Below are 57,671 nucleotides of genomic sequence, written 5' to 3'. Positions count from 1 at the left end.
CGACGGCAATATTCTAGCGCTTGATGCAAAATTCGATTTCGATGAAAACGCTCTTTACCGCCACAAAGACATTGTGGAACTTCGTGATTTCGACGAAGAGGATGCAAAAGAAATCGAAGCTTCCAAGTATGACTTGAGCTACATTTCTTTGGATGGGAACATCGGCTGTATGGTTAACGGCGCCGGACTTGCTATGGCAACGATGGATACGATCAACTACTACGGCGGAACACCCGCTAACTTCCTTGACGTTGGGGGCGGTGCTACCGCTGAGAAAGTAACGGAAGCTTTCAAGATCATTCTTTCTGATAAGAATGTAAAAGGAATCTTCGTTAACATTTTCGGCGGTATCATGAAGTGTGACATCATTGCGGAAGGCGTAATCCAGGCTGCGAAAGAAGTAAGCCTCGATGTACCGCTTGTAGTCCGTCTTGAAGGAACCAATGTAGAAATCGGTAAAAAACTGCTTAATGAATCAGGTCTTAATATTGTGGCTGCCGGTACGATGGCAGACGGCGCTAAACAGATCGTAGAACTTGTAGGCTAAAGAAGGGCAGGGACAAAAATGAGTGTATACATTAACAAAGACACAAAAGTGCTTGTACAGGGAATTACAGGGTCAACTGCCCTTTTCCATACAAAGCAAATGCTTGAATACGGAACGAAAATCGTTGCGGGTGTAACACCAGGTAAAGGCGGAACTGAAGCTGAAGGCGTACCTGTCTTCAATACTGTGGAAGATGCAGTAAAAGCTACAGGAGCAAACGTATCTGTAATTTACGTACCGGCACCTTTCGCGGCTGACGCAATTCTTGAAGCTGTTGAAGCTGAGCTTGATATGGCTATCTGCATCACTGAGCACATTCCTGTATTGGATATGGTCAAAGTGAAGCGTTACATGGAAGGCAAGAAAACACGTCTTGTTGGACCAAACTGCCCGGGCGTAATCACTCCGGATGAATGTAAAATCGGCATCATGCCTGGATACATTCATAAAAAAGGACATGTTGGCGTTGTTTCACGTTCAGGTACATTGACGTATGAAGCGACTCATCAATTGTCTGAAGAGGGAATTGGCCAGTCGACAGCTGTCGGCATCGGTGGAGACCCAGTAAACGGCACAAACTTTATCGACGTATTGAAGGAATTCAACGAAGATAAAGATACTTACGCAGTCGTAATGATCGGTGAAATCGGCGGAACAGCTGAAGAAGAAGCTGCTGAGTGGGTTAAAGCGAACATGACGAAACCTGTAGTAGGATTTATCGGTGGACAAACTGCACCTGAAGGAAAACGTATGGGCCATGCCGGTGCGATCATTTCCGGTGGTAAAGGAACAGCTGCTGATAAAATCAAAGCAATGAACGAAGCAGGCATCGAAGTTGCAGACACTCCATCTGTTATCGGAGAAACTTTGATCAAAGTTATCAGAGAAAAAGGGCTATACGACAAGTGTAAAACCCATTAATACATGAATAAGGCTCAAAACGTTGGAATTCCAACGTTTTGAGCTTTTTTTCGTGCTTCCAGAAGACTGCCAAAATAGATTTAAGATTTTTTCAGACCAACTTTTCATAAAGGCAACGAGTTAATTTATCGAAAACATTTCTACTATGAGCAAAAATAGATCCAAGAAAAGCCAAATACCAAATGCAATATAGAAAAAGAAGATGAATACTTTCAATTTGGTCAACCCTTTTTTACTTAGTAGAATTACAAGGTAAAAAAACAGAGTTATGTATAGCGGATGTTCCTAATAACCGGCATTCAAAGCATATTTATAGACAAGATATACGGCAGAAATAGACCAAAGTATTACTGCAATAAGATGAATAGTTTTTACAGCTCGCATCTAGGAACCGCCTTCCGATGAAATAGAATAACTTTAAGGAACGGAATGAGATAAGAAATAATCGAACAAGGCGTTTGCCAACATGAAAGTTAGCCTTAGTAAAATCTTCTGCTCCCATTCATAGTGTGAGCCTCTGCAGCTAGTTTAACATTATAATAAATTAAGCGATGCTGACAAATTGTAGTTGTAAGAAAAAATATCTCAATAAGAATCGTGCTGTATGTTAGGTGAGTAATTTTTAAGGCTTGGTCGAAGTCCGGTTGTTTGGCGGATTGGAAAATGTCCAAACCGTGGCAATTTATTGCATGTTTACGGCAGCAGTAAAACCCATTAAAATGGAGATAAGCTGCATCTTAATCGATAAAGCTTATTTTATAGTTAAAATAGAACAGGAGGAACAAAATGAACAAAGAATTCACGGAGCGTTTATTGGCGCTGCACTATGTCTACCCAAAAAGTCTGCAAAAATTATTGCCACTGCTGGCTGAAGATCCAGACCTGTCAAGACTCGAACAAAAATCCCCCTATGAGTTGATGCTGCTCTTGAATATAAGAATGGATCAGGCAGCGAAACTGAAAGCTTCTTACCGACAATCCCTGACATTCCCCTTAAGTGAAACCTACGCCAAACATAAGATACTCCCCATATCTTATCAGCATCCCCTATACCCTGGAAGCCTACTGGAACTGATCGATCCACCCGCTGTCCTATATGCAAAAGGCGATGTGGCTTTATTGGCAGAGCCAAAAAAGGTGGCCATCATCGGCTCACGAAAAGCCTCTTCTTATTCGCAAAAAGTTTTGCAGAAGATTGTTCCGCCACTGGTTGAAAGCGGCTTTGTCATAGTCAGCGGCCTGGCGAAAGGAGCGGACGCAATGGCACATCAAAAAGCGATTGATTTGGGCGGCCGGACAATCGCCGTCACTGGCAGTGGTTTTCTGCATCCCTACCCGAAAGAAAATGCAGCATTAAACCATATAATAGAAGAAAAACATTTGGTTTTGACTGAATATCCACCGTATATGGAGCCGCGAAAATGGAACTTTCCGATGAGAAACCGCGTTATCAGTGGTTTGTCCAGAGGCATCATTGTGACAGAAGCTCTTGTGAAAAGCGGAACATTAAGTACAATCGAACATGCGCTGGATCATGGAAAAGATATTTTCGCGGTTCCGGGTGACATCGGATCACCTTTATCCGAAGGCCCACATAAATTAATTTCAGAGGGGGCAAAACCTGTCTGGAACGGCTGGCAGGTGTTAGAAGAATACCAGCAAATGACAGCAGAGAAAGAATGAAAAAAATGAAAAGCCTTGCATTAAGCCAAAATCTGTTATACATTTTGCAACAGGTAATTCTTTTAAGCAGTTTTGAGAAACCTCTATGAGGAGGAAATAGTTATGGCGGATTTTTTAGTGATTGTTGAGTCGCCTGCAAAGGCAAAGACAATCGAACGGTATTTGGGTAAGAAATATAAAGTCCGTGCTTCACTTGGACATTTACGCGATCTGCCACGGAGTCAAATGGGTGTGGACGTGGAAAACAATTACGAACCTCGCTACATTACAATAAGAGGCAAAGGCCCGATATTACAGGATCTTAAAAAAGAAGCGAAAAAAGCAAAGAAAGTCTTTCTCGCGGCTGACCCTGACAGAGAAGGTGAAGCGATTGCATGGCATTTGGCCACCGCACTCGGCATTGACCAAACCTCGGATTGCCGTGTGGTCTTCAACGAAATCACCAAGGATGCCATTAAGGAATCATTCAAGCATCCGCGCAAAATTGATATGGACCTGGTTGATGCACAGCAGGCTCGCCGGATTTTGGATCGTCTTGTGGGATACAGCATCAGTCCTTTGCTTTGGAAAAAAGTTAAAAAGGGATTGTCTGCTGGACGTGTACAATCTGTAGCCCTTCGACTGGTCATTGATCGGGAAAATGAAATTAAAAGTTTTGAACCGGAAGAATACTGGTCGATCACCGGAGAATTCGAAAAAGCTACGAAGAAATTCGAAGCACAGTTCTACGGCAATACGAAAGAGAAAATGAAACTGCAGAATGAAGATGATGTCAAAGCTGTTATGGCGTCGATGAAAGGCAAAGACTTCACAGTAAACCGTGTGGTGAAAAAAGAGAGAAAAAGAAATCCATCTCCTTCCTTTACAACTTCTTCACTCCAGCAGGAAGCAGCCCGCAAATTAAACTTCCGAGCCAAAAAGACAATGATGCTTGCGCAGCAATTGTATGAAGGCATTTCAGTAGGAAAAGAAGGCATCACGGGTTTAATCACATATATGCGAACAGATTCCACGCGAATCTCCGATACGGCGAAAAAGGATACAGTCGATTTTATTCTCGAAAACTACGGTGAAGAATATGTGACGCAAAAAGTAGCTGCGAAGCAATCAGCAAAATCACAGGATGCCCACGAAGCGGTGCGGCCGACAAGTGTGATGCGGACACCGGAATCGATGAAGAGCATTCTTTCGAGGGATCTTTACCGCCTGTATAAACTGATTTGGGACCGATTTGTAGCCAGTCAGATGTCACCGGCAGTTTTGGATACCGTTATGGCGGAACTGCAGAACGGTGAAGCGGTGTTCCGTGCAAACGGTTCACAGGTCAAGTTTCCAGGCTTCATGAAACTTTACATCGAAGGCACGGATGATCAAAAAGAAGAAAAAGATAACATATTGCCGGAAATGGATGAAGGCGATATCGTGAAAGCGGTTGAAGTCACGCCAAATCAGCATTTTACACAGCCGCCTCCACGCTTTACAGAAGCCCGTTTAGTACGGACACTCGAAGAGCTTGGAATAGGGCGTCCGTCCACTTATGCGCCAACACTGGACACAATCCAGAAACGTGGATATGTCACTTTGGATGCCAAACGTTTTATTCCAACCGAATTAGGTGAGATTGTCCATCAGTTGGTGCTCGAATTTTTCCCGGATATTCTTAATATCGAATTTACCGCTAAAATGGAGCACGATCTGGATACCGTCGAAGAAGGCGAAATTGATTGGCGCTCTATCATCGATGCATTTTACTTGGACTTCGAGAAAAATGTCGAAGTGGCAGAAGAGGAAATGGAGAAAGTCCAGATCAAGGATGAGCCTGTAGGTGAAGACTGTGAATTATGCGGTTCGCCGATGGTCTACAAACTGGGGCGCTATGGCAAATTCATGGCCTGCAGCAATTTCCCGGAATGCCGCAATACAAAAGCCATCGTCAAGCATATCGGCGTCAAATGCCCGACTTGTAAAGAAGGCGAGATTGTTGAAAGAAAGAGCAAGAAGCGCCGTATATTCTACGGCTGCGAACGCTATCCGGAATGTGAATTCGTATCATGGGATAAACCGATTGAACGTCCTTGTCCGAAATGCAACGAATTGCTGGTAGAGAAAAAAGTGAAAAAAGGCGTTCAAATCAATTGCACAAGCTGTGACTACAAAGAAGAAGTTCAATAATAATATAGAGGTGTTTGGAATGACGAAATATGTAAATGTAATTGGAGCCGGATTAGCCGGCAGTGAAGCAGCATGGCAAATCGCAAAACGGGGAGTCAACGTCCGTTTATACGAAATGCGTCCAGTAAAGCAGACAGCTGCCCACCATACAGACAAATTTGCAGAGTTGGTCTGCAGCAACTCATTGCGTGCCAATTCCCTGACCAATGCGGTCGGTGTCATCAAAGAGGAAATGCGTAAACTGGATTCAGTGATCATCGATTCAGCAGATCGTGCATCTGTGCCTGCTGGCGGAGCACTTGCCGTGGATCGCCATGAGTTCGCAGGGGCTGTGACTGACAAAGTCAGAAACCATCCACTCGTGGAAGTGATCAATGAAGAAGTGACGGAAATTCCGGAAGGCATCACGATTATTGCAACCGGGCCGTTAACGTCACCGGCGCTTGCAGAGAAGGTGCGCCAACTAACAGGTGAGGAATACCTATACTTTTATGACGCAGCAGCACCCATTGTAGAAAAAGACAGCATCGATATGGATAAAGTCTATCTAAAATCCCGCTACGACAAAGGGGAAGCTGCTTATTTGAACTGTCCAATGACTGAGGATGAGTTCATGCGTTTCCATACCGCACTTGTCGAAGCAGAAGTTGTGCCGTTGAAGGAATTCGAAAAAGAAATCTATTTTGAAGGCTGCATGCCGGTTGAAATCATGGCCGCCAGAGGTGAGAAAACTTTAACTTTTGGGCCGATGAAGCCAGTAGGATTGGAAGATCCAAAAACAGGTAAAATTCCTTACGCCGTCGTTCAGCTTCGCCAGGATGATGCAGCCGGAACACTTTACAATATCGTCGGATTCCAGACGCATTTGAAATGGGGACCTCAAAAAGAAGTACTCAAATTGATTCCCGGGTTGGAGAACGTGGAAATCGTGCGTTACGGTGTGATGCACCGCAACACGTTCATCAACTCGCCGCGCGTGCTAAAGCCAACCTACCAGTTAAAAGCTGATGAGAACATTTTCTTCGCTGGCCAAATGACTGGTGTCGAAGGCTACGTTGAATCGGCAGGCAGCGGGTTGTTGGCGGGAATCAATGCAGCAAAATTGGCATTGGGTGAAGAATTATTGGTATTCCCAGCTGAAACAGCTTTAGGCAGCATGGCCCGTTATATTACAGAGGCGGACAGCAAGAATTTCCAGCCGATGAATGTCAACTTCGGTTTGTTCCCGGATCTTGGTGAGCGGATCCGCTCGAAACAGGAGCGTGCAGAAAAACACGCAGACCGAGCATTGGCGTCAATTCAAAATTATATGAATACAGTGACTGTTTAATTGATAAAAGCCTCTAAATGTTGGTATAATTTAGAGGCTTTTGTATTTGGTGAAAGGTGGAGCATACATGGAGAAAGAGAAGATGCTTGAATCTTTTATGACCTATATTCAACTGGAGAAAAACTATTCGGAACACACCGTCCACCATTATGCACATGACTTGGCGGATTTTTTTCTGTTTTTGAATGCTGAAGGCGTTCCTGATATCAGAGAAGTCGAATATATACATGCTAGAAACTATGTTACGAAATTATACGATGCCAAGTTATCCCGAACCACCGTTTCCAGAAAGATTTCTGCGATCCGTTCCTTTTTCCGCTATGGCAATCGCGAGTTTGATCTGGACGAGGCCGCATTCAGGTCGTTGTACCATCCGAAAAAAGAAGAACGGTTGCCACAATTCTTCTATGAAGAGGAGCTGGCACAACTTTTTAAGTCGGTTCTGGGTGAAGACAAACTGTCAATCCGTAATACAGCGCTTTTGGAACTGCTATATGCGACAGGTATGCGCGTCAGTGAATGCGTCTCTATTCACTTGGGCGACTTGGATCAGACGATGCAAATTGTCAAAGTGATGGGAAAAGGGCGGAAAGAGCGTTACATTCCATATGGCCAGTTTGCGCAGGACGCTCTGGAACATTATATAGAGGATGCGCGTCCTAAACTGATGAAGAACCAAAAACACGATTATCTGTTTGTGAATAGCCGGGGAGAGACTGTAACCGATCGGGGCGTTCGCCATATCTTGAGCGAGTGCATGAAGAAAGCTTCTGTCAATTCATCTATTTATCCGCATATGATCCGCCATACATTTGCAACTCACCTGATCAATAATGGAGCTGATATTCGGACTGTCCAGGAATTGCTTGGACATTCCCATTTAAGTTCCACTCAGATTTATACGCATGTCACCAAAGAGCATTTACGAAATACCTATTTAAATTCACACCCGAGAGCTTAGGAAGGAGAATTTTACATTGGAACAATTCCATGCAACCACTATATTCGCGGTTCAACATAACGGCAAATGTGCCATGTCGGGCGACGGCCAGGTTACATTCGGCAATGCAGTCGTCATGAAGCATACCGCAAGAAAAGTACGGAAATTATACAACGGACAGGTCTTGACCGGATTCGCAGGATCTGTTGCAGATGCTTTTACATTATTTGAGATGTTCGAAGGAAAGCTGACGGAGTACAACGGCAACCTTCAGCGGGCGGCAGTCGAACTGGCAAAACAATGGCGGGGAGATAAGATGCTTCGCCAGTTGGAAGCCATGCTCATCATTATGAACAAAGATGAGTTGTTGCTGGTATCGGGTACCGGAGAAGTCATTGAACCTGACGATGGGATTCTGGCCATCGGTTCAGGCGGAAACTACGCACTCGCTGCAGGGCGTGCCTTGAAAAAATATGCAGGAGACAATATGACGGCTGCACAAATTGCACAATCTGCTCTGGAGACGGCAGCAGACATTTGTGTCTACACCAATCATCAAATCGTAGTGGAGGAATTGTCCTAATGAGAAATCAATCTGATTTAACCCCAAGACAAATTACTGACCACCTGGACCGTTATATCGTCGGCCAAAAAGATGCCAAGCGTTCGATTGCCATCGCATTGCGCAACCGTTACCGCAGAAGCCGGCTGGATGAAGAGATGCGCGGTGAAGTCATTCCGAAAAACATTCTGATGATCGGGCCAACTGGTGTCGGGAAAACAGAAATCGCCCGTCGAATCGCTAAACTGACAGGAGCGCCTTTCATCAAAGTGGAAGCGACGAAGTTTACAGAAGTAGGATATGTGGGCCGTGATGTTGAATCCATGGTGCGCGATTTAGTCGAAGCAGCGGTGCGGATCGTCAAAGATGAAAAATATGAAGCGGTCCAATTCCAGGCAGAATCGGCAGCCAACGAACGAATCGTGAAATTGTTGGCTCCATCCATGCGAAAAAAACAACCCAATCAAAACCCACTGGAAATGTTATTTGGCCAGAAGATGGAACAAGAAGAGGAAGAGCCGACTGCGGAAGTGGAAGTTCGAGTCAAAAGAAGAGAAATTGCTGCAGACTTAAAAGCGGGCAAACTGGAAGAAGAGTATATAACAGTGGAAGTGGTGGAAAATACACTATCCATGTTTGACGCCATGCAAGGGTCGGGAATGGAACAAATGGGCGCAAATATGCAAGATGCCTTGTCATCCCTGATGCCGAAGAAAAAGAAAAAGCGGCGCTTGCAGGTAAAAGAAGCGCGCCGAATTTTAACTTCTGAAGAGGCTGCGAAATTAGTGGACGATGAAGAAGTGGCGTTGGAAGCGATTGACCGAGCTGAACAGCACGGCATCATCTTTATCGACGAAATGGATAAGATAGCCAGCAAGAGCAGTTCTTCATCCGCTGATGTATCGCGAGAAGGTGTGCAGCGGGATATTCTGCCGATTGTTGAAGGCTCAACGGTCTCCACCAAATACGGGGCAGTCCAAACGGATTATGTGTTGTTTGTTGCTGCAGGGGCTTTTCATATGTCGAAACCGTCTGATCTGATCCCGGAACTGCAGGGGCGTTTCCCGATTCGTGTAGAATTGCAGAAACTGGAAGTGGAAGACTTTGTCAAAATTTTAACAGAACCTAAACATTCTTTAATAAATCAGTATAAAGCCCTTCTCGAAACTGAGGGAGTTGTGGTACACTTCAATGATGCCTCAATAGTCAGACTTGCAGAAATTGCATATCAAGTAAATCAGGACACAGATAACATCGGCGCGCGCAGGCTACATACAATACTGGAGCGTCTGTTAGAAGATTTATCTTTCGAAGCTTCCGAAATTTCTCCGGCACAAATTGACGTAACCCCTCAGTATGTGAATGAGAAACTCGAGGACGTGGCGAAAAATAAAGACTTGTCACAATTTATTCTGTAAAACAAGGCGAATTAGTTCCATTAAAGAGTAAAAAGCTTTAGAATATTGAATAAACATGGTACGAATTATGTAGGAGGTTCATTTAAATGAATTTATTAGGAAAAACAAGACGAATTAACTCTATGCTGGAAGCAGCTGGCGGAAAAAAAGTAAACTTTAAAGACATGGCTGAAACTTTAAGCGAAGTGATTGAATGCAACGCATTCGTCGTTAGCCGTAAAGGTAAAGTATTGGGTTACGCAATCAATCAGCAAATTGAGAACGAGCGTATGAAAGGCATGCTGGAAGAGCGTCAGTTCCCGCTTGAGTATACACAAAAACTTTCAAACATCACCGAAACAACTGAAAACCTTGACGTTAACAGTGAACACACGATCTTCCCTGTGGAAGAACGCGAATTGTTCAAAAACGGCCTGACAACTATCGTGCCGATCAATGGCGGTGGAGAACGTCTTGGAACATTGCTTCTTGGACGTGTTGACGCAGAATTCCATGACGATGATTTGATTCTTGGGGAATATGGCGCTACTGTCGTAGGGATGGAAATCCTTCGTGAAAAAGGTGACCGTATTGAAGAGGAAGCGCGCAGCAAAGCTGTCGTGCAAATGGCGATTTCTTCACTTTCTTACAGCGAACTTGAAGCTATCGAACATATCTTTGAAGAACTTGACGGCAACGAAGGCTTGCTGGTCGCTTCTAAAATTGCTGACCGTGTTGGTATTACGCGTTCAGTTATCGTTAACGCACTTCGCAAACTTGAAAGTGCAGGCGTTATCGAATCACGCTCTTTGGGAATGAAAGGGACATACATCAAAGTATTGAACACAAAATTCCTTGCCGAGCTTGAGCAATTGAAAATGAACTAAGAAAGCTTTAAAAGGTGCCGGAAATTTTTCCGGCGCCTTTTTATATGCAAGAAATCAGAGTTTCGTAACGTAAATGACTATACGGCGAAGTCGGCATGATTGGTCTACAGCTATTCGTATTTTAAAGCTATATAAGTTGAACTAATAAACTTTCATTGCCAATAGTCCGCAAACCAACTGCGCCGAACTTCCTCAGTCGCTTCGCTGTTTTGCTTCATATCTGCTGGTAAGTTAACAGAAAACAGCAGCTTGTATTATGCTAAGTAACTATCTCAGCGCTGGCGCGTCCATGGACTGGGCGGAGCTTTGAGACAGGTGTTCTTGCAGGCTCACAGTGGGAGCCAGACCCTGAGCAGCCGAAGCAGTGTATAATATGATGATTCTTAAGTTCAACTTATAGAGCAAAAAATATAAAGCAGGAAAACTGGTTTTAGGGAGCTGGAGTGTGGAATATCCAATGTTGCATGTCCTCTGTAAAACTATTGATTTTTAATTTGTCAGGAGATTTATTGTGAAAGAAAGTTGTTGCGGTCTTAATGGATAGCATGGTATAATTTGAAATGGTGTTAAATACACACGCATTTCGATTTGAGTCGCAGGTGCCCAACAGGGTAACGGTTCAGAGAAGAAAAATGCGGAGGGAAAAAAATAACCTATCAGGAGGAAACAAATCATGGCAGTAATCTCAATGAAACAATTGTTAGAAGCTGGTGTCCACTTCGGTCACCAAACTCGCCGCTGGAACCCGAAAATGAAAAAATATATCTTCGTGGAACGTAACGGTATCTACATCATCGATCTTCAAAAAACAGTCCGCAAATTGGAGGAAGCTTATAGCTTCATGAAACAAGTGGGCGAAGAAGGCGGTAAAGTACTTTTCGTTGGTACGAAGAAACAAGCTCAGGACGCTATCAAAGAAGAAGCAGAACGTTCTGGCAACTATTACATCAACCAACGCTGGTTGGGTGGAACACTTACAAACTTCGGGACAATCCAAAAACGTGTGAACCGTTTGAAACAAATTGAACGCATGGAAGAAGATGGAACTTTTGAAGTTCTACCGAAAAAAGAAGTTGTTCAGTTGAAAAAACAACACGAACGCCTTGTTAAATTCCTTGGCGGTATCCGTGACATGAGTTCACTACCGGACGTAATGTTCGTAGTTGACCCACGTAAAGAACGCATTGCAGTTGCAGAAGCAATGAAATTGAACATCCCTATCGTTGGTATCGTTGATACAAACTGTGATCCGGATGAAATCGATTATGTTATTCCTGCAAACGACGATGCTATTCGCGCAGTTAAATTATTAACTGGTAAAATGGCGGATGCTTTGCTTGAGTCAAAACCGGAAGAAGAAGAAGAAGAAACTCAAGCTGAATCTGCTGAGTAATTCGCAATTTACACAGGTGATAAGCGGCCAACCCCCTCTTATCACCTTTTTTTGAGAAAATGATAGCAACTATAGAGGAGGAACTTAATCATGGCAGTTACAGCACAAATGGTAAAAGAATTGCGTGCAAAAACAGGCGCAGGTATGATGGATTGCAAAAAAGCTTTAGTAGAAACAGACGGAGATATGGAAGCGGCTTTAGACTTCTTGCGTGAAAAAGGCCTTTCAAGCGCTTCTAAAAAAGCGGACCGCATTGCAGCTGAAGGAACGACTTCAATTCTTGTAAAAGAAAACGAAGCGATCATCTTCGAAGTTAACGCAGAAACTGACTTTGTTGCGAAAAACGAAGGCTTCCAAACATTAGTAAAAGAATTGGGCGAGCACTTGATTGCGACAAAACCGGCTTCAGTTGAAGAAGCTAACGCTTCAACAATGTCTAACGGTTTGGCAGTTGCAGACCACATTTCAAACGCAATCGCTAAAATTGGTGAAAAAATTACATTGCGCCGCTTTGAAATTCGCACAAAAACAGATGCAGACGCTTTCGGTCCTTACCTTCACATGGGTGGACGAATTTCGGTTCTTGTTGTTCTTGAAAACTCTACGGATTCAGATGCTGCCCGCGACATCGCTATGCACATCGCTGCGTTGAACCCTAAATATGTATCACGCGACGAAGTTTCTGCTGACGAAGTGGAGCACGAGCGCAAGATTTTGACTGAGCAGGCATTGAACGAAGGCAAGCCAGAAAAAATCGTTGCTAAAATGGTTGAAGGCCGCCTTGGCAAATATTTCGAAGACATCTGCTTGCTTGATCAGGCATTTGTTAAGAACTCAGACCAAAAAGTTCGTGATTTTGCAGCTTCTACAGGTGGATCTGTTAAAGAATTCATCCGTTACGAAGTTGGAGAAGGCATCGAAAAACGTGAAGACAACTTTGCTGATGAAGTTATGAACCAGGTTAACAAAAAATAAAATTGTTTATCATATGATTTATCTTAGGGAACACGAGAATGTGTTCCCTATTTTTCAATAAAAGTGTAATGGAGGGTACCGATGAGTGTTCAGCAATATAAACGCATTGTATTAAAACTAAGTGGTGAAGCAATGGCAGGAGGACAAGGTTTCGGTCTGTCCCCTGAAATTATCAAATCAGTAGCAAGCCAGGTAAAAGAAGTGGTTGAACTTGGAGTCGAAGTTGCAGTCGTTGTAGGCGGCGGCAATATCTGGAGAGGCAAAGTAGGTTCTGAGATGGGCATGGACCGGGCGACTGCTGATTATATGGGCATGCTGGCAACAGTCATGAACTCATTGGCTTTACAGGATTCCTTGGAAAAGCAGGACGTTGAAACCCGCGTTCTTTCTTCCATTGAAATGCGCCAAGTCGCTGAGCCTTATATCCGCAGAAGAGCCATTCGCCATCTGGAGAAAAAGCGGGTTGTCATTTTTGCAGCAGGTACCGGAAATCCTTATTTCTCAACTGATACAACAGCGGCATTGCGCGCAGCCGAAATTGAAGCCGATGTCATTTTAATGGCAAAGAACAATGTTGATGGTGTTTATTCAGCTGATCCGAAGACGGATTCCACTGCGGTAAAATATGAAGAACTTTCTTATTTCGAAGTGATTCAACAAGGCTTGCAGGTGATGGACTCGACAGCTTCCACACTTTGTATGGACAATGATATTCCACTCGTAGTATTCTCAATTATGGAAAACGGAAATATAAAACGGGCTGTACTCGGAGAAAAAATCGGGACAGTAGTGAGGAGAACTATATAATGCCGAAATCAGTGATGAATGATACTAAATCTAAAATGACCAATGCAATCCAGGCTTTTTCTCGTGACCTATCTTCTATCCGTGCTGGGCGTGCAACTCCATCCATTTTGGATAAGTTGACGATCGATTATTACGGTTCTCCAACAGCGGTCAACCAAGTCGCAGGAATTTCCATCCCTGAAGCTCGTTTGATCATGATCCAGCCGTATGATAAATCGGTTCTTGGCGATATCGAAAAAGCTATCCTGAAATCTGATTTGGGCTTGAGCCCGTCAAATGATGGTTCGGTAATCCGGTTGGCAGTTCCTGCATTAACGGAAGAGCGCCGTAAAGATCTTGTGAAGCAAGTGAAAAAAGAAGCGGAAGAAGCGAAAGTTGTAATCCGCAATATCCGTCGGGATGCCAATGACGAGTTCAAAAAACTGGAGAAGAAAAGCGAAATCACAGTTGACGACTTGCGTGGCTATACAGATGACGTCCAGAAATTGACAGACGATAATATCGCAAAAATCGACGAAATGGCTAAAGGTAAAGAAAAAGAGATTATGGAAGTTTAAATCGAACTTCATTTCAAGTTGGGCGTCCTGTTAAGCAGGACGCTTTTTTATGCCAAAAATTAACGCTGTCTCCTGAAAGAAAGCGCACAATGCTGTTTTTTTTGATATGATAAGCAATAGACATGCCGATTTGTAATAGGTGGAGGATTAACTATGTTCAATAAACTATTAAAACGAAATACTGATTTGGTCTCTGAAAATGGAGATCGCTCAGTTTTGATTTCGAACGAAGCCGTCCCGGCCCATATTGCGATCATTATGGATGGCAATGGGCGCTGGGCAAAAAAACGTTCACTTCCAAGAGTTGCTGGACACCACGAAGGAATGAAAACTGTCCGAAAAGTGACCAAGCTTGCCAATGAGCTTGGGGTCAGTGTATTGACCCTGTATGCATTTTCCACCGAAAATTGGAAGCGGCCAAAAATCGAAGTGGATTTTTTGATGCGCTTGCCGGAAGAGTTTTTAACAACTTTTCTGCCGGAATTGATTGAAGAAAATGTTCGAGTGGAAATGATGGGGTACCACCAAAATTTGCCTTTGCATACGCTTAGAGCCATAAAAAAAGCAAAAGAGGCAACAAAAGACAATACGGGACTTGTCCTGAATTTCGCCTTGAATTACGGTAGCCGTGCCGAAATTGTGGATGCCGTGAAAGGTATTGCTGCGCAGGTGGCTGATGGAACTTTGAATATCTGTGATATCAATGAGAACCTTATTTCCGGAGGGTTGATGACAAAAGACCTGCCTGAACCGGACTTGTTGATCCGTACAAGCGGCGAAGTCCGTTTGAGCAATTTTATGCTTTGGCAATTGGCTTATACCGAGTTTTGGTTCACGGAAACCTTGTGGCCCGATTTTAACGAAGATTCCTTATTGGAAGCGATTGAGATTTATCAGAAACGCAATCGCCGGTATGGAGGGTTGAAAGGAGACGAAGTGAAATGAAACAACGGATCATAACGGGCGCCATTGCGGCAGCTCTTTTCATCCCGTTTGTTATTTATGGCGGCGTACCATTTATTCTGTTGGTTTATTTGCTTGGGACCATAGCATTGCAGGAACTTTTAAAAATGAAGGGCCGGAGCTTACGAAGTGTTCCCGGCCTTATTTCACTATTGGCGCTTTATGCATTTATGCTGCCAGATCAATGGGCCGTTCTGGTTTATGAATGGACGGGTTATGAGAAAGTCGAATTTGCATTTTTAGCTGTTATCCTTCTTTTGATACATACTGTAATCGTGAAAAACAGCTTTACTTTTGATGATGCTGCTTTTGCTATTTTAGGAACTCTATATGTTGGCATCGGTTTCTTTTATTTTATCGAAACCCGGGAAGCCAGCCTAAGTTTTTTAATTTTTGCATTGCTGGTGGTCTGGTTCACTGATTCAGGTGCTTATTTCACAGGCCGCAAGATCGGGAAACGGAAACTATGGCCGGAAATTTCACCGAACAAGACGATTGAAGGGTTTGTGGGTGGGATCATTTGGGCAATTGGAATTGCACTGGTCTTCAATTATTTCATTCCATTAAATCACTCGATTATCCTAGTCATCCTCGTAACGATCATCGCCTCGGTCTTTGGCCAGATGGGTGACCTGGTGGAATCGGCTTTGAAACGCCATTTCAACGTGAAAGATTCAGGGTCGATCCTGCCAGGACATGGTGGTATACTCGATCGCTTTGACAGTATTTTATTCGTTATGCCGTTGCTCCACTTTTTACATTTCATCTAAGAGAGGAAATTGCTGAATGGTAAAAAAAATCATCCTGCTGGGTGCTACCGGTTCTATCGGAGTGCAAACAGCTGATATTATCCGCGAACATCCGCATGAATTTTCATTGATCGGCTTTTCTGCCGGAAAAAATATGGACATTACCCGTCAATTGATTGCCGAATTTAAACCTGAAATTGTCTGCGTCCAGCAGTCCCAGGATGCTAAGGAATTGGCCGCTGAATATCCGGCTGTGTCATTTGCAGCTGGAGCTGAAGGACTGATAGAAATTGCGGTCTATGATGCAGATATTCTGGTAAATGCTGTTCTTGGCAGTGTGGGTCTTGAGCCGACGCTGGAAGCAATCAAGCTTGGCCGTACCATCGCGATTGCCAATAAGGAAACCCTGGTGACCGCTGGCCATTTGGTCATGGACAGCGCCAAACATTACGGAGCGGTCATTATGCCGGTCGACAGCGAACATTCAGCATTGTTCCAGGCTCTGAACGGTGAAAAGAAAGACCAGGCCAGCCGATTGATCTTAACGGCTTCTGGCGGCAGCTTCCGCGATTTAACGCGTGAGCAGCTGAAAAATGTGACTGTCAAGGATGCGTTAAACCATCCGAACTGGTCTATGGGGTCAAAAATCACCATTGATTCTGCCACTATGGTCAACAAAGGACTTGAAGTGATCGAAGCGCATATTCTGTTTGATTTTGCGTATGCAGATATCGACGTGGTTCTTCACCGCGAAAGCATCATCCACTCTATGGTTGAGTTTCATGATACGAGTGTGATGGCGCAGCTTGGCACGCCGGATATGCGCGTACCGATACAATACGCTCTCTCCTATCCAGATCGTCTACCACGTCCTCAAGCGAAGCGTTTGAATTTGGCCGAAATCGGCAAGTTGAATTTCCAGGAAATGGACTACAAACGATTCCGTGCTTTGCAGCTGGCGTTTGATGCAGGCATCGAGGGCGGGACAATGACGACAGTACTCAATGCGGCCAACGAACAGGCTGTTTCTTTGTTCCTCAACGAAGAAATTAAATTCCTGCAGATCGAGGAAATGATCGAGCGCGCCATGGATCAGCACGAAGTCCTGGCGAATCCTGATCTGGAAACGATTCTGCATGTCGATTCTGAAACAAGAAAATCTGTAAAAAACATGCTAAAATAACTAAAGATCAAAACCGAATAAGTTTTTCCCGCTTTAACGGTCAGTGGATCAACTAATACTCAGTGGGCGCTGGAAAACCCGCTGAGCGAGTTTCTCTTTAAAAGGGTGGGTTCAAAATGGAAACAGTTATATCGTTTATAATAATTTTCGGTGCTTTAGTATTTTTCCATGAATTTGGCCATTTTCTTTTCGCAAAGCGCGCAGGCATCTTAGTCCGTGAATTTGCAATTGGAATGGGTCCAAAAATTCTGGGCATTACCAAAGGTGAAACGCTCTACACGTTGCGTTTATTGCCGATTGGTGGCTATGTGCGCATGGCAGGCGAAGATATGGATACTATCCACCTTCAGGCGGGCCATCGTATCGGAGTTCTTTTGAATAAAGAAGGACAGGCTAAAAAGATCATCATGAACCAAAAGCATGTTTATCCAGAAATACTGTTTCTTGAAGTAGAGGAAGCAGATCTGGAAAAAGAACTGTGGATCAAAGGCTACGATGAAGACGAAGAGCTGGTGCGCATTGAAGTGGCGCGTGATGCGGTTGTTGAGGAAAATGGCAGAGAAACCATTCTGGCTCCATATGACCGCCAGTTTGATTCGAAATCAGTCGGGAAACGTTTTATGACGATTTTCGCAGGACCATTATTCAACTTTATCCTGGCATTTTTGATTTTTACAGCGCTTGGCATGATGCAGGGCATCCCGACCTTTGAACCTGTCATCACTGAAGTGACGGAAGAAAGTCCCGCAGCAGAAGCCGGTATGCAAGATGGCGATCTGGTGACTGAAATTGAAGGGAATCCGATCGGCACATGGGACGAACTGGTTGAATCGGTTCAGAGCAATGCCGGCAACCCTCTTGAATTCAATGTCGAACGAGACGGTGAGCCGTTGAACTTTACCATTACACCTGAAATTTCAGAGCAATCGGCTGAAGAGGTCGGCGTAATCGGCGTGCTTTACCAAAGCCCTGTGGAAAAAGATTTTCTGGGCTCCTTTGTCTATGGCGCTGAACAAACCATCTTTTGGTTCAAGGAAATCTTCCGTCTGCTTGGAATGCTGGTAACAGGCCAATTCACGATCGATGCCTTATCGGGGCCGGTCGGAATCTACAAGACGACTGAAGAGGTAGCAAAATACGGATTCTTTACCTTGATGAGCTGGGCGGGTATGCTCAGCATCAATCTGGGAATCATGAACCTCTTGCCACTTCCGGCTTTGGACGGAGGACGTCTCATGTTCTTCATTCTTGAAGCTGTGCGCGGCAAACCAGTCGATCGGCAAAAAGAAGGTATGGTCCATTTTGTCGGAATCATGCTTCTCATGCTGCTGATGATTGTCGTCACCTGGAACGACATCCAGAAATATTTTTTCTAATTATAAGCGATCGAGCATTACCGGACAGGCAGCTAATTTTGCCTGTCCTGAACTTTTAATTCGTCAATAAAAATCCTATAGTCAGTCGAGGTGTATTCCGGAATGAAACAAACAGCAACTTTTATCCCTACCTTACGTGAAACTCCAGCCGATGCAGAAGTGAAATCGCATCAGCTCCTATTACGCGCAGGCTTTATCCGCCAAAACACCAGCGGCATCTACTCTTTCCTGCCACTCGGCAAGCGCGTTCTGCAAAAAGTTGAGACCGTCATCCGTGAAGAAATGGAAGCTGCGAATAGCGTTGAAATCTTTATGCCTGCATTGCAGCAGGCCGAATTATGGCAGGAATCCGGACGCTGGTATTCATACGGCGACGAATTGATGCGTTTGAAAGACCGCAATGACCGTGAATTTGCTTTAGGTGCAACGCATGAAGAAGTGATCACCAGCCTGCTGCGCGATGAAATTAAGTCTTACAAAAAGCTTCCTCTGAACCTGTTCCAGATTCAATCGAAGTTCAGAGACGAAAAACGCCCGCGCTTTGGTTTATTGCGCGGCCGTGAATTCCTCATGAAAGACGCTTATTCGTTCCATGCCACTCCTGAAAGCCTGGATGAAACCTATGACGTAATGATGCAGGCTTATACCAACATCTTTACGCGCCTAGGCTTGAATTTTCGGGCAGTCATAGCGGATTCGGGTGCCATCGGCGGAAAAGACAACCATGAATTCATGGTATTGTCGGAAATTGGAGAAGATACAATTGCTTATTCCGACAGCTCCTCCTATGCAGCCAATATCGAAATGGCCGCAGTCAATGTAGCTTATCCTGTCTCAGGCGAAACACCTGAAGCGATGGAAAAAGTGTCGACACCTGGCAAAAATACCATTTCTGATGTGGCGGATTTCCTCGAAACCACTGCTGAAAAATGCATCAAAACTTTGGTCTTTAAAGCGGATGGTGAATTGGTCATCGTTTTGGCCAGAGGCGATCATGATATCAATGACGTCAAAGTCAAACATGCAACGGGCGCCAAAGTCATCGAAATGGCGACGCCGGAAGAAGTTCAGCAATTATTATCTTGCGATATCGGCTCTTTGGGCCCGATCAACCTGCCGGAAGAAATTCGTCTGTTTGCAGACCATGCTGTTGAAAACATGGTCAACGGAATAACCGGCGCCAACGAAAGCGGCTATCATTATAAGAACGTCACTCCTGGAAAAGACTTTACGGTCCCTGCTTATCATGACCTGCGCTTTGTCCAGGAAGGAGATGCTTCTCCTGATGGGCAAGGGACAATTCAATTTGCTAAAGGAATTGAAGTCGGCCACATCTTTAAATTGGGCACGACCTACAGCATTCCGCTGAAAGGCACATTCCTGAACGACCAGGGCAGAGCGATGCCTTACATTATGGGGTGCTACGGAATCGGCGTATCACGTGTCATGGCAGCGGTCGCTGAGCAGTTCCAAGACGACAACGGCTTTACTTGGCCGGATGTTGTGGCACCTTATGAGGTCCATCTTGTGCCGGTAAACGTCAAAGATGATGCACAACGTGAGCTTGGTGAAGAACTCCATGAACTATTGAAATCCAATCGCTACGAAGTGCTGCTCGATGATCGCAAGGAACGTGCGGGCGTGAAGTTCACAGATGCAGATTTGATCGGTTTGCCAATCCGCATCACCATCGGCAAAAAAGCGGCTGAAGGAATACTGGAAGTCAAAATACGGCGGACAGGTGAAACGTTCGAATGGACGCGTGAAGAATTGCTCGATCAATTGCAGCAGTTTTTTAAAAAATAACAGCAAAATCTGATATGATGAAAGGAAAGTACATTATGTACTTTCCTTTCTTTTTCTGCTTGCTTCTGGAAATATAGTTTTTAGTTCTTGCTGTATTAAGTTGAACTAATTATTTATAGTAGGTACTATTCTGTTGTGGGTATTCCGTAAACCAGCTCCGCTTTCCTGCGGGCCTGCGCCGAACCAATTAGGGCTTATGCCCGAATGGATTTCGACACATCGTTATCCCGCGGGCCTGAAAGCATCCGCCTGGAGCGATTTCTTCAGATTTTTTTCTTAAATCACCACCACGAAGGGGATAATTATGACAAACCAGCAAGATCCTAAGATGCGGTTTAAAATGCTGCTTCAGCATCTCGATTTAACGGACGATGTTCATATGCCCTTTTTCGAAGAGGCTGAACTGACACGGATGACCGTCCATAAAAAAGAGCGGTCCTGGAAATTTCTTGTGAAACTGAAAGGCATCCTGCCGATCGAACTATACTTATTATTAAAGGAACGGCTATATAGCACGTTTTCCCCAATTGCTTCTATTCAATTGAATATTGAGTCTGCACAGGATTCAGCCCAGGAAGAGCAGGTCATGGCCTACTGGAAATACGCCGTTGAAGAACTGGCAGACATGGCGCCGCCACTGCGCGAGCGGCTGTTGTCACAGGCGCCTGTATGGAACGGCAACAAACTGCTATTGCAATGCAATCACCAGCACGAAATGATGGCATTAAAATCAAAATACAGCGATAAGCTGGCTGCAGTCTACCTGCAATTTGGTTTTCCTCATGTCGCCGTCGATTTCCAACTGTCAGACGAAAACCAGGAAGCCGCTCATGAAGCGTTCATGGCAGAACGTCTGAGGGAAGAAGAGCAGATGGCGCAAAAAGCGCTATCGGATATGAAGAAACGGGAAACTGACCGTAAAGAGAATGGCACGCCATCAGGGCCATTCCAGATGGGGAGTGCCATCAAACCGGATGAAACGATTTCCGAGATCAAATCCATTGTCGACGAAGAACGCCGCGTGACGATCGAAGGCTATGTCTTTGATACAGAAGTGAGAGAGCTTCGGAGTGGGCGCTCGCTGCTGACAGTTAAAATCACCGACTACACAGATTCAATTCTCGTGAAGATGTTCTCGCGTGACAAGGAAGATGCCGAGTTGATGGCAAATGCCAAAAAAGGCATGTGGCTGAAAGCGCGCGGCTCGATCCAAACTGATACTTTTGTACGCGATTTGGTGATGATGGCGCAGGATATGGTGGAAATCAAGCCCGAACTCCGACGGGATACAGCTGAAGAAAAACGCGTCGAGCTGCATCTGCATACACCGATGAGCCAAATGGATGCAGTTTCGCCCGTTGAAGCGCTGGTCAGCCGAGCGGCGAAATGGGGGCATCCGGCCATCGCAATTACAGACCACGCCGGTGTACAATCCTTCCCGGATGCCTATGCTGCTAGCAAAAAGCATGGCATTAAAGCGATTTTTGGGCTGGAAGCAAACTTAGTGGATGATGGCGTACCGATTGCCTACGAAGAGCGCCATGCTTTACTCGAAGAAGAAACTTTTGTCGTTTTCGATTTGGAGACAACGGGCTTGTCCGCCGTCTACGATACCATCATCGAACTCGCTGCAGTGAAGATCAAAGGCGGCCAGATCATTGATAAGTTCGAGAGCTTCGCCAATCCGCATCATGAACTATCATCCACGACGGTTGATTTGACCGGCATTACCGACGACATGGTGAAAAATGCTCCGGAAGTGGAAGAAGTGATCCGCAAATACCACGAATGGGCAGGCGACCATATCATGGTTGCCCACAACGCGTCATTCGATATGGGCTTCCTGTATGTTTGCTATAAGAAGTTTGGCATCGATAAGAAGCACGCAACCATTGATACACTCGAACTGGCGCGTATGCTTCATCCAGAATTGAAAAATCACCGGTTGAACACATTAGCCAAAAAATTCGGCATTGATTTGACCCAGCATCACCGGGCCATCTATGATACTGAAGCGACTTCGTATTTATTGACCTATCTATTAAAGGAAGCAGACCAAAAAGGCATCCTGTACCATGACCAACTCAACGATTATGTTGGGAGCGGCGATGCTTACAAGCGTTCGCGGCCGACGCATTGCACGCTATTGGCGCAAAATGATGAAGGGCTGAAAAATCTTTTTAAGCTTGTTTCTGCGTCACATATTGATTATTTCTACCGGGTTCCACGCATTCCGCGTTCACTGCTGCAAAGGCATCGGAAAGGGCTGCTGGTCGGCTCTGGCTGCGACAAAGGCGAAGTTTTTGAAGCGGTCATGCAAAAGTCGATGGAGGAAGTTGAAAAAACGGCGCAATTCTATGATTACCTGGAAGTGCATCCAAAAGAAGTCTATTCCCATTTGATTGAACGGGAAATGATTAGGGATGAGTGGAATCTGGAAGACATTATCCGCAAACTGGTTAAAATCAGCCGTAAATTGGAAATTCCGCTGGTTGCCACCGGAAATGTCCATTACTTGGATGAAACAGATGCTATTTTCCGTCAGGTGCTGGTTGGATCTCAAGGCGGAGCAAACCCGCTTAACCGCCACAAGTTGCCAAAGGTGCATTTTAGAACAACCAATGAAATGCTGGACGCTTTTGATTTTCTTGGCAGCGAAACGGCACATGAGCTTGTCATTGGGAACTCTGTGAAAATCTCCGAGATGATCGATGTTGTTAAGCCGATTAAAGATGAATTGTACACGCCAAAGATTGAAGGCGCTGACGAAGAAGTCCGGGAGTTAAGCTACGGAATGGCTCATCAAATTTATGGTCCGACTTTACCTGAAATCGTGGAAGCCCGCATTGAAAAAGAACTAAAGTCCATCATCGGGCACGGATTTGCGGTTATCTACTTGATCTCACACAAACTCGTGAAAAAATCACTGGATGATGGCTATCTGGTTGGTTCACGTGGATCAGTCGGTTCTTCGCTGGTCGCGACATTGACGGAAATAACCGAAGTAAACCCGTTGCCACCGCATTATATTTGCAGAAAATGCAAAAAATCTGAGTTCTTCGATGACGGTTCAGTCAGCTCCGGATTTGATTTGAACGACAAAAATTGTCCGGATTGCGATGTTCCATATCAAAAAGAAGGCCAGGATATTCCTTTCGAAACCTTCTTAGGATTTAAAGGAGATAAAGTTCCGGATATCGATTTGAACTTCAGTGGTGAATATCAGTCAAAAGCCCACAATTATACGAAGGAATTGTTCGGGGAAGATAATGTTTTCCGTGCAGGAACCATCGGGACAGTTGCAGAAAAAACAGCCTATGGCTATGTTCGGGGCTATGCCAACGACCGGGATATGACGCTCCGGGGCGCAGAAATCGATCGGCTTGTGCAGGGGTGTTCGGGTGTTAAGCGCAGCACTGGACAGCATCCGGGAGGAATCATTGTGGTCCCGGATTACATGGACATCTATGACTTCACGCCGATTCAGTTTCCGGCAGATGCCCAGGACTCAGAATGGAAAACGACCCATTTTGATTTCCATTCGATCCACGATAATTTACTGAAGCTGGACATACTCGGGCACGATGATCCGACAGTGATCCGCATGCTCCAGGATCTGTCCGGCATCGATCCGAAGACCATCCCAACCGATGATCCGGAAGTGATGAAAATTTTCGCCGGTCCAGAATCGCTCGGAGTCACCAAAGAGCAGATCGGCTGCAAGACCGGAACGCTTGGCATACCGGAATTTGGTACGCGCTTTGTGCGCCAGATGCTTGAAGAAACAAAACCGAATACGTTCTCCGAGCTGGTCCAGATATCCGGGCTTTCCCACGGAACGGACGTATGGCTGAGCAATGCGCAGGAATTGATCCAAAACGGAACTTGCCAGTTGTCCGATGTCATCGGCTGCCGAGATGACATCATGGTCTACCTGATTTACCAGGGTCTTGAATCTTCGTTGGCGTTCAAAATTATGGAATCTGTCCGTAAAGGGAAAGGCTTGACGCCTGAGTTTGAAGAAGCGATGAAAAAAGAAGGCGTACCGAACTGGTACATTGAATCCTGCAAAAAAATCAAGTACATGTTCCCGAAAGCGCACGCCGCTGCCTACGTGCTGATGGCTGTGCGGATCGCTTACTTTAAAGTGCATTTTCCAGTTCTTTATTATGCAGCTTATTTCACAGTCCGTGCCGAGGATTTCGATGTTAATGCCATGGCCAAAGGATCGCATGCCATCCGTGCCAAAATTGATGAAATCAATGCCAAAGGATTGGAAGCATCGACAAAAGAGAAAAACTTATTGACGGTCCTGGAACTGACGCTGGAAATGGTGGAGCGCGGCTTTACCTTCCAGAAGGTAGATCTGTATAAATCATCTGCCGATCAGTTTATCATTGACGGCAACAGCCTGATCCCGCCGTTCAATGCTATTCCGGGATTAGGGACCAACGCGGCGAAATCGATCGTTGCTGCGCGTGAGCATGGGGAATTCCTGTCCAAGGAAGACCTGCAGCAGCGAGGCCGTGTTTCAAAAACAATCATCGAATACATGGACGATCTTGGTTGCCTCGAGGGGATGCCTGAAGCCAACCAGCTGTCCTTGTTCTAGCCAGTTGCACCACGGCGCTGTTTGTGGTATTATTGTAGTAACATTTACTGATAGCTCTGTCGCAGAAGAGTGGGTTCTCCCGCTCTTTTCTGTTTGTTATGGCTTAAAATTGGCGGGAGGCATGTATGAGCAAAATTACAGAACAAATCGAGAAGATAGTACAGCCCATCACCAGTGAATTAGAACTGGAACTCGTAGATGTGGAATTCTTAAAAGAAGGCCGCGACTGGTTTTTACGAGTATATGTGGACAATCCGAAAGCACCCATTGATATTGATCAATGTGCGCTGGTAAGTGAAAAGTTAAGTGAAATCCTGGATCAGCTAGATCCAATTGAACAAAACTACTTCCTGGAAGTTTCTTCACCAGGTGCAGAACGCCCATTAAAGAAAGAAGAAGATTTTGAAAAAGCTATGGGTAAATTTATTTACATCAAGACCTATGAGCCGGTTGAAGATGCAAAAGAGTTCGAGGGCTACTTAAAGTCCTATGATGATCAACAAGTGGAAATTGAAATTAAAATCAAAACACGCAGAAAAATAATCAACATTGCAAAAGAGAAGATTGCAGTTATCCGATTGGCCATTGATTTTTCTGTGAAACCTGATTGAAGAACCTGGGAGTGAATAATATGAGCAGTGAGTTATTGGATGCTTTTGAAGTATTAGAGAAACAAAAAGGGATTTCGCGTGAAGTACTGATTGAAGCGATTGAAGCGGCATTGGTTACGGCATACAAACGAAATTTCAACCAAGCACAGAATGTCCGTGTAGATTTGAACTTGAACACAGGTACGATGCTGGTTTATTCCCGCAAAGATGTCGTAGAAGAAGTTGAAGATGAACGCCTTCACATTTCTTTGGAAGACGCTAAAGTGATCAACCCGGCTTACGAGCTTGGAGATGTCGTGGAAGAAGAAGTGACGCCACGCAATTTCGGGCGCATTGCAGCACAGACAGCAAAACAAGTGGTTACCCAACGTGTCCGTGAAGCTGAGCGCGGCTTGATTTTTGAAGAGTTTGTTGATCGTGCAGACGATATCGTCAATGGTATCGTTGAACGAATGGACGCACGCAATCTTTATGTAGGCCTTGGTAAAGTTGAAGCTGTGCTGCCACAGACAGAGCAAATGCCAAATGAAAACTACAAGCCGCATGACCGCATCAAAGTGTATATCACGAAAGTGGAGCGCACAACGCGCGGGCCGCAAGTATTTGTTTCACGTACTCATCCAGGGCTGCTTCGCCGTTTATTCGAAAACGAAGTACCTGAAATCTATGATGGCATTGTTGAAATTAAGTCTATTGCACGTGAAGCGGGAGACCGTTCAAAAATCTCTGTTTTTGCCCATCGCGACGACATCGATCCAGTTGGATCATGTGTTGGTTCTAAAGGTGGACGCGTACAGACAATCGTTAATGAGTTGAGTGGAGAAAAAATTGATATTGTAGAATGGTCTGAAGAGCCGGTTGTTTTCGTAGCAAATGCGCTTAGCCCATCCAAAGTATTGGATGTCCAGGTAAATGAAGATGCAAAATCTACTACGGTTGTCGTTCCCGACTATCAATTATCTCTTGCAATCGGCAAACGTGGACAAAATGCGCGTTTGGCAGCAAAATTAACCGGTTGGAAGATCGACATTAAGAGTGAGACAGATGCGCGGGAACTTGGAATTTACCCGAACCCGAACGCTGATATCGAATTAGTGGAATCCGGTGAAGAACTGGACGACTTTGATTTTTACGAGGAAAAAGAATAATGTAGAAAAGGTGATGTCCGTTGGCTCTGCAAAAGAAAATTCCATTACGGAAGTGTGTAGCTACAGGCGAGATGCATCCTAAAAAAGAAATGATCCGCGTTGTCCGCTCAAAAGAAGGCGAAGTTTCCGTCGATTTGACAGGCAAGAAATCAGGACGCGGCGCATACCTTTCGAAATCGGAAGATGCCATCGCGGCTGCCCGTAAAAAGAAAGTGCTGGACAAGCAATTGGAAGTCAAGATTCCAGACGAAATCTATGATGAGTTAATTCGCGTCGTTCTTAGAGAGCAGTTGAAATAATGACAAAACAAAAAATTCTTCAATTACTGGGATTGGCAACACGTGCAAGAATGACGATTTCCGGTGAAGAAATGACCGTGAACGAAGTTCGAAAAGGCAAAGCAAAATTAGTGATTATCTCTGAAGACGCTTCAGACAATACCAGCAAGAAATTGCAAGACAAATGCAAATCGTATGGTGTGGATCTGCATGTTTTTGGATCCCGTTTCGAGTTGGGACATGCGATAGGCAAAGAAGAGCGGGTAGTGATTGCAATCACCGATAAAGGGTTTGCAAAAAAAATAACCAGCTTATTCGAAGAAATTAATCGGGGGCGAGCAGATGACCAAAATTCGAGTACATGAATATGCTAAAAAGGTAGACAAGCCAAGTAAAGAGATTATTAATGAGTTGTCTAAACTGAACATTACCGTACAAAACCATATGGCTACATTAGAAGACAATGCTGTAACGAAATTAGACAGCATCTACAAAAATGCTTCAGCTGGACAGCGTCCACAAACGCAATCACGTCCAGCACAAAGCGGCCAGTCACGTCCATCACAAGGCAGCCAGTCACGCCCATCAAGCCAGGGACAATCACGCCCATCACAAGGCGGCCAGTCACGGCCAGCAGGCCAGGGAGGGCAGTCACGCCCATCACAATCTGGTCAGTCGCGTCCATCCGGACAAAGCCAATCACGTCCAGCGGCAGCTCCGAGTCAAGGACAGTCCCGTTCACAAGGGAATGGCCAACGACCAACTGCACCAGCAAAATCAGGTTCGAACTTCACACCAAAAGCAGCTAAGCCTACGGCAGGTCCAGGCCAACGTTCTTCGGGACGTCCAGGCGGCGGAAACCGTAGTGGCTTCCAAAACCGCAACCGTAAAGGAAAGCAGCAGCAGCCGGTAAATCCGTTGCCGCCAATGCCTAAAAAAGAAAAAGATTTGCCAGCTAAAATCACTTTCAGCGAGTCATTAACTGTTGCTGAACTGGCGAAAAAATTAGGACGCGAGCCGTCTGAAATCATCAAAAAGTTATTTATGCTTGGTGTAATGGCGACCATTAACCAAGAACTGGATAAAGATGCGATTGAATTGATCTGTGCTGAGTACGAGGTTGAAGTAGAAGAAGAGATCTTGGTAGATAAAACTGACCTTGAAGTTTACTTTGAACCGGAAGACGAAAGCCTTAACCAAGAGCGTCCGCCGGTAGTTACTATCATGGGACACGTTGACCATGGTAAAACGACTTTGCTTGACTCTATCCGCCATACGAAAGTGACGGCAGGAGAAGCAGGCGGAATCACGCAGCATATCGGTGCTTACCAAGTTGTCGATAACGGCAAAAAAATCACTTTCCTTGATACTCCTGGACACGCAGCCTTTACGACAATGCGTGCACGCGGAGCAAAAGTGACAGACCTTGCGATTATTGTTGTTGCAGCTGATGACGGCGTTATGCCACAAACGGTTGAAGCAATCAATCACGCCAAAGCGGCAGAAGTTCCGATCATCATTGCGGTAAACAAAATGGATAAGCCAAGTGCAAACCCTGATCGCGTTATGCAAGAATTGACTGATCATGGATTGGTTCCTGAAGCTTGGGGCGGCGATACGATTTTCGTGCCGATCTCCGCTTTAAAAGGAGATGGCATTGATTCGTTGCTTGAAATGATCCTATTGGTATCAGAGGTCGGCGAATTAAAAGCTAACCCTACACGCCGTGCAATTGGTACAGTTATTGAAGCTGAGCTTGATAAAGGCCGCGGTTCAGTAGCTACTCTTCTTGTACAAGATGGTACATTGAAAGTCGGAGATCCGATTGTTGTCGGAAATACATTCGGCCGCGTTCGCGCCATGGTATCTGATATCGGCCGCCGCGTTAAAGAAGCAGGCCCATCAACACCGGTTGAAATTACCGGATTAAATGATGTGCCACAAGCAGGAGACCGCTTTGTCGTCTTTGAAGATGAGAAAACGGCTCGCCAAGTGGGAGAAACGCGTGCAACTTCAGCGCTTCAAGTTCAACGTTCTGAAAAAACACGTGTAACCCTTGATAACTTATTCGACCAATTGAAGCAAGGCGAGATGAAGGAATTGAACTTGATCGTCAAAGCTGACGTTCAAGGAGCAGTTGAAGCAATGGCTTCGTCCCTTCTCAAGATTGATGTGGAAGGCGTTAATGTGAAAATCATCCATACAGGCGCTGGAGCCATCACAGAATCTGATATTTCATTGGCAGCTGCATCAAATGCTATCGTTATCGGGTTCAACGTTCGTCCTGATGCAAACGCGAAACGCGCTGCTGATGCAGAAGGCGTAGATATCCGTTTACACCGCATTATCTACAAAGTGATTGAAGAAATTGAATTCGCTATGAAGGGCCTTCTTGATCCGGAATTTGAAGAAAAAATCATCGGCCAAGCTGAAATTCGCAGCACGTTTAAAGTTTCTAAAGTCGGAACAATTGCCGGCAGCTATGTAACTGAAGGCAAAATCACAAGAAACAGCGGCGTCCGTGTCATCCGTGAAGGCATCGTCGTGTTTGAAGGCGAAATTGATACATTAAAACGCTTTAAAGACGATGTAAAAGAAGTGGCAAAAGGATACGAATGCGGGATTACCATCAAAAACTTCAATGATGTCAAAGAACTGGATATCATCGAAGCGTACGTTATGGAAGAAATCGAACGCAAATGATCCTTTACATGGAATGTGAATTTTTCATTCCAACGGCACATTCGTTAAAAGATAAGCGGGCAGTGGTGAAAAGCATGCTGACCCGCAGCAGGCAGAAATTCAATGTTTCCGCAGCAGAGATTGATCACCAGAATGTCTGGCAGCGAACCCGCATTGCCTTTGTTATTGTGTCATCTTCAAAAGAGATAGCAGATAAGGAAATGGCGCAGGTTCTCTACTATCTGGAAAGCAATCCTGCGTGGGAATGTTTGGAGATTGAAAAAGAATATTTGTAAGAACGAGGTGGATTAGCAATGACAATGCGAGCGAATCGTGTAGCTGAGCAGATGAAAAAAGAGCTCAGCGATATCATCAGCCGAAAACTGAAAGATCCACGTATCGGATTTGTCACTGTAACAGATGTTGAAGTTACAGGAGATCTCCAGCAGGCAACTGTATATATCAGCGTTTTAGGCGAAGATTATGCAAAAGAACAGACATTGCTTGGGTTGACGAAGTCTAAAGGATTTATCCGTTCCGAAATCGGGCAGCGGATCCGTCTCCGTAAAACTCCAGAATTGTCTTTTGAAATCGATTCATCGGTTGCATACGGCAATCGAATTGATACGCTATTGCGTGATATTCAAGAACCAAAAGAAGATTAAAATCAAAGCCTGCTGTCTATTCTAGATAGTGGGCTTTTTTTTGCATCAAGCAAAGGAGCTAAGCTATATGGCGCTGAACGGAATTCTTCCACTGTGGAAAGAAAAAGGGATGACTTCCCATGATTGTGTCTTTAAATTGAGAAAAATCCTACAAACAAAAAAAGTTGGACATACTGGAACGCTGGACCCCGAAGTGGATGGCGTATTGCCGATCTGTATCGGCAATACCACGAAAGTAGCAGAGTATATCACTGACCAGGGTAAAACTTATGAAGCTGAAGTGACGATTGGCTATTCGACTGAAACAGAAGATGCCACGGGCGAGACAGTGGATACCGATACTTCAGAAAAGCTCATTACACGGCAGCGAGTCGCAGAGGTGCTGCTTGGGTTGACAGGAAATATCAAACAGATTCCGCCCATGTATTCGGCCGTAAAAGTGAATGGTAAAAAACTATATGAATATGCGCGCCAGGGAATTCCTGTCGAGCGACCGGAGCGTACAGTACGGATCGACTCTATTGAATTGCTGGACGACAATCAACAATGGACCGGGCAGCAGGTCAAATTCAACATCCGCATCCGTTGCGGAAAAGGAACGTATATCCGGACATTGGCAGTACAAATCGGCGAAGCATTAGGGTATCCTGCGCATATGTCGAGGCTGACCCGCACAGAATCCGGTAAATTCAGCAAAAACGATTGCGTTACACTTGCCGAAGTGGCCGAACTTACTCAAAATGGAGATATCGGCGACATTTTGAAACCGCTCAGCTATGGCTTAAGTGCTTTTCCATTCATGGAAATTGAATCGAAACAGATTTTTGCTGTGAAAAATGGCCAAGTATTGGCGCGCCATGCCATACTCGATCAAATGGGATTTGTGGTACTGACGTATCAGGGACAACCTGTTGCGCTCTATAAAAACCATCCAGAAAAAGCGGATAAGATGAAACCTGAAAAAATGTTCGGTTTTCCGACAGCGAACGAGGTGTAATATGGAAATTATTCATTTGAGTTATCCAATCCACATAAAACCTGAGAGTGAAACCGGCCCTTTGTCGCTGGCTCTCGGTTTTTTTGACGGGGTACATAAAGGACATCAGCAAGTCATAGGCGGAGCAATCGAACAAGCTGCACAAAAAGGCATCAAGTCCGCGGTCATGACCTTTGATCCGCACCCTTCACTGGTGCTTGGAGGCCGTAAGGAAGAAGTCTTCTATATCACGCCGATGCAGCAGAAGATGGAGATCTTGGAGGAAATGGGCGTCGATTATTGCTTTATCGTCCGCTTTACTTCAGAGTTCGCGAAACTAACGCCGGAAGAATTTATCCAGTTTTTCATCAAAGGCCTCAATGTGGTGCATGTCACAGCCGGATTTGATTTTTCTTTTGGCAGCAAAGGGAAAGGCGATATGGCATTGATGAAGCACGTCGGCGAAGGCCATTACGGCGTCACAGTCGTTGATAAGCAGGAGGCCGGCGATGAAAAAATCAGTTCGACCCGCATCCGGGAATTATTGAAGCAAGGTGGAGTCGAACAGGTATGCCACCTTTTGGGAAGGCCTTTTCGTGTAATTGGCACCGTCGTCAATGGGGACAAGCGGGGCCGCACCATCGGTTTTCCGACAGCCAACGTGGAACCGGAGCTTGGTGCCGTCGTGCCAAGCCGCGGTGTTTACGCGGTAAGAATCCAGGTGCAGGGGCAATTTTATAACGGTGTCTGCAACATAGGCTATAAGCCGACCTTTAATAATCCAGATGTCAAAAAACAGGTTATCGAAGTTCATGTCCTTGATTTCGATAAGTCGATCTACGGGGAAATGGTGGAAGTCGAATGGCATGAACGGATCCGGGATGAGCAGAAGTTTTCGGGCATCGACGAGCTGAAAGCGCAGATTCAGAGGGACAAAGAGACAGCTGAAAGGTTTTTTGCAGGGATTAATTAACCGGTGCAGTTGATTTTGAAAAAGCCTTATGCTATTATTTATGAGTACTGAATGTACTAACCGTTGCTTGGCAAATCGAATCACCAACGTTTGCTCGGTAATTGGGGATATCAGAAATTAGGAGGTGGAAACAGTATGGCAATCACACAAGAGCGTAAAAATGAATTGATCAATGAATACAAAGTGCATGACACTGATACTGGGTCTGCAGAAATTCAAATCGCCATTCTTACAGAAGACATCAACAACTTGAATGAGCACTTACGTACTCACAAAAAAGATCATCACTCACGTCGTGGTCTATTCAAAATGGTTGGACGCCGTCGTAACTTGCTAAAATACTTACGTGAAAACGAAGTAGCTCGCTACCGCGAGTTAATCGCAAGACTTGGCCTACGCCGATAATAGCAAACAGAAAAAAGCGGGATTCGTCCCGCTTTTTCTTTATGGATAAAACTTTAATCTGTCGCATCGCACACCAAATGCTTTTTTGATACACTACTAATGGATACATATAGTATAGAGAAACAAGGTAAGAGAGAGGAGCTCGATATTATGGAGCAAACAAAAAAAGTCTACACACTTGATTGGGCAGGCCGCGAATTACAGGTTGAGGTCGGCCAATTGGCAAAACAAGCAAACGGAGCAGCATTGATCCGTTATGGTGATACAGCAGTGCTTTCAACTGCAACTGCTTCAAAAACTCCAAAACCATTGGATTTCTTCCCACTGACTGTTAACTACGAAGAGCGTCTCTACGCTGTCGGCAAAATTCCAGGCGGATTCATCAAACGTGAAGGGCGTCCTTCTGAAAAAGCGACGTTGACAAGCCGTTTGATCGACCGTCCGATCCGTCCATTATTCCCGGATGGTTTCCGTAACGAAGTTCAAGTCATTTCAATGGTCATGTCAGTAGATCAGGACTGCCCGTCAGAAATGGCTGCCATGTTCGGTTCTTCATTGGCTTTGATGGTTTCAGATATTCCATTCGGTGGACCGATTGCTGGAGTAATCGTCGGCTTGATCGACGGACAATACATCATCAACCCGACAAACGACCAGCTTGACAATAGCTCGATCAACTTGACGGTTGCCGGAACAAAAGATGCCGTCAATATGGTGGAAGCAGGAGCGAAGGAAGTTTCTGAAGAAGTCATTTTGGAAGCCATTATGTTTGGCCACGAAGAAATCAAGAAATTGATCGCTTTCCAAGAACAGATTGCTGCAGAAGTCGGAAAAGAAAAAACCGATATCAAGCTCTATGAATTAGATGCGGAATTGACCACTTCCCTTAAAGAAGCAGTAGAAGCTGATTTGAACGCAGCTGTCCAAATCAATGAAAAACAAGCGCGCAATGAAGCTATTGACGAAGTCAAAGCCCGCGCAATGGCATCATACGAGGAATCGGATGATGCAGTGAAAAAACAGGCTGGCCAAATCCTTGATAAAATGATCAAAGATGAAGTACGCCGGCTGATCACTGATGAAAAAATCCGTCCGGATGGCCGTGGACCTTCTGAGATCCGTCCCTTGTCTTCCGAGGTCGGCATCTTGAACCGTACACACGGTTCTGGCTTGTTCACTCGTGGTCAAACGCAGGCGATGAGTATCTGTACACTAGGCGCATTAGGTGATGTTCAAATCATCGATGGCCTTGGCATCGAAGATACTAAACGTTTTATGCACCATTACAACTTCCCGTTGTTCTCAGTAGGTGAGACTGGATTCCTTCGTGGACCTGGACGCCGTGAAATCGGCCACGGGGCACTTGGTGAACGTGCGCTGGAAGCGGTCATTCCGAATGAAAAAGATTTCCCTTATACAATCCGCCTCGTTGCAGAAGTATTGGAATCCAACGGTTCGACTTCACAGGCAAGCATATGTGCTTCAACGCTTGCTATGATGGATGCCGGTGTTCCATTGTCAGCTCCAGTTGCAGGTATTGCAATGGGTCTGGTTAAAAAAGGCGATAACTATACTGTGCTGTCTGATATCCAGGGCATGGAAGATTATCTTGGCGATATGGACTTTAAAGTGGCGGGTACTGCCAAAGGCATTACGGCTCTTCAAATGGACATTAAGATCGACGGGCTTTCCCGTGAAATCTTGGAAGAGGCATTGGCGCAGGCTCAAATCGGCCGTATCCACATCCTTGAATCGATGCTGGCGACAATTGCTGAGCCGAGAACAACTCTTTCCAAATTCGCACCAAAAATCATCATGGTCAAGATCAATCCTGACAAGATCCGCGATGTTATCGGGCCTGGTGGTAAAGTGATCAATAAAATCATTGATGAAACAGGCGTTAAGATTGATACAGAACAAAACGGCACCATCTTTATTTCATCTGTTGACGAAGAAATGAACGCGAAAGCGAAAGCGATGATTGAAAACATCGTGCGCGAAGCGAAAGTCGGCGAATATTATGAAGGTAAAGTGAAACGCATCGAGAAGTTTGGCGCGTTCGTTGAATTATTCACTGGCAAAGACGGACTTCTTCATATTTCTGAAATCCAGGAAGAACGGACGAAAGAAGTGGAAGATGTTTTGAAGATGGACCAGATCGTCCAAGTCAAAGTAATTGAAATTGACCGCCAAGGACGTGTAAACTTATCACGTAAGATTGTTTTGCAAGAACAAAAAGAAGCAGCTGAAAAACAAAACCAAGAATAATCAACCATAAAAATTGCCGACTTTGTCGGCAATTTTTTACTATGAGGAGGAACATGCACATGGTGACTACACAGACTTGCAAAAACGGATTGCGCATCGTTTCCGAACATATTCCCCATTTTCATTCGGTCGCAGTGGGCGTCTTTGTCAATAACGGATCCCGGGACGAACTGCCGGAAGAAAACGGCATCACGCATTTTATCGAACATATGCTGTTTAAAGGAACGGAACTGCGGACAGCCAAGGAAATTGCCCGGGAATTCGACCGCATCGGCGGCGATATCAATGCCTATACTTCAAAAGAATACACTTGCTATTATGCAAAGGTTTTGGATCATCACGCAGAACACGCCGTAGCCGTGTTGGCTGATATGCTATTCAATTCGGAAATGGATCCAGTAGAGTTCGATAAAGAGCGCCAGGTCATCCTTGAGGAAATCAGCATGACGGAAGATATGCCCGATGACGATGTGCATGAGCAGCTATGGCGCGTCATGTATCCGCAGAACTCGATTGGGGCTCCGATACTTGGAACCGCTGAAACGCTGGCGACTTTCACCCCGGAGAAAATCCGCGATTACATGGACCAGCATTACACTCCAGCCAACACCGTCGTTTCGGTAGCGGGCAATATCACACCTGCATTGCTGGAAAAAATCGGAACTTTATTTGGTGCTTTCGAGAAAACGAAGAATCTTAAAAAATATGAACTGCCTGTTTTCACACCCGGCTATTCATTAAAGAACAAAGAGACAGAACAAGGCCATTTATGCCTCGGATTTCCAGGTCTGTCTTTAAATGATCCGGATATCTACAATATCACGGTTCTGAACAATATCATCGGCGGCTCCATGTCTTCACGGCTGTTCCAGGAAATCAGAGAGCAACGCGGATTAGCCTATTCGATCTTCTCCTATCATTCGGCTTATTCAGATCACGGCACCCTCGCAATCTACGGTGGGACTTCGGATGAGCAGATGGCCGAGATGCAGCAAGTGATCTTGAGTTTGTTGAAGGAATTGAAAAATGGCAGCATCACGCAGCAGGAAATCACTGATTCGAAAGAGCAGCTGAAGGGCAGTTTGATGCTCGGGCTTGAAAGCACCAGTGCACGCATGAGCCGTAACGGCAGACATGAACTGCTGCTGGGCAAGCACCAGACTTATGACCAGGTCCTCAAGCAAATTGATCTTGTGTCACTTGAAAAAGTATTGGCATTATTAGAAATTCTGGTAGAGTCACCAGCCGTTTCCATTATACGTCCGAAAGAAGCTCTCTTAGTTTAAGGGAGTTTTTTGTTATTTTGTCTCTTTAACAGGCTAAATTATGTTACAATAATTCAAATCATCATTGAAGGAGCGAATATTGTGAAAACATATAACGTAGCGATTATGGGAGCAACAGGAGCAGTTGGCCAGCAAATGAAAGAGCAATTGGAGAAACGGAAATTCCCGGTAAAAGACATCGTCTTTTTGTCTTCAAGCCGTTCGGCTGGAAAAGAAATAGACTTTAATGGCCAGACATTTACTGTCCAGGAAGCAAAGCCAGAATCATTCGAGGGCATCGATATTGCGCTGTTCAGCGCCGGCGGCAGTGTGTCGGAGAAGTTTGCGCCGGAAGCGGTCAAGCGAGGGGCGATCGTCATCGATAACACCAGTGCGTTCCGGATGGACAAGGAAGTGCCATTGGTCGTACCGGAAGTGAACAAAAGCGATCTTAGCCTACACAAAGGGATTATCGCCAATCCGAATTGTTCCACTATTCAGATGGTCTGTGCATTGCAGCCGTTGAAAGAGCAGTTCGGCATGGCGAAAATCATCGTCTCCACCTACCAGGCCGTTTCAGGAGCCGGTATTGATGCCATCAATGAATTGAAAGCCCAGTCGGCTGATTTTGACAATGCTAAGACAGCTGAAGCAAAAATGCTGCCAGTCAAGTCGGCCGAGCACCATTATCCGATCGCGTTTAACGCCATTCCGCAAATCGATCAATTCACTGACAATGGCTATACATTCGAGGAAATGAAGATGATCAATGAAACCAAGAAAATCATGCACGATGATTCTTTGGCAGTAGCAGCCACATGCGTACGGCTTCCAGTGGTCACAGGGCATTCAGAATCGGTCTATGTGGAACTGAAAGACACAGCGACTGTTGAGCAGGTCAAACAAGTGATGGTGGATGCACCAGGTGTTGAGCTGATGGATGATCCGTCAAACCAGGTGTACCCGATGCCGCTGATGGCTGCCGGACTGGACGAAGTGTTTGTCGGGCGTATCCGCCAGGATCTAGATAACCCGAATGGCTTTCACTTATGGGTCGTTTCAGACAACCTGGTCAAAGGGGCAGCTTTGAATTCAGTGCAGATTGCAGAAGCATTAATCGAGGAAAATATCATCTAATGGAACATACAGACCTTTAAAATAAACCGGCTATTGTGCCGGTTTATTTTTTTCTTTGGACTGTTTCCGGTGATTCCCGTATAATGAAGTCTATGGATGTGTACGGGTGAATTTTAGGAGGAAATAAATTGAGTAAAATTAAAAATGAAGTAATAAGAGTTATCCCTTTAGGCGGCGTCGGCGAGATCGGCAAAGCAATGTACGTAATTGAAATCGATGAAGACTTGTTTGTTGTAGACAGCGGATTGATGTTCCCGGAAGATGAGATGCTGGGCGTCGATATCGTAATTCCGGATATGACTTTCCTGGAAGAAAACAAAGACCGCGTCAAAGGCATCTTTTTGACGCACGGCCATGAAGACGCAATCGGTTCCATCGCTTATCTATTAAAGAAGATCCAGGCTCCAGTTTATGGATCAAAGCTGACGATTGCATTAGCCAAAGAACATATTAAAGAGCAAGGCTCTTTAAAGCATGTGAAATTCTTTGAAGTGACCAACAAAAGCCGCATGAACTTTGATAAGACGCATGTGACGTTCTTCCATACGACACACAGCATTCCTGACGCACTTGGCATTGTCTTCCACACATCAGAAGGCGCCATCGTGCACACAGGCGAATTTAAATTCGATCAATCAGCTAAAGGCAGCTATAGACCTGATATCGCAAAAATGGCGAAATTAGGGGAAGATGGCGTGCTCATGCTCCTGTCTGATTCAACTGAAGCTGAACGTCCAGGCTATACGACTTCGGAAATTGTGGTTGCCGACCATATCCTGTCAGCGTTTATTGCTGCAGAAGGCCGTGTACTTGTATCCCTGTATTCATCAAACTTTATCCGCATCCAACAGGTATTTGATATTGCGGCAGCAACAGGCAAAAAAGTTGCAGTAGCAGGCAGAAGCTTGGAGAGCAGCTATGAAGTCGGCTTGCGCCTTGGCTATCTGACTGTCCATGAGGATACCGTCATTTCCCTGAAAGAGCTGGAAAACTATCGTGACGACGAAGTAGTCATCATCGTTACAGGCAACCAGGGAGAGCCGCTGGAAGCATTGGACAAAATGGTCCGCAAACAGCATAAAGATGTTAAAATCAAAGAAACCGACACCATATTAATTACATTCACACCATCACCCGGTATGGAAGTTCCTATGTTCCAAACAATGAACAAACTGGCAAAAGCCGGAGCGAACGTTTTGACTGCCAGCAAGAAAGTCCACGTCTCAGGACACGGCAGCCAGGAAGATCTGAAGATGATGCTCAACATGATGAAACCAAAGTATTTCATCCCTATCCAGGGTGAATACAAAATGCTGATTGCCCACTCGAAATTGGCACAGCAAGTCGGCTTGCATAAGTCTGAAATCTTTATTGCCGATAAAGGCGATATTGTCGAATATAAAGGCGGCAAGGTTCGGATGAGTGGACGTGTTCCAGCCGGCAACGTCCTTATTGACGGAATTGGAATCGGTGATGTTGGAAACATCGTTCTGCGTGACCGCAAGTTGTTGTCACAGGACGGAATTTTCATCGTTGTGGTTACACTCAACCGCAAAGAAAAGAAAATTGCTTCCGGTCCGGAAATGATTTCACGCGGTTTTGTTTATGTCCGTGAATCAGAAGAGCTGATGGATGAATCTACCAGACTTGTCCGCAAAGTCGTTGAAAAATACGTCACGAGAGACGCATTTGAATGGAACAACATTAAACAGGAAATTCGTGATACATTAAATTCTTACCTGTTCCAGCAGACAAAACGCCGTCCAATGATTATCCCGATTATTATGGAATACTAAGAGAAAAAGAAAAAGGATTTCCATACCGAGTTATTCGGAGGAAATCCTTTTTCGATTACGGAGGAAATGAGGGATCGTGATGACCAGGGCTCGTACAACTACGAAGGCAAAACCAAAAGCGAGAGCGAAAGCAAAACCAAAAACAAAACCGAAAAACAGAAAACAGCAGCCGATGCCGATGATCGCTTATGAAATGATTGGCCTGGTATTATTGGGGATATCTGTATTGATGGTGTTCCAACTAGGGGTAATCGGCAAGATGTTCTTTAATATGGCTGAATTTATAGCGGGCTATATGGCCTTTCTGATTCCATTGACACTTGTCTATGTAGCTGTCTATGTGATGGTCAAGCGGGCATGGCCGAAACCGAGAGCGAAAGTGGCGGTTGGATCCGCATTCGTACTGATCGGCATTTTGCTGATTTGCCATTTGATCTGGGCGGCAGGAACCATCTTGCCGATCACTTCATCCAATGTCCTATCCGAAACCATCCGCACCACACAAATGACCGGCACAATCTGGAACAGTTATTTGGCTACAGGAGGCGGAATCATCGGTGCTTTGCTGTACGCGCTGTTGCATGTGCTGTTTGATACCGCTGGCACGTGGGTGGTGGCAATCATCTTGCTGTCAATCGGCGCCATTATTTTGACTGGAAAAGCGGCAGCACCTTTTATTGCTGAAAAGATACCAAGTGCCCGCCCAGCGTTCGATGCGCTAGTGAGCCGCTTTCAACGGGACCAACCGAAAAAAATACGGGCTCCACGCAAAAAGTCGGAGCCTGAGCAAGTACTGGAGATCAATGAATCCTTAGCCTATGAAGAGGAAGAAGAGCAAGAAGACCTTCTTTACCGGCCGAAGCAGGAAGAGCCGATCATTTCAGCATTTACTGAAAACGTCAAACCGAAACAGGCGGAAGCTTCGCCAAAACCTACTGCAGAATCTGCTGCAGTACCGGAGACCACAGAAACTCAATTACTGTCGACGGCAGAAGAGCTGGAGAATGAAGAATATCAATTGCCGCCTCTCAGCTTGTTGACCTTGCCGCCCCATCATGACCAAAGTGGTGAGTATTCGGGCATCCAAAAAAATGCCAAGAAGCTTGAAAAAACTTTCCAAAGCTTTGGCGTTCGGGCGAAAGTGACGCAGGTCCATCTGGGGCCAGCTGTTACCAAATACGAAGTCTTGCCGGATACTGGTGTCAAAGTGAGTAAAATCGTCAGTCTGCACGATGATTTGGCATTGGCGTTGGCAGCGCGCGATATCCGTATTGAAGCGCCGATTCCAGGTAAATCCGCCATCGGTATCGAAGTGCCAAATTCGGAAGTATCGATTGTCAGTCTGCGGGAAGTACTGGAATCGGAAGAAAACAACCGGCCGGATGCCAAGCTGTTATTCGCTCTTGGGAGAGACGTTACAGGCCAGGCGGTAATGACAGAACTAAACAAAATGCCGCATTTGCTGGTTGCCGGTTCGACGGGCAGCGGGAAATCGGTGTGCATCAACGGCATCATCACCAGCATCATCATGCGCGCCAAGCCGCACGAAGTGAAAATGATGATGATCGATCCAAAAATGGTGGAACTGAATGTCTATAACGGCATTCCCCATCTATTGGCGCCGGTTGTGACAGACCCGCGGAAAGCGGCACAGGCATTGAAGAAAATCGTGTCCGAAATGGAAAGAAGGTATGAGCTGTTTTCGCATACGGGAACACGCAATATCGAAGGCTATAACGAATATGTCCGTGTTTTCAACGAAGAAAATGAAGACAAGCATCCCAAATTGCCATTTATTGTGGTAATCGTCGATGAATTGGCCGATTTGATGATGGTCGCTTCAAATGAAGTGGAGGATGCCATCACCCGATTGGCTCAGATGGCACGTGCGGCAGGCATCCACCTGATCATCGCTACACAGCGTCCAAGTGTCAACGTTATTACAGGCGTCATCAAGGCGAATATCCCATCCCGCATTTCCTTTGCCGTTTCATCATCCATCGATTCTCGAACGATCCTGGATATGGGCGGCGCTGAAAAATTACTGGGCCGCGGTGATATGCTATTCCTTGGAGCCGGACAATCAAAGCCTGTGCGCGTCCAAGGTGCTTTCCTGTCGGATTCAGAGGTCGAAAAAATTGTCGACTTTGTTATTGAACAGCAAAAAGCTCAATACCAGGAAGATATGATTCCAAGTGAGATCGATGACACCAAGATAGATGAAGAAACGGATGAAATTTATGATGAAGCTGTACAGATGGTAACTGAAATGCAGACAGCATCAGTTTCGATGCTGCAGCGCCGGTTCCGCGTCGGCTATTCGCGGGCTGCACGGATCATAGACCAAATGGAGCAGCGGGGAGTGGTTGGACCTTATGAAGGCAGCAAACCTCGAACGGTCTTAGTTCCAAAGCAGGAAGATTACTGAGCTTTTTAGGTTTTTTTGTGACAAAATGATCAGTATTTAAGATAATGAAGAAGCGAAAATTCGCTAAATTCGACAAAATGCTATTTATTTCATTTCTAATAAGTGTTATAGTAATTTTGATTAGTAGGAATGTTTTACATCAGATGTCTGATCTCTGTCATGGGTGGTGAATCGTATGACAATTAAATCGGATCATCGTGCTTTGTACCTTCAAGTGATCGATCGAATGAAACAGGATATTGCTGCGGGCGTCTACAAAGAAAAAGAGAAGTTGCCGTCCGAATTCGAGTTATCGAAAACACTGGGAGTCAGCCGCGCGACTTTACGAGAAGCGCTCCGGTTGTTGGAAGAAGATAATATAATCGTCAGACGCCACGGAGTCGGAACATTCGTCAATTCAAAACCATTATTTTCTTCTGGGATTGAACAATTGACGAGTGTTTCCGACATGATCCGCCAGGCAGGAATGGAACCAGGTGCCATCTACTTGAGCACTTCGGAAAGCCTTTCCTCTGAAGAGGATATAAAACGCTTTCATTGCACTGGCGATGATACTATTATTACTATTGAACGCGTCCGCACGGCAAACGGAGACCCTGTCGTCTATTGCATCGACAAGGTGCCTTCGGATTATTTGCCTGCAGATTTTTTAGGGCGCACCGAAAGTTCCATTTTTACAGCGATTGAAGAATCGGGGGACATTCATATATCCTATGCGGTGACATTTATCGATCCGACCGGATATCATGAAGAAGTTTCGCCAATACTGGAATGTGAACCGGAAACAGCATTACTGGTATTAAAACAGCTCCATTACGATGAAGACGATCGCTTGGTGCTTTATTCAAAGAATTATTTTAGAGCTGATAAGTTCAGCTTTCATGTGGTTCGCAAACGCGTGTAAAACATCAAATTCCTGCTAATATCAAAAAAACCTTGGGGGTTATTACATTGACAAAACGTAAATTTGGTCTAGGTTTATCATTGATGCTTGCTGCTGGGACTATGCTTGCTGCCTGCGGAAGTGAAGAAGATACTTCAACTGGCGAAACGGGCGGGGGAGAAGAAGGCACGGAAGAAGCTTCTGATTTCTCTGTAGCTATGGTTACAGATGTTGGCGGTGTGGATGATAAATCATTCAACCAATCTGCTTGGGAAGGCATCCAGCAATTTGGTGAAGAAAATGGCCTTGAAAAAGGCGATGGCGGCTATGATTACCTTCAGTCTGCATCAGACGCGGATTACAACACCAACTTGAACAACTTAATCCGTCGTGATTTTGATGTGGTATTCGGAATCGGTTTCCTTATGGAAGGTGCTGTAGCTGAAATTGCTGAGCAGCAACCCGAAGCCCAAATCGCGATTATTGATGCTGTAGTAGATGCACCGAACGTTGCAAGTGTTTTGTTTAAAGAGCAGGAAGGTGCATTCCTTGCGGGTGTAGCGGCAGCTTTAATGACGGAAACTAACAAAATCGGATTTGTTGGCGGGATGGAAATTCCGGTAATCGAGCGTTTTGAAGCAGGATTCCTTGAAGGAGTTGCGACTGTAGACGATTCAATTGAAGTCGATGTTCAATACACAGGGGCTTTTGATAAAGCGGAATTAGGTAAAACAACTGCGAACCGTATGTACTCTGCTGGAGCGGATATCATTTTCCACGCTGCTGGCGGTACAGGCAATGGTGTGTTCACAGAAGCTAAAGAACGTAAAGAGTCAGATCCGGAAGCGAATATTTGGGTTATCGGCGTAGATGCTGACCAGTACGATGAAGGCCAAACTGGCGATACCAATGTCACTTTGACTTCTGTACTGAAGCGTGTTGATACGGCTGTAATCAATATTTCTGAACAGGCAATGGCAGGCGAATTCCCAGGGGGCGAAACCATCACTTATGGTTTGTCTGATGATGGCGTAGGTCTTGCAGATTCACGTGGAGCAATTCCTGAAGATAAAATGGCGCAAATCGAAGAATACAAGCAACAAGTTATCGATGGCGACATTGTTGTTCCTGAAACAGTAGAATAAAATCAATTAGTAATACGGTCATCATAAAGACCGGTTGAACCGGTCTTTATGATTTTTTTTGCCTATAAGCTGAAAATTAATAGATGAAAGGTTTTTGGCAACGGAAGCCTTTCCTGTATTAATTAATCTAAAAAGTTAGTAGTTTTCGGGGGAGTGACAACAGTGGAGTATGTAATCGAAATGCTGAATATCCGTAAAGAGTTCGGTACGTTTGTCGCCAATGACAATATTACGCTGCAACTGCAAAAGGGAGAAATTCATGCATTATTAGGGGAAAATGGCGCTGGGAAATCGACTTTGATGAACGTCCTATTCGGTTTGTACCAACCGGAAGGCGGAGAAATCCGGGTTCGTGGAAAAAAAGTCGATATTGCCAATCCAAACATAGCCAATGAACTTGGCATCGGAATGGTCCACCAGCATTTTATGCTGGTCGAAAACTTTTCTGTCACTGAAAACATCATTTTGGGAAGTGAGCCAACCAAATATGGGGTCACCAATAAAAAAGATGCGGCTAAAAAAGTTCAAGCACTGTCTGAAAAATACGCCTTGAATGTCGATCCATATGCGATTATTGAGGATATTTCGGTGGGCATGCAGCAGCGTGTGGAAATTCTGAAGACATTGTACCGAGGCGCTGAGATTTTGATTTTTGATGAGCCGACTGCTTCCTTGACGCCTCAGGAAATTACGGAATTGATTCAAATCATGAAGCGGTTGATTGCTGAAGGAAAATCGATTATTTTAATCACGCATAAATTAAAGGAAATCATGGATGTATCGGACCGGGTAACCGTTATCCGCAAAGGCCAGGGAATCGGCACGGTCGTTACTGCTGAAACCAATCCGAACGACCTTGCTTCGCTCATGGTCGGGCGCCAGGTGGAATTCACCACGGTTAAAGGTCCGGCATTTCCGGGGGAAGAAATCCTGGATATCAAAGACTTGGTGGTTCAGGATTACCGTGGAGTAGAGAAAGTGAAAAGCTTGAATCTGAACGTCCGCAAAGGTGAAATTGTTGGAATTGCTGGAATTGACGGCAATGGACAGTCTGAGTTGATCGAAGCGATTACGGGTCTGCGGAAAGTGAAAAGTGGCACGATCTTAATCAATGGAAAAGACGTCACCAATATGAAGCCGCGAAAAGTGACGGAATCCGGAGTCGGGCATATCCCACAGGATCGCCATAAGCACGGTCTGATATTGGATTTCCCAATAGGCCATAATATTTCGCTTCAAACCTATTACACAAAACCAATTTCCAAATCGGGCATTATCGATTACAGCAAAATCAATGAAAAAGCATTGCAGGTCATCAAGGACTTTGATGTCCGGACACAGGGACCCTCAGAATTGGCGCGTTCCTTATCAGGAGGCAATCAGCAAAAAGCCATTATCGGACGTGAAGTTGATCGGGATCCGGATCTGCTGATTGCGGCATTGCCGACCAGAGGCTTGGATGTTGGTGCCATTGAATTTATCCATAGCCGGTTGATTGAACAGCGCGACAATGGCAAAGCTGTTTTGCTGATTTCCTTTGAACTGGACGAAGTCATGAACGTTTCAGACCGTATCGCGGTTATCCATGACGGCGAAATTGTGGATATAGTGACACCGGAAAACACCAGCGAACAGCAATTGGGATTATTGATGGCAGGTCATACGAGCCATGCGGAATCACAGGATTTGACGAAGAAAGGTGAGGATCAGCATGTCGAATAAAGCGACCAATCTCCTGGTCCCCATCATTTCCGTTATTTTAGGACTCTTGGTCGGCGCGGTGATTATGCTGGTCAGTGGCTATAATCCACTGGAAGGCTATGCTGCTCTTTGGAACGGGATTTTTGGAGATATGTATACGATTGGCGAAACAATTCGCCAAATCACACCTTATTTATTAGCTGGTCTTGCGGTCGCTTTTGCGTTCCGCTCAGGTCTTTTCAATATCGGTGTGGAAGGGCAATTGATCGTCGGTTGGTTTGCTGCAGCTTATGTAGGGGTAGCTGTTGAATTGCCAAAAGTCATCCACTTGCCGTTAGCAATCATTGCGGCAGCGGTAGCCGGCGCATTATGGGGCTTTGTACCAGGCCTCCTGAAAGCGAAATTCCATGTCCATGAAGTAATTGTGACCATTATGATGAACTATATTGCGTTGCATGTAACGAACGCATTAATCCGGACGGTTTCTGAAGGAGGCGACCGGACAGAGAACATTTTTGCCAGTGCTTCATTGCGTTCTGAGTTTCTTGAGAACCTGACGGAATTTTCACGGCTGCATTACGGAATTATTCTTGCATTGATCATGGTCGGTGTTATGTGGTTCATCCTGGAGAAAACGACGCTCGGCTTTGAACTGAAAGCTGTTGGCTTTAACCAGAATGCCTCACAATATGCAGGAATGAACGTCAATAAGAATATTATTTTGGCGATGGTCATCTCAGGTGCATTTGCCGGAATGGCTGGAGCAATGGAAGCACTTGGAACGTTCGAGTATGTTTCTTCCAAAGGCGGATTCACCGGTATCGGATTTGATGGAATCGCGGTCGCCCTGCTTGGCATGAACACGCCGCTTGGTGTAATTTTCGGTGCTACATTGTTCGGCTCCTTAAAATATGGAGCATTGAATATGCCGAATGCTGCGGGTATTCCGATTGAAATCGTTGAAATCGTTATCGCAGTTATCATCTTCTTTGTAGCTTCCGGCTACATCATTCGCTTGCTGCTGCTCCGTGCATCAGCAAAGAAGAAGGAGGCGAAGTAATATGAGTTTCTTGGAGGTTCTATACTTCATCATTCCTTCAGCGATTTTCTATGCAGCACCGCTTATTTTAGTGGCAATCGGCGGCGTATTCTCGGAAAGATCCGGAGTTGTCAACATCGGTCTTGAAGGGCTGATGGTCATTGGTGCTTTTGTCGGGATTTTGTTTAACTTACTGTACGCTGATACATTCGGCGCAGCCACGCCTTGGATTGCGCTGATAGCGGCTATGATTGCTGCGCTGCTGTTATCATTGCTGCACGCTGTTGCGTCCATCTCATTCCGGGCGGATCAGGTGGTATCAGGTGTTGCCATTAACTTATTAGCTGTTGCATTGTCATTGTATCTGGTGAAAAGAATTTTCGACAAGGGGCAGACAGACTTTATTACAGAGCGCTTTGCACGCTATAATGTGCCGTTCCTGTCAGACATTCCAGTTATCGGACGTTTATTCTTTACATCTGTCTACAATACATCGTTCTTTGCGATTGCTATGGCCTTTGTTGCGTGGTTTGTGATCTACAAGACGCCTTTCGGTCTGCGCCTTCGCGCTGTTGGGGAACACCCGATGGCTGCCGATACAATGGGGGTCAACGTTGTGAGAATGCGCTATGTGGCGGTTATGATATCCGGTGCATTAGCAGGAATCGGTGGTGCGATATATGCACAGACCATCACCAACGATTTTGGGCATGCCACGATTAATGGCCAGGGCTTTATGGCACTGGCAGCGATGATTTTTGGTAAATGGCATCCGCTTGGAGCCATGGGAGCTGCTTTGTTCTTCGGATTTGCACAATCCTTGAGTATTGTCGGTTCATCTATTCCAATCATCCAGGAGATTCCAAACGTCTTTCTATTGATATTGCCGTATGTCTTGACGATCTTTGCGCTTGCCGGATTTATCGGCCGCGCCAAGGCACCGCTTGCAAATGGTAAACCATATATTAAAGGTCAACGATAAGCTGTGTGAAAAAGCCGTCATTGCGACGGCTTTTTTCAGTTGTCCGCTGGAAAGGCAGCTTTCGCTTTTCTTTATTGGTTAGCTCCGACGGCCAGATTCTAGGGTCATAAGCCACCTGACTGTGTGGCAAAGGGCGCCACTTCGTTAGGGAATCTTATGCCCGGCGAGGGGCCGCAGGAAGCGGGGCAGCTAACCGTTGCGACAGGACGTCGCGCACTTAGGTTAGCTTCAGTTAGCTGCTTTCGTTTTTCTTTATTTGCAATTAACGGAAAAGGTTCGGTATAGTTAGAACATGAACGACGAGAGGGGATTCCAAATGTTTGAAACGATCAACATCGCAAAAGGCGTGAATGTGCACGTCAATGAGACGACACAATTTAAAACAATAAATTTTTCAATCAAATTCAAAGATAAACTGACTAAGGAAAAAGCGTCTGCACGCTCGATTTTGGCAAATGTACTGCAGCACAGCAATGAGGTTTATCCTTCACATACTGCACTTCGCATGGTATTGGATGACCTTTACGGAACGTCTCTTTACATAGATTCTTCTAAACGGGGCAATGAACATGTGGTAACTTTGAATGTTGAAACGGTGAACGATCAGTATCTGTCTGAAAAAGGGGTTCTTGAAAAGGTACTGAATTTGATGTATATCGTCCTGTTTAAACCTAATTTTGAGCATGGCCTGTTCAAAGAGACCATTTTCAAACGTGAAAAAAATGCTGTTATCCAGCGCATCGAATCTGTTTTTGATGAAAAGACGCGGTATGCCCAACAGCGCATGATGGAATTGGCTTTGCCGAACCATCCGGCGTCCACATCTTCAAATGGTACAATTGAAGATGTGGAAAATATTACCAACGAACAGCTGGTTGCCGAATACAAAGAAATGGTGGCACAGAATGAAATTGAAATTTACGCTGTAGGTGATGTAAAGCCAGAGATGATCGCTTCGCACATTCGTGAATACTTCCACTTTAAAGATCGTGAAGGAGCGATTGCGGTGCCACCATTGGAATTGGTGAAACCGGAACAGTCGCGTGTACTGGAATACGAAGACATGAAACAAGGCAAGCTTCACATGGCATTTTTTACGCCGATTACATTCCGAGACGAAAAATTTCCGGTTATGCAGCTGATGAACGGAGTTTTTGGTGGCTATGCGCATTCTAAATTGTTTGTCAACATCCGTGAAAAGGAAAGCATGGCCTATTATGTATCGAGTTCGTTTGCTTCACAATTTGGCCTGATGTTCGTTCTGGCCGGCATTGATTCAAAACTAGAAGAAAAAGCGGTGGCTTTGATTTTAGAGCAATTGGAAGAAATCAAAAACGGCAATATTTCCGATATTGAGCTTGATCAGACAAAAGCGCTGTTGACGAATCAATTAAAAGAAGCACTCGATTCGGCTCGTGGACAAATTGAAATTTACGATCAATATATGGAATTGACGGATGCGTTTGAACCGGAATTCATGATCAATAGATGGAAGAATGTCACAAAAAAAGACATCGCTGCTGTAGCTCGGCAACTTTCTTTGGAAATGACATACTTCTTATCAGGCAAGGAGGATGAAAAAGATGCATAAAGTTGAATTTGAACAATTAGAAGAAACGCTTTTTCATGAAAAGCTGGACAATGGCTTGAATGTTTACATTCTCCCTAAAAAAGGATTTTCAAAAACCTTCGCTACTTTTACGACCAAATACGGCTCAATCGATAACCATTTTGTTCCTCTGGGCGAAACGGAACCGATGAAAGTACCGGATGGCATCGCCCATTTCCTGGAGCACAAAATGTTCGAAAAAGAAGAAGGGGACGTTTTTCAGGAATTCAGCAAGCAGGGAGCTTCCGCCAATGCCTTTACGTCGTTTACACGGACGGCCTATCTGTTTTCGGCAACCGGTGAAATCGATAAAAACGTCAAAACTTTATTGGACTTTGTCCAAACTCCTTACTTCACGGAAAAAACCGTGGAAAAGGAAAAAGGCATCATTGCTCAGGAAATCACCATGTACGACGACCAGCCGGATTGGCGCTTGTATTTCGGCATCATTGAGAACCTTTATGAAAACCATCCGGTGAAAATCGATATTGCGGGAACCGTTGATTCTATTCAAGATATCACGGCAGAACATTTGTATACGTGCTACAACACCTTTTATCATCCGTCCAATATGGTCTTGTTCATAGTCGGCAATGTTGACCCGGACCAAATGATGAAATTGGTGAAAGAAGACCAGGCACAGAAAACCTTTGAGAAACCGACAGAAATCAAGCGCATTTACCCGGACGAGCCGAAAGAAGTGGCCATCAAGGAGCGGGTACTGGAAATGAGCGTCCAGAAACCGAAAGTCTTCTATGGCATCAAACCAGAGAAACTGGATTTGATCGGTCCTGACATGCTCAAGCATGAACTGGCTGCTCAACTGGCTTATGAACTGCTGTTTGGGCGGACTTCTGATTTCTATCACCATGCCTATGAAAACGATTGGATCGACGAATCTTACTCGTTTGACTACTCATTGGAAAATGGATTTGGCTATGCCTTAATTGGCTCTGACACGCACAAACCAGAAATTCTGATCAAGGAAATCAAACACACGCTTCAAAATGCGGTAGAGAAATGGCCTTTTGGACAGGAAGATTTGGATCGGGTACGCCGCAAGAAAATCGGCTTTTTCCTGAGAGCGTTGAATTCTCCGGAATACATCGCCAACCAGTTTACCCATTACGCTTTTAACGAAATGAATTTATTTGATGTGGTTCCTGTATTGGAAGAGTTTGAAGTTGTTGATCTACAAAACGCTTTCGCATTAGTGAGCCACGAATCCCAGCATTCGGTATTCACCATTATGCCAAAGAAAAAGGACGCACAGTGAAACGCTTTGCGGTCCTGTTAGGGGCATCCGGTGAAATCGGCGAAAGCATCGCGCTGCAGCTGGCGGAAAGTGGCTGGTCCCTTTATTTGCATTGGAACAGCCACTCGACAGACCCGCTGGCTCAGCAATTGGCTGATAAATATCCCGCACAGGAATTTATCGCTGTACAGGCCGATTTTGCTGGCGAAACAGGAGCGCAGCAGCTTGCTGGAAACGTCTATGATGCCAGTTGCATCATCGTTGCCAGCGGCCAATCGCTATTGAAGATGCTGATTGATACTTCAGATGCGGACATGGAGGCGTTGTGGCGGGTGCATGTGAAAAATCCAATCTCGGCAATCCGGTTGATTTCTCCATTTTTCCTTCGCAATGATAAATCGTATGTCGTCTTTATTTCTTCCATCTGGGGGGAAACAGGTGCATCCATGGAAACGATGTATTCAGCCGTCAAAGGTGCACAGCTTGCGTTTGTCAAAGCCTATGCCAAGGAAATGGCACCGTCTGGCACTCGGGTCAACGCTGTGGCACCCGGTTTTATTAAAACAAAAATGAATGCCTCCCTTACGGCAGAAGAACTGCAGGAAATTGAAGAGGAGATTCCATTGGGGCTTGGCACTCCTCAGGATATAGCGGATGCTGTTGATTTTCTTGTAGGCGGCAAAGCAGACTATATGACAGGGCAAACCTTGCGCATTAATGGCGGATGGCTGATGTGATGGCATTTGGATGCTTTTCATGTAACTAAATGCCCTTTTCCAATTGAGGCAAATCAGCTATTATATTAACTAAAGTTCTCTTTAGAGAAAGGTCGGGTATTGCATGAAAGAATGGTATTTCGAATACGAAATTCAAGTGAACCGTCCAGGTCTGCTTGGCGATATCGCTTCTCTTTTGGGGATGTTGCGGGTAAATATCGTGACGATCAATGGGGTGGACCAGGGCCGTCGCGGAATGCTGTTGCGCGCAGAGCACGATGTCCAGCTGGAACGTTTTGAACAGATCCTGTCTACCATCGAAACCATTGCTGTAACAAAATTCCGCGAACCGAAGCTGCGTGATATTTTGGCAGTTCGGCATGGCAGGTATATCCAGCGAGACGCTGATGACCGTAAAACTTTCCGTTTTGTACGCGATGAGCTGGGATTGCTGGTTGATTTTATGGCGGAAATCTTTAAACAGGAAGGCCATAAGCTGGTTGGCCTTAGAGGAATGCCGCGTGTTGGGAAAACGGAATCGATTGTGGCTGCGAGTGTCAGTGCCAATAAAAAATGGATCTTCCTGTCCTCCACGATGATCAAGCAGACAGTACGCAATCAGCTGATGGGAGATGAACACAATGCCAACAATATTTTTATTTTGGATGGCATTGTCACACGCCGGTCGGCCGATGAACGCCATATGCAGCTGGTGCGGGAAATGATGCGCATGCCGACGATCAAAGTCGTGGAGCATCCTGATAAATTTGTCGAGCAGTCAGAATACAGTATCGAAGATTTTGATTATATTATTGAATTGCGCCATCATCCGGATGAGAAAATCACCTATGAAGTATTGGAGAAAAACACATTTATGGACGAAAAATCCCAAGGGGATATGTTTGGGGACGGATTCAACTTCTAAGTAGGCAGGTGATTGTTTTGAGTGAGTTGGGTACTCGGCTGAAACAGGCCAGAATCGCCAAAGGATATAGTTTGGAAGAGTTACAGGACTTGACTAAAATACAGAAGCGGTATTTGGCTGGAATAGAAGATGGCAATCACAGCATGATGCCCGGTGCGTTCTATGTGCGTGCTTTCATCAGGCAATACGCGGCAGCAGTTGGGTTGAATGCGGAAGAATTGCTTGAACATCATAAATCGGAAATGCCGGCCAACGAACCGGCCGCCCGACCGCCAATGCCGAGCGCTCTTACTTCCCGGAGCCGGACGGTGACCAGAACAGCCCCGAGTGAAGCATATGCTGAAATCATGCCTAAAGTTCTCGTTGCGCTGTTTATTGTCCTGATCCTTGCTGTCGCCTGGTATTTCTACAGCGCCTCGACCGACAGCGGCTCACCAAATCTGCCAATGGATGAAGGTCAAGGCGTTCCTTATGAAGAGCCTGCTTCTGCTCTTGCTGCACCAGAAAAAGCAGAAGATGAAGCTGCTGAAGAACCGATCGAACAGCCAGCGGAAGAACCTGCAGAGCCTGAGGCCATCCTTGCTGTTGAAGAAACGCAAGGGGAGACGACGACTTATTCGTGGCAGGGTCCCGCTGATCGTCAGCTGGATATCGCTGCAAGTGGTCCATCCTGGATTGCAGCTACTGACCAGAACTCAACAGAACTGACTTCCAGAGCACGTGTTATGCAGGCTGAGGAAGCCGAGACAATCGATTTGTCGGATGTGGAGGTTGTTCGATTGCGCATAGGCGACTATTCAAATATTGCATTGACCTTGAACGGCGAACCGATTGAGTATGAACAGCAACTTCAACCCCAAAATATCGTTATTCAATTTAGAGACGCCGAATAGCCATCTTTGGATGGCTATTTTTCATGAAAGTTCGAAAGGAGAAATAGCAATGAACATACCAAATCAGATTACCATCTCGAGGATTTTATTGATTCCTGTATTTATGGTGATCATGCTAGCAGGCTTTGATTGGGGCACGATGACGCTTTTTGGAGCTTCTATGCCTGTCACTCATTTTGTTGGAGGACTTATCTTTATCTTTGCATCATTAACGGATTGGGTGGATGGCTACTATGCCCGCAAATACGATTTGGTAACAACTTTCGGGAAATTTTTAGATCCTTTAGCTGACAAACTTTTGGTGTCAGCTGCTTTGATCATTTTGGTGGAATTAGGGTTTGCAGCTTCCTGGATCGTCATCATCATCATCAGCAGGGAATTTGCAGTTACAGGCCTGCGCCTGGTGCTTGCGGGCGAGGGAGAAGTTGTCGCTGCAGGCGGTTTAGGTAAAATCAAGACAACAGCACAAATTTTGGCAATAGCCGCATTGCTGCTGCATAACACCATTTTCACTTTAGTCGGCTTGCCGTTTGGTGAAATTATGCTTTATATTGCCTTGATCTTCACTGTCTGGTCTGGATGGGATTACTTTTATGCCAACCGACGTGCATTAATGACTTCAAAATAAGCATACAGAGAGGAGATTGCCCAGATGAACGCAGAAATTATTGCGGTAGGTTCAGAACTATTACTAGGTCAGATCACCAATACCAATGCCCGCTTCCTGTCCAATCATTTAGCGGAGCTCGGGATTAATGTCTATTATCATACGGTTGTAGGAGACAATGCCGAACGCTTGGAGGATGCGATAAACATCGCAGAAAACCGTGCTGATCTTATTTTATTCACTGGAGGGCTTGGGCCGACCAAAGACGATCTGACGAAAGAATCGATTGCCCGGCATCTGGACACGACGCTTGAGATGAATGAGAGCGCAATGGACTCTATTGTGGCGTACTTTGAGCGTGCAGGGCGTCCTATGACTGAAAACAATAAAAAGCAGGCATTGGTGTTGAAAAACAGTGATGTTCTCGTCAACCGCAACGGCATGGCGCCGGGCATGATGTATAAAAAAGATGAACGTGTCTATATCTTGCTGCCTGGTCCACCAAAAGAGATGGAGCCGATGTTCCAATTCGAGGCAAAGCCGAAGCTGGCACATTTGTTGAACAAAGAAGATGTCATCTTGTCGCATGTGCTGCGTTTTTATGGAATCGGTGAGGCGGAGCTTGAAGACCGGCTGCACCATATCCTCGACAAGCAGACGAATCCAACCATCGCACCTTTGGCTGCTGATGGGGAAGTGACCTTGCGCATTACTGCCAAAACCAGTACGACAGAAGAGGCGTGGGAATTGATCAATGGCACCAAAAATGAAATTTTGGATCTGGTAGGGCCATATCTCTACGGCTATGATAACGATTCACTGGCTTCCAAATCGATCGAGCTATTGAAAGAACAGAATAAAACAATTTCTGCTGCAGAAAGTTTGACTGCTGGCCTTTTCCAATCCGAAATGGCCTCTGTCCCTGGCGCAAGCGCTGTTCTCGCGGGCGGGGTAATTACTTATAATGAAGAAATGAAAGTTCATCAGCTCGGGCTGTCGGCTGAATTGCTTGCCGAACATGGAGTTGTCAGCGAACAGACAGCTTTGGCAATGGCAGAAGCCGTACGAGACAAGTTTAAGACTGATATCAGCGTATCGCTTACAGGAGCAGCGGGTCCTGATGCCCATGGGGAACAGCCGGCAGGTACTGTCTGGATCGGTATCGCTACAGAAAAGGGTTCCCAGTCCTACCGCCTTCAGCTGTCCGGTATGCGAAATACCAACCGTTTGCGCGCGGTAAAACTGGCTTTGTATTATGTGATCCGGACCTTAACCGAAGAAGATGCACGCAAAATTTAATTTTGCGTGTTTTTTTCTACCCAAAAATGGGGAATGCTTTATATAGGGCTTACAAAATCAAAGTTCTGAAAAACAAAAGCGAATAAACGTTCGCTTTTTTCTTGTGTATTTCTCAATAAGCTAGTATACTAGAAACAGGTAGAAAATTAGGTTTTTATTTAGAGGAGGATTTCTTTTGAGCGATCGTAAAGCAGCATTAGACATGGCGTTAAAACAAATAGAAAAGCAATTCGGTAAAGGTTCTGTCATGAAATTGGGGGAAAAAACCGACCGTAATATATCATCCGTTTCCAGTGGTTCTTTGGCATTGGATACTGCACTGGGAATAGGCGGATATCCGCGTGGGCGTGTAATCGAGATCTACGGACCTGAAAGTTCGGGTAAAACAACTGTCTCTCTTCATGCGATTGCTGAAGTTCAGGCAACTGGCGGAACAGCTGCGTTCATCGATGCAGAGCATGCATTGGATCCGGTTTACGCAAAAAATCTTGGTGTCAATATCGATGAGTTGCTCCTGTCTCAGCCGGATACAGGTGAGCAGGCATTGGAAATCGCTGAAGCGCTTGTCCGAAGCGGAGCTGTTGATATCGTGGTTGTCGATTCGGTTGCGGCACTTGTGCCAAAAGCTGAAATTGAAGGAGAGATGGGCGATTCCCATATGGGATTACAGGCACGCTTAATGTCCCAGGCCCTTCGGAAATTATCAGGTGTCATCAACAAATCCAATACCATTGTTATCTTCATCAACCAAATCCGTGAAAAAATCGGCGTTATGTTCGGTAATCCGGAAACGACTCCGGGCGGCCGTGCCCTGAAGTTCTATTCATCTGTCCGTCTGGAAGTGCGCCGTGCCGAAGCCTTGAAATCCGGTACTGAAATCATCGGTAACAGAACAAAAATTAAAGTGGTTAAAAACAAAGTAGCACCACCGTTCCGTACAGCTGAAGTTGATATCATGTACGGAAAAGGGATTTCCCGTGAAGGTGAAATCGTCGATATCGGTTCTGACTTGGAAATTATCCAAAAGAGCGGTTCTTGGTATTCATATAATGAAGAACGCATTGGCCAGGGCCGTGAAAACGTCAAACAATTCCTATTGAACAATCCAGAAGTCCGCAATGAAATTTCAGGGAAAATTCGTGAATCCTACGGAATGACCGCAGCTTCCTATACAATTGCCAGCAAAAAGGAAGAGTCGGAAGACTTCAATTTATTGATTGATGAAGATGACAAATAGACTATCCATATAACTAGGAAAAGCCGCCAAGCAGAAGCTTAGCGGCTTTTCTTCTATACAGAAAGTAAAAGAGTAAGGAATGGATAGGGAAACTCACTATGACAGCTGACTTTAGCACGATCGCTTCTGCTTTTCCTGGGTTGACATGACATAAGTCCATCTATACAATTAAAATTGTATAATATACTAATTTTAAAATAGTTGCAGTGAAAGAATGTTTTCATTATTCATCTTTTAAAATGAAAAAAATCAATAGCAAGAGGAGGTGTCCGAATGGGTATTAATGAGTTCATCTTCGCTTTGCTTGGTATCATCGTCGGTGTAGTTGTTGGTTATTTTGCATTGAAAAAAGCAAACGATTCCAATATCGCAGGCGCTAAAAATTCTGCGGAGCAAATAGTCGAAGATGCAAAACGAGAAGCTGAAGCGCTGAAAAAAGAAGCCTTATTGGAAGCGAAAGACGAAAATCATAAATTGCGTACTGAAACAGAATCTGAAATTCGGGAACGCCGATCTGAACTACAAAGACAAGAAAATCGGTTGTTGCAGAGAGAAGAAAATTTAGATCGCAAGGATGATGCATTAAACAAAAGAGAAGCGGGTCTGGAACGAAAAGACGAAGCGCTCGCAGAAAAACAACAGCATATTGAACAGATGGAGAGCAAAGCTGAAGAGTTAGTCCAACAGCAGCAGTCCGAAATGGAACGCATTTCATCTTTGACACGCGAAGAAGCGAAATCAATCATCTTACAAGATGTTGAAAAAGAACTTTCAACTGATATTTCCGTAATGATGAAAGAATCGGAAGCCCGCGCCAAAGAAGAATCGGACAAAAAAGCGAAAAACATTTTGTCATTGGCGATGCAGCGTTTTGCGGCAGACCATGTAGCAGAAACTACCGTGTCGGTAGTCAACCTGCCGAACGACGAAATGAAAGGCCGTATTATCGGGCGTGAAGGACGCAATATCCGGACGCTTGAAACTTTAACTGGCATCGATTTAATCATCGATGATACGCCGGAAGCGGTTATTCTGTCAGGATTCGATCCAATCCGCCGTGAAACAGCTCGATTGGCTCTTGAAAAACTGGTGTCGGATGGCCGTATCCACCCTGCACGCATCGAAGAAATGGTCGAAAAGTCAAGACGCGAAGTGGATGAACAAATTCGTGAAATTGGTGAACAAACCACATTTGACGTAGGTGTACATAACCTGCATCCTGACTTGATCAAAATTCTTGGACGCCTCCGCTACCGCACGAGCTACGGACAAAATGTACTGAAGCATTCTGTGGAAGTTGCATTCCTGTCAGGCTTGATGGCAGCAGAGCTTGGAGAAGACGTTACATTGGCCCGACGTGCCGGACTTCTGCATGATATCGGTAAAGCGATTGATCATGAAGTAGAAGGAAGCCATGTGGAAATCGGTGTGGAACTCGGAACCAAGTACAAGGAACATCCGGTTGTCATTAACAGTATTGCTTCCCACCACGGAGATACAGAAGCGACATCGATCATTTCGGTCATTGTTGCAGCAGCAGATGCATTGTCTGCGGCTCGCCCAGGTGCAAGAAGTGAAACACTGGAAAACTACATCCGCCGCTTAGAAAAACTTGAAGAAATTTCCGAATCGTATGAAGGCGTTGAGAAATCATTCGCTATTCAAGCGGGACGCGAAATTCGCATCATGGTTCGTCCTGAACAAATCGATGACATGACGGCGCATCGTCTGGCCCGCGATATCCGGAAACGGATTGAAGAGGAGCTGGATTATCCAGGTCATATCAAAGTCACGGTTATCAGAGAAACCAGAGCAGTTGAATACGCAAAATAATAAGGGTGAGGCTTCGATGAATGTCTATTCAAAGAAGCCTTTTTCTTATGGGAAA

General features: G+C 45.2%; 48 protein-coding genes (1 of these 48 running past the window's edge). All 48 read left to right on the top strand.

Going from position 1 to position 57,671, the window contains the following annotated elements:
- Positions 1-547, top strand: partial view of an ADP-forming succinate--CoA ligase subunit beta gene (gene sucC / locus J7I83_RS06320; protein WP_215099847.1) — the final stretch only. It extends 614 nt beyond the left edge of the window; 547 of the gene's 1,161 nt are visible here — the last part of the coding sequence; the start codon falls outside the window, past its left edge; its stop codon occupies positions 545-547.
- An 18-nt stretch (positions 548-565) separates the two neighbouring features.
- Positions 566-1,468, top strand: coding sequence for a succinate--CoA ligase subunit alpha (gene sucD, locus J7I83_RS06315; protein ID WP_215099846.1), 903 nt, complete (start codon positions 566-568; stop codon positions 1,466-1,468).
- 786 nt (positions 1,469-2,254) lie between these two features.
- A complete protein-coding gene (gene dprA / locus J7I83_RS06310) occupies positions 2,255-3,151 on the top strand; it encodes a DNA-processing protein DprA (protein ID WP_215099845.1) in 897 nt (298 codons plus the stop codon).
- Positions 3,152-3,253: 102 nt separating this feature from the next.
- The gene (gene topA / locus J7I83_RS06305; RefSeq protein ID WP_215099844.1) at positions 3,254-5,323 is read left to right on the top strand and encodes a type I DNA topoisomerase; all 2,070 of its coding nucleotides are present in this window, start codon (positions 3,254-3,256) and stop codon (positions 5,321-5,323) included.
- 19 nt (positions 5,324-5,342) lie between these two features.
- The gene (gene trmFO, locus J7I83_RS06300; protein WP_215099843.1) at positions 5,343-6,653 is read left to right on the top strand and encodes an FADH(2)-oxidizing methylenetetrahydrofolate--tRNA-(uracil(54)-C(5))-methyltransferase TrmFO; all 1,311 of its coding nucleotides are present in this window, start codon (positions 5,343-5,345) and stop codon (positions 6,651-6,653) included.
- Positions 6,654-6,720: 67 nt separating this feature from the next.
- Positions 6,721-7,614, top strand: a complete 894-nt coding sequence (gene xerC, locus J7I83_RS06295; RefSeq protein WP_215099842.1) for a tyrosine recombinase XerC — start codon at positions 6,721-6,723, stop codon at positions 7,612-7,614.
- A 16-nt stretch (positions 7,615-7,630) separates the two neighbouring features.
- Positions 7,631-8,176, top strand: a complete 546-nt coding sequence (gene hslV / locus J7I83_RS06290) for an ATP-dependent protease subunit HslV (RefSeq protein WP_215099841.1) — start codon at positions 7,631-7,633, stop codon at positions 8,174-8,176.
- Complete coding sequence (gene hslU / locus J7I83_RS06285; protein WP_215099840.1) at positions 8,176-9,573, top strand: ATP-dependent protease ATPase subunit HslU; 1,398 nt, start codon at positions 8,176-8,178, stop codon at positions 9,571-9,573. The genes hslV and hslU overlap by 1 nt, the downstream gene beginning before the upstream one ends.
- 86 nt (positions 9,574-9,659) lie before the next feature.
- On the top strand, positions 9,660-10,439 hold the full coding sequence (gene codY / locus J7I83_RS06280) for a GTP-sensing pleiotropic transcriptional regulator CodY (protein WP_146556604.1): 780 nt from the start codon (positions 9,660-9,662) through the stop codon (positions 10,437-10,439).
- Positions 10,440-11,112: 673 nt separating this feature from the next.
- The gene (gene rpsB / locus J7I83_RS06275) at positions 11,113-11,832 is read left to right on the top strand and encodes a 30S ribosomal protein S2 (RefSeq protein WP_215099839.1); all 720 of its coding nucleotides are present in this window, start codon (positions 11,113-11,115) and stop codon (positions 11,830-11,832) included.
- Between the two features lie 90 nt (positions 11,833-11,922).
- Positions 11,923-12,807 (top strand): translation elongation factor Ts, encoded by an 885-nt coding sequence (gene tsf / locus J7I83_RS06270; protein ID WP_215099838.1) that lies wholly within the window; start codon positions 11,923-11,925, stop codon positions 12,805-12,807.
- Between the two features lie 81 nt (positions 12,808-12,888).
- On the top strand, positions 12,889-13,614 hold the full coding sequence (gene pyrH, locus J7I83_RS06265) for a UMP kinase (protein WP_006828253.1): 726 nt from the start codon (positions 12,889-12,891) through the stop codon (positions 13,612-13,614).
- A complete protein-coding gene (gene frr / locus J7I83_RS06260) occupies positions 13,614-14,171 on the top strand; it encodes a ribosome recycling factor (protein WP_215099837.1) in 558 nt (185 codons plus the stop codon). Before pyrH ends, frr begins: the two co-directional genes overlap by 1 nt.
- Before the next feature lie 153 nt (positions 14,172-14,324).
- On the top strand, positions 14,325-15,116 hold the full coding sequence (locus J7I83_RS06255; protein ID WP_215099836.1) for an undecaprenyl pyrophosphate synthase: 792 nt from the start codon (positions 14,325-14,327) through the stop codon (positions 15,114-15,116).
- Entirely contained in the window at positions 15,113-15,904 is a 792-nt protein-coding gene (locus J7I83_RS06250; RefSeq protein WP_215099835.1) for a phosphatidate cytidylyltransferase, read from the top strand. Before J7I83_RS06255 ends, J7I83_RS06250 begins: the two co-directional genes overlap by 4 nt.
- A gap of 16 nt (positions 15,905-15,920) precedes the next feature.
- Positions 15,921-17,066 (top strand): 1-deoxy-D-xylulose-5-phosphate reductoisomerase, encoded by a 1,146-nt coding sequence (dxr, locus tag J7I83_RS06245; protein WP_215099834.1) that lies wholly within the window; start codon positions 15,921-15,923, stop codon positions 17,064-17,066.
- Positions 17,067-17,182: 116 nt separating this feature from the next.
- Positions 17,183-18,442: an RIP metalloprotease RseP gene (rseP, locus tag J7I83_RS06240; RefSeq protein ID WP_215099833.1), complete on the top strand. Its 1,260-nt coding sequence runs from the start codon at positions 17,183-17,185 to the stop codon at positions 18,440-18,442.
- A gap of 102 nt (positions 18,443-18,544) precedes the next feature.
- Positions 18,545-20,248: a proline--tRNA ligase gene (locus J7I83_RS06235; protein WP_215099832.1), complete on the top strand. Its 1,704-nt coding sequence runs from the start codon at positions 18,545-18,547 to the stop codon at positions 20,246-20,248.
- Positions 20,249-20,552: 304 nt separating this feature from the next.
- Entirely contained in the window at positions 20,553-24,860 is a 4,308-nt protein-coding gene (locus J7I83_RS06230; protein WP_215099831.1) for a PolC-type DNA polymerase III, read from the top strand.
- A 125-nt stretch (positions 24,861-24,985) separates the two neighbouring features.
- Positions 24,986-25,471 (top strand): ribosome maturation factor RimP, encoded by a 486-nt coding sequence (rimP, locus tag J7I83_RS06225; protein ID WP_215099830.1) that lies wholly within the window; start codon positions 24,986-24,988, stop codon positions 25,469-25,471.
- A 20-nt stretch (positions 25,472-25,491) separates the two neighbouring features.
- Positions 25,492-26,619, top strand: a complete 1,128-nt coding sequence (gene nusA / locus J7I83_RS06220; protein WP_215099829.1) for a transcription termination factor NusA — start codon at positions 25,492-25,494, stop codon at positions 26,617-26,619.
- Between the two features lie 20 nt (positions 26,620-26,639).
- Positions 26,640-26,918: an RNase P modulator RnpM gene (gene rnpM, locus J7I83_RS06215; protein WP_215099828.1), complete on the top strand. Its 279-nt coding sequence runs from the start codon at positions 26,640-26,642 to the stop codon at positions 26,916-26,918.
- The gene (locus tag J7I83_RS06210; RefSeq protein WP_215099827.1) at positions 26,918-27,262 is read left to right on the top strand and encodes a YlxQ family RNA-binding protein; all 345 of its coding nucleotides are present in this window, start codon (positions 26,918-26,920) and stop codon (positions 27,260-27,262) included. Before rnpM ends, J7I83_RS06210 begins: the two co-directional genes overlap by 1 nt.
- Positions 27,240-29,600 (top strand): translation initiation factor IF-2, encoded by a 2,361-nt coding sequence (infB, locus tag J7I83_RS06205; protein WP_215099826.1) that lies wholly within the window; start codon positions 27,240-27,242, stop codon positions 29,598-29,600. Before J7I83_RS06210 ends, infB begins: the two co-directional genes overlap by 23 nt.
- Positions 29,597-29,875 (top strand): DUF503 domain-containing protein, encoded by a 279-nt coding sequence (locus J7I83_RS06200; RefSeq protein WP_215099825.1) that lies wholly within the window; start codon positions 29,597-29,599, stop codon positions 29,873-29,875. Before infB ends, J7I83_RS06200 begins: the two co-directional genes overlap by 4 nt.
- Positions 29,876-29,893: 18 nt before the next feature.
- Positions 29,894-30,244: a 30S ribosome-binding factor RbfA gene (rbfA, locus tag J7I83_RS06195; RefSeq protein ID WP_215099824.1), complete on the top strand. Its 351-nt coding sequence runs from the start codon at positions 29,894-29,896 to the stop codon at positions 30,242-30,244.
- Between the two features lie 67 nt (positions 30,245-30,311).
- Entirely contained in the window at positions 30,312-31,241 is a 930-nt protein-coding gene (gene truB / locus J7I83_RS06190; RefSeq protein WP_285228675.1) for a tRNA pseudouridine(55) synthase TruB, read from the top strand.
- Position 31,242: 1 nt separating this feature from the next.
- On the top strand, positions 31,243-32,193 hold the full coding sequence (ribF, locus tag J7I83_RS06185; protein ID WP_215099823.1) for a riboflavin biosynthesis protein RibF: 951 nt from the start codon (positions 31,243-31,245) through the stop codon (positions 32,191-32,193).
- A gap of 135 nt (positions 32,194-32,328) precedes the next feature.
- The gene (gene rpsO / locus J7I83_RS06180; RefSeq protein WP_142826542.1) at positions 32,329-32,598 is read left to right on the top strand and encodes a 30S ribosomal protein S15; all 270 of its coding nucleotides are present in this window, start codon (positions 32,329-32,331) and stop codon (positions 32,596-32,598) included.
- Positions 32,599-32,748: 150 nt separating this feature from the next.
- Positions 32,749-34,866, top strand: coding sequence for a polyribonucleotide nucleotidyltransferase (pnp, locus tag J7I83_RS06175; protein WP_215099822.1), 2,118 nt, complete (start codon positions 32,749-32,751; stop codon positions 34,864-34,866).
- Positions 34,867-34,925: 59 nt separating this feature from the next.
- Positions 34,926-36,152: a M16 family metallopeptidase gene (locus J7I83_RS06170; RefSeq protein ID WP_215099821.1), complete on the top strand. Its 1,227-nt coding sequence runs from the start codon at positions 34,926-34,928 to the stop codon at positions 36,150-36,152.
- Between the two features lie 78 nt (positions 36,153-36,230).
- Positions 36,231-37,268, top strand: a complete 1,038-nt coding sequence (locus J7I83_RS06165; protein WP_215100109.1) for an aspartate-semialdehyde dehydrogenase — start codon at positions 36,231-36,233, stop codon at positions 37,266-37,268.
- 128 nt (positions 37,269-37,396) lie between these two features.
- On the top strand, positions 37,397-39,064 hold the full coding sequence (locus tag J7I83_RS06160; protein WP_215099820.1) for a ribonuclease J: 1,668 nt from the start codon (positions 37,397-37,399) through the stop codon (positions 39,062-39,064).
- Between the two features lie 79 nt (positions 39,065-39,143).
- Positions 39,144-41,492, top strand: coding sequence for an FtsK/SpoIIIE family DNA translocase (locus J7I83_RS06155; RefSeq protein WP_215099819.1), 2,349 nt, complete (start codon positions 39,144-39,146; stop codon positions 41,490-41,492).
- A 175-nt stretch (positions 41,493-41,667) separates the two neighbouring features.
- Positions 41,668-42,396, top strand: a complete 729-nt coding sequence (locus J7I83_RS06150) for a GntR family transcriptional regulator (protein ID WP_215099818.1) — start codon at positions 41,668-41,670, stop codon at positions 42,394-42,396.
- 47 nt (positions 42,397-42,443) lie between these two features.
- On the top strand, positions 42,444-43,520 hold the full coding sequence (locus J7I83_RS06145; RefSeq protein ID WP_215099817.1) for a BMP family lipoprotein: 1,077 nt from the start codon (positions 42,444-42,446) through the stop codon (positions 43,518-43,520).
- Positions 43,521-43,682: 162 nt separating this feature from the next.
- Positions 43,683-45,242 carry an ABC transporter ATP-binding protein gene (locus J7I83_RS06140; RefSeq protein ID WP_215099816.1) on the top strand — a complete coding sequence of 520 codons (1,560 nt, stop codon included), beginning with the start codon at positions 43,683-43,685 and terminating at the stop codon, positions 45,240-45,242.
- The gene (locus tag J7I83_RS06135; RefSeq protein ID WP_215099815.1) at positions 45,232-46,281 is read left to right on the top strand and encodes an ABC transporter permease; all 1,050 of its coding nucleotides are present in this window, start codon (positions 45,232-45,234) and stop codon (positions 46,279-46,281) included. Before J7I83_RS06140 ends, J7I83_RS06135 begins: the two co-directional genes overlap by 11 nt.
- A gap of 1 nt (position 46,282) precedes the next feature.
- Positions 46,283-47,242, top strand: a complete 960-nt coding sequence (locus J7I83_RS06130; protein WP_215099814.1) for an ABC transporter permease — start codon at positions 46,283-46,285, stop codon at positions 47,240-47,242.
- A gap of 316 nt (positions 47,243-47,558) precedes the next feature.
- Entirely contained in the window at positions 47,559-48,833 is a 1,275-nt protein-coding gene (gene yfmF, locus J7I83_RS06125) for an EF-P 5-aminopentanol modification-associated protein YfmF (protein ID WP_215099813.1), read from the top strand.
- Positions 48,826-50,127: an EF-P 5-aminopentanol modification-associated protein YfmH gene (gene yfmH / locus J7I83_RS06120; RefSeq protein ID WP_215099812.1), complete on the top strand. Its 1,302-nt coding sequence runs from the start codon at positions 48,826-48,828 to the stop codon at positions 50,125-50,127. The genes yfmF and yfmH overlap by 8 nt, the downstream gene beginning before the upstream one ends.
- Positions 50,124-50,843 carry an elongation factor P 5-aminopentanone reductase gene (gene ymfI, locus J7I83_RS06115; protein ID WP_215099811.1) on the top strand — a complete coding sequence of 240 codons (720 nt, stop codon included), beginning with the start codon at positions 50,124-50,126 and terminating at the stop codon, positions 50,841-50,843. The genes yfmH and ymfI overlap by 4 nt, the downstream gene beginning before the upstream one ends.
- Positions 50,844-50,946: 103 nt before the next feature.
- The gene (locus tag J7I83_RS06110; RefSeq protein ID WP_215099810.1) at positions 50,947-51,747 is read left to right on the top strand and encodes a YmfK family protein; all 801 of its coding nucleotides are present in this window, start codon (positions 50,947-50,949) and stop codon (positions 51,745-51,747) included.
- A gap of 89 nt (positions 51,748-51,836) precedes the next feature.
- The gene (locus J7I83_RS06105) at positions 51,837-52,640 is read left to right on the top strand and encodes a RodZ domain-containing protein (RefSeq protein WP_251047492.1); all 804 of its coding nucleotides are present in this window, start codon (positions 51,837-51,839) and stop codon (positions 52,638-52,640) included.
- A 49-nt stretch (positions 52,641-52,689) separates the two neighbouring features.
- A complete protein-coding gene (pgsA, locus tag J7I83_RS06100; protein ID WP_215099808.1) occupies positions 52,690-53,268 on the top strand; it encodes a CDP-diacylglycerol--glycerol-3-phosphate 3-phosphatidyltransferase in 579 nt (192 codons plus the stop codon).
- A 24-nt stretch (positions 53,269-53,292) separates the two neighbouring features.
- Positions 53,293-54,546 carry a competence/damage-inducible protein A gene (locus J7I83_RS06095; RefSeq protein ID WP_215099807.1) on the top strand — a complete coding sequence of 418 codons (1,254 nt, stop codon included), beginning with the start codon at positions 53,293-53,295 and terminating at the stop codon, positions 54,544-54,546.
- 175 nt (positions 54,547-54,721) lie between these two features.
- On the top strand, positions 54,722-55,783 hold the full coding sequence (recA, locus tag J7I83_RS06090) for a recombinase RecA (protein ID WP_215099806.1): 1,062 nt from the start codon (positions 54,722-54,724) through the stop codon (positions 55,781-55,783).
- 273 nt (positions 55,784-56,056) lie between these two features.
- Positions 56,057-57,616, top strand: coding sequence for a ribonuclease Y (gene rny, locus J7I83_RS06085; protein ID WP_215099805.1), 1,560 nt, complete (start codon positions 56,057-56,059; stop codon positions 57,614-57,616).
- Positions 57,617-57,671 lie beyond the last annotated feature (55 nt).

It is taken from the genome of Planococcus sp. ISL-110 (assembly GCF_018613575.1).
Lineage (GTDB): Bacteria > Bacillota > Bacilli > Bacillales_A > Planococcaceae > Planococcus.
Note: the sequence above shows the minus strand (reverse complement) of the source record. Positions and strands in the feature narration are given on the sequence as shown.

Excerpts from the sequence above, each read along its gene's own strand:
- sucD (WP_215099846.1), top strand. The coding sequence starts at position 566 with ATGAGTGTATACATTAACAAAGACACAAAAGTGCTTGTACAGGGAATT.
- dprA (WP_215099845.1), top strand. The coding sequence starts at position 2,255 with ATGAACAAAGAATTCACGGAGCGTTTATTGGCGCTGCACTATGTCTAC.
- topA (WP_215099844.1), top strand. The coding sequence starts at position 3,254 with ATGGCGGATTTTTTAGTGATTGTTGAGTCGCCTGCAAAGGCAAAGACA.
- trmFO (WP_215099843.1), top strand. The coding sequence starts at position 5,343 with ATGACGAAATATGTAAATGTAATTGGAGCCGGATTAGCCGGCAGTGAA.
- xerC (WP_215099842.1), top strand. The coding sequence starts at position 6,721 with ATGGAGAAAGAGAAGATGCTTGAATCTTTTATGACCTATATTCAACTG.
- hslU (WP_215099840.1), top strand. The coding sequence starts at position 8,176 with ATGAGAAATCAATCTGATTTAACCCCAAGACAAATTACTGACCACCTG.
- codY (WP_146556604.1), top strand. The coding sequence starts at position 9,660 with ATGAATTTATTAGGAAAAACAAGACGAATTAACTCTATGCTGGAAGCA.
- rpsB (WP_215099839.1), top strand. The coding sequence starts at position 11,113 with ATGGCAGTAATCTCAATGAAACAATTGTTAGAAGCTGGTGTCCACTTC.
- tsf (WP_215099838.1), top strand. The coding sequence starts at position 11,923 with ATGGCAGTTACAGCACAAATGGTAAAAGAATTGCGTGCAAAAACAGGC.
- pyrH (WP_006828253.1), top strand. The coding sequence starts at position 12,889 with ATGAGTGTTCAGCAATATAAACGCATTGTATTAAAACTAAGTGGTGAA.
- frr (WP_215099837.1), top strand. The coding sequence starts at position 13,614 with ATGCCGAAATCAGTGATGAATGATACTAAATCTAAAATGACCAATGCA.
- J7I83_RS06255 (WP_215099836.1), top strand. The coding sequence starts at position 14,325 with ATGTTCAATAAACTATTAAAACGAAATACTGATTTGGTCTCTGAAAAT.
- J7I83_RS06250 (WP_215099835.1), top strand. The coding sequence starts at position 15,113 with ATGAAACAACGGATCATAACGGGCGCCATTGCGGCAGCTCTTTTCATC.
- dxr (WP_215099834.1), top strand. The coding sequence starts at position 15,921 with ATGGTAAAAAAAATCATCCTGCTGGGTGCTACCGGTTCTATCGGAGTG.
- rseP (WP_215099833.1), top strand. The coding sequence starts at position 17,183 with ATGGAAACAGTTATATCGTTTATAATAATTTTCGGTGCTTTAGTATTT.
- J7I83_RS06235 (WP_215099832.1), top strand. The coding sequence starts at position 18,545 with ATGAAACAAACAGCAACTTTTATCCCTACCTTACGTGAAACTCCAGCC.
- J7I83_RS06230 (WP_215099831.1), top strand. The coding sequence starts at position 20,553 with ATGACAAACCAGCAAGATCCTAAGATGCGGTTTAAAATGCTGCTTCAG.
- rimP (WP_215099830.1), top strand. The coding sequence starts at position 24,986 with ATGAGCAAAATTACAGAACAAATCGAGAAGATAGTACAGCCCATCACC.
- nusA (WP_215099829.1), top strand. The coding sequence starts at position 25,492 with ATGAGCAGTGAGTTATTGGATGCTTTTGAAGTATTAGAGAAACAAAAA.
- J7I83_RS06210 (WP_215099827.1), top strand. The coding sequence starts at position 26,918 with ATGACAAAACAAAAAATTCTTCAATTACTGGGATTGGCAACACGTGCA.
- infB (WP_215099826.1), top strand. The coding sequence starts at position 27,240 with ATGACCAAAATTCGAGTACATGAATATGCTAAAAAGGTAGACAAGCCA.
- J7I83_RS06200 (WP_215099825.1), top strand. The coding sequence starts at position 29,597 with ATGATCCTTTACATGGAATGTGAATTTTTCATTCCAACGGCACATTCG.
- rbfA (WP_215099824.1), top strand. The coding sequence starts at position 29,894 with ATGACAATGCGAGCGAATCGTGTAGCTGAGCAGATGAAAAAAGAGCTC.
- truB (WP_285228675.1), top strand. The coding sequence starts at position 30,312 with ATGGCGCTGAACGGAATTCTTCCACTGTGGAAAGAAAAAGGGATGACT.
- ribF (WP_215099823.1), top strand. The coding sequence starts at position 31,243 with ATGGAAATTATTCATTTGAGTTATCCAATCCACATAAAACCTGAGAGT.
- rpsO (WP_142826542.1), top strand. The coding sequence starts at position 32,329 with ATGGCAATCACACAAGAGCGTAAAAATGAATTGATCAATGAATACAAA.
- pnp (WP_215099822.1), top strand. The coding sequence starts at position 32,749 with ATGGAGCAAACAAAAAAAGTCTACACACTTGATTGGGCAGGCCGCGAA.
- J7I83_RS06170 (WP_215099821.1), top strand. The coding sequence starts at position 34,926 with ATGGTGACTACACAGACTTGCAAAAACGGATTGCGCATCGTTTCCGAA.
- J7I83_RS06155 (WP_215099819.1), top strand. The coding sequence starts at position 39,144 with ATGACCAGGGCTCGTACAACTACGAAGGCAAAACCAAAAGCGAGAGCG.
- J7I83_RS06150 (WP_215099818.1), top strand. The coding sequence starts at position 41,668 with ATGACAATTAAATCGGATCATCGTGCTTTGTACCTTCAAGTGATCGAT.
- J7I83_RS06135 (WP_215099815.1), top strand. The coding sequence starts at position 45,232 with ATGTCGAATAAAGCGACCAATCTCCTGGTCCCCATCATTTCCGTTATT.
- J7I83_RS06130 (WP_215099814.1), top strand. The coding sequence starts at position 46,283 with ATGAGTTTCTTGGAGGTTCTATACTTCATCATTCCTTCAGCGATTTTC.
- yfmF (WP_215099813.1), top strand. The coding sequence starts at position 47,559 with ATGTTTGAAACGATCAACATCGCAAAAGGCGTGAATGTGCACGTCAAT.
- yfmH (WP_215099812.1), top strand. The coding sequence starts at position 48,826 with ATGCATAAAGTTGAATTTGAACAATTAGAAGAAACGCTTTTTCATGAA.
- J7I83_RS06110 (WP_215099810.1), top strand. The coding sequence starts at position 50,947 with ATGAAAGAATGGTATTTCGAATACGAAATTCAAGTGAACCGTCCAGGT.
- pgsA (WP_215099808.1), top strand. The coding sequence starts at position 52,690 with ATGAACATACCAAATCAGATTACCATCTCGAGGATTTTATTGATTCCT.
- J7I83_RS06095 (WP_215099807.1), top strand. The coding sequence starts at position 53,293 with ATGAACGCAGAAATTATTGCGGTAGGTTCAGAACTATTACTAGGTCAG.
- rny (WP_215099805.1), top strand. The coding sequence starts at position 56,057 with ATGGGTATTAATGAGTTCATCTTCGCTTTGCTTGGTATCATCGTCGGT.